The 57,671-nt window shown below is 40.7% G+C and carries 45 protein-coding genes and 1 riboswitch (2 of these 46 cut by a window edge); of the genes, 31 read left to right on the top strand and 14 right to left on the bottom strand.

Features of this window, described 5'->3' with window-relative positions:
* The 9 genes from serS to M2132_RS03340 all read left to right on the top strand — a co-directional run.
* Positions 1–1,022 carry the 3' portion of a serine--tRNA ligase gene (serS, locus tag M2132_RS03380; protein WP_280671353.1) on the top strand. It extends 253 nt beyond the left edge of the window, so 1,022 of the gene's 1,275 nt are visible here — the last part of the coding sequence; its start codon lies beyond the left edge, outside the window; it ends in the stop codon at positions 1,020–1,022.
* A gap of 211 nt (positions 1,023–1,233) precedes the next feature.
* Positions 1,234–1,755, top strand: coding sequence for an SPOR domain-containing protein (locus tag M2132_RS03375; RefSeq protein WP_280671351.1), 522 nt, complete (start codon positions 1,234–1,236; stop codon positions 1,753–1,755).
* A 94-nt stretch (positions 1,756–1,849) separates the two neighbouring features.
* A complete protein-coding gene (locus M2132_RS03370; RefSeq protein ID WP_280671349.1) occupies positions 1,850–2,605 on the top strand; it encodes an MBL fold metallo-hydrolase in 756 nt (251 codons plus the stop codon).
* A 116-nt stretch (positions 2,606–2,721) separates the two neighbouring features.
* On the top strand, positions 2,722–3,153 hold the full coding sequence (locus M2132_RS03365) for a dCMP deaminase family protein (RefSeq protein WP_280671347.1): 432 nt from the start codon (positions 2,722–2,724) through the stop codon (positions 3,151–3,153).
* Between the two features lie 8 nt (positions 3,154–3,161).
* Positions 3,162–4,823, top strand: coding sequence for a S41 family peptidase (locus tag M2132_RS03360; protein ID WP_280671345.1), 1,662 nt, complete (start codon positions 3,162–3,164; stop codon positions 4,821–4,823).
* A gap of 15 nt (positions 4,824–4,838) precedes the next feature.
* On the top strand, positions 4,839–5,408 hold the full coding sequence (locus M2132_RS03355) for a 5-formyltetrahydrofolate cyclo-ligase (RefSeq protein WP_280671343.1): 570 nt from the start codon (positions 4,839–4,841) through the stop codon (positions 5,406–5,408).
* A gap of 34 nt (positions 5,409–5,442) precedes the next feature.
* A complete protein-coding gene (locus tag M2132_RS03350; RefSeq protein WP_280671341.1) occupies positions 5,443–6,237 on the top strand; it encodes an energy transducer TonB in 795 nt (264 codons plus the stop codon).
* 197 nt (positions 6,238–6,434) lie between these two features.
* Entirely contained in the window at positions 6,435–8,165 is a 1,731-nt protein-coding gene (locus tag M2132_RS03345; RefSeq protein ID WP_280671338.1) for a phosphoenolpyruvate carboxykinase, read from the top strand.
* Positions 8,166–8,322: 157 nt separating this feature from the next.
* Entirely contained in the window at positions 8,323–8,916 is a 594-nt protein-coding gene (locus M2132_RS03340; protein ID WP_280671336.1) for a MarC family protein, read from the top strand.
* Here the strand turns inward: M2132_RS03340 and miaA are convergent.
* On the bottom strand, positions 8,913–9,836 hold the full coding sequence (gene miaA, locus M2132_RS03335) for a tRNA (adenosine(37)-N6)-dimethylallyltransferase MiaA (RefSeq protein ID WP_280671334.1): 924 nt from the start codon (positions 9,834–9,836) through the stop codon (positions 8,913–8,915). The genes M2132_RS03340 and miaA overlap by 4 nt on opposite strands.
* A gap of 75 nt (positions 9,837–9,911) precedes the next feature.
* On the opposite strand from miaA, the gene rsfS reads away from it, so the two are divergent.
* The 13 genes from rsfS to M2132_RS03270 all read left to right on the top strand — a co-directional run bounded on the left by rsfS (position 9,912) and on the right by M2132_RS03270 (position 30,059).
* Positions 9,912–10,271 (top strand): ribosome silencing factor, encoded by a 360-nt coding sequence (gene rsfS / locus M2132_RS03330; RefSeq protein ID WP_280671332.1) that lies wholly within the window; start codon positions 9,912–9,914, stop codon positions 10,269–10,271.
* 102 nt (positions 10,272–10,373) lie between these two features.
* The gene (ftsH, locus tag M2132_RS03325; RefSeq protein ID WP_280671329.1) at positions 10,374–12,341 is read left to right on the top strand and encodes an ATP-dependent zinc metalloprotease FtsH; all 1,968 of its coding nucleotides are present in this window, start codon (positions 10,374–10,376) and stop codon (positions 12,339–12,341) included.
* A gap of 64 nt (positions 12,342–12,405) precedes the next feature.
* Complete coding sequence (locus M2132_RS03320) at positions 12,406–12,927, top strand: hypothetical protein (protein ID WP_280671327.1); 522 nt, start codon at positions 12,406–12,408, stop codon at positions 12,925–12,927.
* A 139-nt stretch (positions 12,928–13,066) separates the two neighbouring features.
* On the top strand, positions 13,067–13,909 hold the full coding sequence (locus M2132_RS03315) for a phosphatidate cytidylyltransferase (protein ID WP_280671325.1): 843 nt from the start codon (positions 13,067–13,069) through the stop codon (positions 13,907–13,909).
* A 157-nt stretch (positions 13,910–14,066) separates the two neighbouring features.
* Positions 14,067–14,873, top strand: a complete 807-nt coding sequence (locus M2132_RS03310) for a polysaccharide biosynthesis/export family protein (RefSeq protein WP_280671323.1) — start codon at positions 14,067–14,069, stop codon at positions 14,871–14,873.
* 22 nt (positions 14,874–14,895) lie between these two features.
* Positions 14,896–17,289 carry a polysaccharide biosynthesis tyrosine autokinase gene (locus M2132_RS03305; protein WP_280671321.1) on the top strand — a complete coding sequence of 798 codons (2,394 nt, stop codon included), beginning with the start codon at positions 14,896–14,898 and terminating at the stop codon, positions 17,287–17,289.
* Between the two features lie 51 nt (positions 17,290–17,340).
* Positions 17,341–18,393 carry a dTDP-glucose 4,6-dehydratase gene (gene rfbB, locus M2132_RS03300; RefSeq protein WP_280671319.1) on the top strand — a complete coding sequence of 351 codons (1,053 nt, stop codon included), beginning with the start codon at positions 17,341–17,343 and terminating at the stop codon, positions 18,391–18,393.
* Between the two features lie 271 nt (positions 18,394–18,664).
* Positions 18,665–20,524, top strand: coding sequence for a nucleoside-diphosphate sugar epimerase/dehydratase (locus M2132_RS03295; RefSeq protein ID WP_280698201.1), 1,860 nt, complete (start codon positions 18,665–18,667; stop codon positions 20,522–20,524).
* Between the two features lie 133 nt (positions 20,525–20,657).
* Positions 20,658–20,864, top strand: a riboswitch (cobalamin riboswitch).
* A 302-nt stretch (positions 20,865–21,166) separates the two neighbouring features.
* The gene (locus M2132_RS03290) at positions 21,167–23,104 is read left to right on the top strand and encodes a TonB-dependent receptor (RefSeq protein ID WP_280671315.1); all 1,938 of its coding nucleotides are present in this window, start codon (positions 21,167–21,169) and stop codon (positions 23,102–23,104) included.
* A 23-nt stretch (positions 23,105–23,127) separates the two neighbouring features.
* Positions 23,128–24,333, top strand: coding sequence for a DUF5074 domain-containing protein (locus M2132_RS03285; protein ID WP_407932411.1), 1,206 nt, complete (start codon positions 23,128–23,130; stop codon positions 24,331–24,333).
* A gap of 4 nt (positions 24,334–24,337) precedes the next feature.
* A complete protein-coding gene (locus tag M2132_RS03280) occupies positions 24,338–25,612 on the top strand; it encodes a cell surface protein (protein WP_280671310.1) in 1,275 nt (424 codons plus the stop codon).
* Between the two features lie 11 nt (positions 25,613–25,623).
* Positions 25,624–27,078 (top strand): DUF5074 domain-containing protein, encoded by a 1,455-nt coding sequence (locus M2132_RS03275; protein ID WP_280671308.1) that lies wholly within the window; start codon positions 25,624–25,626, stop codon positions 27,076–27,078.
* Between the two features lie 50 nt (positions 27,079–27,128).
* The gene (locus M2132_RS03270) at positions 27,129–30,059 is read left to right on the top strand and encodes an Ig-like domain-containing protein (protein ID WP_280671306.1); all 2,931 of its coding nucleotides are present in this window, start codon (positions 27,129–27,131) and stop codon (positions 30,057–30,059) included.
* A gap of 86 nt (positions 30,060–30,145) precedes the next feature.
* Here the strand turns inward: M2132_RS03270 and M2132_RS03265 are convergent, their stop codons facing one another.
* On the bottom strand, positions 30,146–31,228 hold the full coding sequence (locus M2132_RS03265) for a GlxA family transcriptional regulator (RefSeq protein WP_280671304.1): 1,083 nt from the start codon (positions 31,226–31,228) through the stop codon (positions 30,146–30,148).
* Positions 31,229–31,291: 63 nt separating this feature from the next.
* Here M2132_RS03265 and M2132_RS03260 point away from each other — a divergent pair, with 63 nt between their 5' ends.
* A complete protein-coding gene (locus M2132_RS03260) occupies positions 31,292–32,773 on the top strand; it encodes a succinate CoA transferase (RefSeq protein WP_280671302.1) in 1,482 nt (493 codons plus the stop codon).
* A 275-nt stretch (positions 32,774–33,048) separates the two neighbouring features.
* On the opposite strand, the gene M2132_RS03255 is transcribed toward M2132_RS03260, so the two are convergent.
* The 3 genes from M2132_RS03255 to M2132_RS03245 all read right to left on the bottom strand — a co-directional run bounded on the left by M2132_RS03255 (position 33,049) and on the right by M2132_RS03245 (position 36,118).
* Positions 33,049–34,071, bottom strand: a complete 1,023-nt coding sequence (locus M2132_RS03255; RefSeq protein ID WP_280671301.1) for a carboxypeptidase-like regulatory domain-containing protein — start codon at positions 34,069–34,071, stop codon at positions 33,049–33,051.
* Positions 34,072–34,226: 155 nt separating this feature from the next.
* The gene (locus tag M2132_RS03250; RefSeq protein WP_280671300.1) at positions 34,227–35,546 is read right to left on the bottom strand and encodes an energy transducer TonB; all 1,320 of its coding nucleotides are present in this window, start codon (positions 35,544–35,546) and stop codon (positions 34,227–34,229) included.
* Positions 35,543–36,118, bottom strand: a complete 576-nt coding sequence (locus M2132_RS03245; protein ID WP_280671299.1) for an RNA polymerase sigma factor — start codon at positions 36,116–36,118, stop codon at positions 35,543–35,545. Before M2132_RS03245 ends, M2132_RS03250 begins: the two co-directional genes overlap by 4 nt.
* A 135-nt stretch (positions 36,119–36,253) precedes the next feature.
* Here M2132_RS03245 and M2132_RS03240 point away from each other — a divergent pair, with 135 nt between their 5' ends.
* The 4 genes from M2132_RS03240 to smpB all read left to right on the top strand — a co-directional run bounded on the left by M2132_RS03240 (position 36,254) and on the right by smpB (position 40,021).
* The gene (locus M2132_RS03240) at positions 36,254–38,437 is read left to right on the top strand and encodes a von Willebrand factor type A domain-containing protein (protein ID WP_280671298.1); all 2,184 of its coding nucleotides are present in this window, start codon (positions 36,254–36,256) and stop codon (positions 38,435–38,437) included.
* 21 nt (positions 38,438–38,458) lie between these two features.
* Complete coding sequence (locus tag M2132_RS03235) at positions 38,459–38,815, top strand: hypothetical protein (protein WP_280671296.1); 357 nt, start codon at positions 38,459–38,461, stop codon at positions 38,813–38,815.
* 213 nt (positions 38,816–39,028) lie between these two features.
* Positions 39,029–39,484: a hypothetical protein gene (locus M2132_RS03230; protein ID WP_280671294.1), complete on the top strand. Its 456-nt coding sequence runs from the start codon at positions 39,029–39,031 to the stop codon at positions 39,482–39,484.
* Positions 39,485–39,562: 78 nt separating this feature from the next.
* The gene (smpB, locus tag M2132_RS03225) at positions 39,563–40,021 is read left to right on the top strand and encodes an SsrA-binding protein (protein ID WP_280671292.1); all 459 of its coding nucleotides are present in this window, start codon (positions 39,563–39,565) and stop codon (positions 40,019–40,021) included.
* A 28-nt stretch (positions 40,022–40,049) separates the two neighbouring features.
* Here smpB and M2132_RS03220 read toward each other — a convergent pair whose 3' ends face one another.
* From M2132_RS03220 to M2132_RS03185, 8 genes are all read right to left on the bottom strand, one after another.
* On the bottom strand, positions 40,050–42,323 hold the full coding sequence (locus M2132_RS03220; protein ID WP_280671290.1) for a cation:proton antiporter: 2,274 nt from the start codon (positions 42,321–42,323) through the stop codon (positions 40,050–40,052).
* Positions 42,324–42,514: 191 nt separating this feature from the next.
* Positions 42,515–43,009 (bottom strand): gliding motility lipoprotein GldH, encoded by a 495-nt coding sequence (locus tag M2132_RS03215; RefSeq protein WP_280671288.1) that lies wholly within the window; start codon positions 43,007–43,009, stop codon positions 42,515–42,517.
* The gene (ricT, locus tag M2132_RS03210) at positions 42,978–44,702 is read right to left on the bottom strand and encodes a regulatory iron-sulfur-containing complex subunit RicT (RefSeq protein ID WP_280671286.1); all 1,725 of its coding nucleotides are present in this window, start codon (positions 44,700–44,702) and stop codon (positions 42,978–42,980) included. The genes M2132_RS03215 and ricT overlap by 32 nt, the downstream gene beginning before the upstream one ends.
* 74 nt (positions 44,703–44,776) lie before the next feature.
* Positions 44,777–45,895, bottom strand: a complete 1,119-nt coding sequence (locus M2132_RS03205; RefSeq protein WP_280671284.1) for a DNA polymerase III subunit — start codon at positions 45,893–45,895, stop codon at positions 44,777–44,779.
* Between the two features lie 20 nt (positions 45,896–45,915).
* The gene (locus M2132_RS03200) at positions 45,916–46,872 is read right to left on the bottom strand and encodes a methylenetetrahydrofolate reductase (protein ID WP_280671282.1); all 957 of its coding nucleotides are present in this window, start codon (positions 46,870–46,872) and stop codon (positions 45,916–45,918) included.
* Positions 46,873–46,925: 53 nt separating this feature from the next.
* Positions 46,926–48,260, bottom strand: a complete 1,335-nt coding sequence (gene rseP / locus M2132_RS03195) for an RIP metalloprotease RseP (protein WP_280671279.1) — start codon at positions 48,258–48,260, stop codon at positions 46,926–46,928.
* A gap of 31 nt (positions 48,261–48,291) precedes the next feature.
* A complete protein-coding gene (locus tag M2132_RS03190; protein ID WP_280671277.1) occupies positions 48,292–49,437 on the bottom strand; it encodes a 1-deoxy-D-xylulose-5-phosphate reductoisomerase in 1,146 nt (381 codons plus the stop codon).
* 13 nt (positions 49,438–49,450) lie between these two features.
* Complete coding sequence (locus M2132_RS03185) at positions 49,451–50,329, bottom strand: murein hydrolase activator EnvC (protein WP_280671275.1); 879 nt, start codon at positions 50,327–50,329, stop codon at positions 49,451–49,453.
* Positions 50,330–50,686: 357 nt separating this feature from the next.
* On the opposite strand from M2132_RS03185, the gene spt reads away from it, so the two are divergent.
* Together spt and M2132_RS03175 are read left to right on the top strand one after the other, a co-directional pair.
* Positions 50,687–51,895: a serine palmitoyltransferase gene (gene spt / locus M2132_RS03180; RefSeq protein WP_280671273.1), complete on the top strand. Its 1,209-nt coding sequence runs from the start codon at positions 50,687–50,689 to the stop codon at positions 51,893–51,895.
* A 105-nt stretch (positions 51,896–52,000) separates the two neighbouring features.
* On the top strand, positions 52,001–53,302 hold the full coding sequence (locus M2132_RS03175; RefSeq protein WP_280671271.1) for a gliding motility-associated C-terminal domain-containing protein: 1,302 nt from the start codon (positions 52,001–52,003) through the stop codon (positions 53,300–53,302).
* Between the two features lie 154 nt (positions 53,303–53,456).
* On the opposite strand, the gene M2132_RS03170 is transcribed toward M2132_RS03175, so the two are convergent.
* Positions 53,457–55,370 carry a T9SS type A sorting domain-containing protein gene (locus tag M2132_RS03170; protein WP_280671269.1) on the bottom strand — a complete coding sequence of 638 codons (1,914 nt, stop codon included), beginning with the start codon at positions 55,368–55,370 and terminating at the stop codon, positions 53,457–53,459.
* A 445-nt stretch (positions 55,371–55,815) separates the two neighbouring features.
* Between M2132_RS03170 and M2132_RS03165 the strand changes: the two genes are divergently transcribed.
* Together M2132_RS03165 and M2132_RS03160 are read left to right on the top strand one after the other, a co-directional pair.
* Positions 55,816–57,252, top strand: coding sequence for a TldD/PmbA family protein (locus M2132_RS03165; protein ID WP_280671267.1), 1,437 nt, complete (start codon positions 55,816–55,818; stop codon positions 57,250–57,252).
* Positions 57,253–57,292: 40 nt separating this feature from the next.
* Positions 57,293–57,671, top strand: partial view of a DUF5020 family protein gene (locus M2132_RS03160; protein WP_280671265.1) — the 5' portion only. 332 nt of this gene lie beyond the right edge of the window; the window shows 379 of its 711 coding nt (coding positions 1–379); it begins with the start codon at positions 57,293–57,295; its stop codon lies beyond the right edge, outside the window.

Below are 57,671 nucleotides of genomic sequence, written 5' to 3'. Positions count from 1 at the left end.
GGAACAAAGACACCGAAAACCGATTGCGCCAAACGGAACAGAACATTCAAGACATGTTGGTACAGATACCCAATGTACCTAACGATGCTGTACCCGAAGGGCGTACAGCCGACGATAATGTTGTGGAAAAAACAGGTGGCGTTGTTCCCGATTTGGGCGAAGATGCCCTTCCGCATTGGGAGTTGACAAAAAAATACGATTTGATTGACTTTGAATTGGGAGTGAAGATAACAGGAGCGGGCTTCCCCGTTTATAAAGGAAAGGGAGCGCGTTTGCAGAGGGCTTTGATAAACTTTTTTCTGGACAAAGCCCGTGAAGCCGGATATATGGAAGTGCAGCCGCCTTATCTTGTAAACTCCGATTCGGGCTATGGTACAGGTAATTTGCCTGACAAGGAAGGGCAGATGTATTATGCCACAGCCGACGATTTGTATCTGATACCTACCGCCGAAATTCCTGTTACAAACATGTATCGTGACGTTATTTTGGACGAAAAAGATTTGCCCGTGAAAAATACGGCCTATTCGGCATGTTTTCGCCGTGAGGCAGGTTCGTACGGAAAAGATGTGCGTGGGTTGAACCGCTTGCACCAATTCGATAAGGTGGAAATTGTACGGATAGATACTCCGGAACACTCTCACGAGTCGCTCAAGGAAATGGTTGCCTATGTGCAGTCGTTGGTCGAAGCCCTTGAGCTGCCTTGGCGCATTCTGCGCCTTTGCGGGGGCGACATGAGTTTCACGTCGGCCATAACTTTCGATTTCGAGGTGTTCTCGGCAGCACAGAAACGTTGGTTGGAAGTCAGTTCCGTTTCCAATTTTGAAAGCTATCAGGCAAATCGCCTGAAATGCCGCTACCGGAAAACCGACGATAAAAAAACACAGCTCGTACATACCCTTAACGGAAGCGCTCTGGCTCTTCCCCGTATTGTTGCGGCTTTGCTCGAAAACAATCAGACGCCCGAAGGTATCCGTGTACCAAAAGCTTTGGTTCCTTATATTGGCTTGGATATTATTAATTGACAGAATGTTAAAGGCTGGGTGTTTTCAGATTTGGAAATAACAATATGGAAACCTGTTTTTTTGAATGGAAATTAACATAATATGGGCAAAAACGCAGGTTGTTGAACTATTTTTTAGAACAAACTGTTATAGCAATTAATAGAATTAATATATCTTTGCGTATACGTATATATATAACTGAGAATAAATTAAAAATAAACACAATAAAGCTATGAATAAATTATTTGGTATCGGATTAGCTCTTTCTCTTATTATTGGTTTTTCTTCGTGTAAATCGAAACAAAGTGCTTATAAATCAGTATATGAGGCTGCTCGGGAAAGAGAGATAGAAGAGAACAAAAAAGAAACGGAAACGGTTTCTAAACCTGCTTATCCGGCATATACGGCAAACGTATCGGACGAACCTGTAAGAACGGAAAAAATTAAACCGGTTTATGATACCGATGCATCAGGCTTGAAAAGTTATAGCGTTGTGATAGCAACATTAAGCGTTAAACCAAACGCTGAGATTCTGAAAGAAAGAATGGAAAGAGAAGGACATAGCATAATTCTTGCCCAAAACGAACAGGGAATGTACAGGGTTATTATTGCCAGCTACGACGATAAAGCTCAGGCGGTTAATAAACGTAATGAGTTGACCGAAACTTACAATGCCAAAGGCGATACCGATTTCTTGAGAAGAACGTACAACATTCCTTTCAATGACCTTTGGATACTTCAGAGACAGTATTAAAAGAATATAAGATTAGAGTAAAAGAATAACGGCGATGGCTATTTCTAAAATATAGAGGTAGCCATTTCTTCTGTTAAAATATCATTGTTTCCAGATGATTATTGATTTTCTTGGTACAGGTACATCAACCGGCGTTCCCGAAGTGGGTTGTACGTGCAAGGTTTGCACTTCGGCAAACCCTAAGGACAAGAGGTACAGGGCTTCGGTTTTGATTACGGTCGAAGGTAAGAATCTGCTGATAGATTGTGGTCCTGATTTCAGGTCGCAGATGCTTATACGCCCCTTTGCGCCGCTGCATGGTATACTCATTACGCACGAGCATTACGACCATGTGAGCGGCATAGACGATTTGCGCCCTTTTTGTCGCTTGGGCGATATAGATTTGTATGTAGAGCATAACGTGAAAAACGCTTTGGAACAAAGGCTGCCATATTGCTTTGCGGAGCATAAATATCCGGGTGTGCCTAATCTGAATCTTGTAGAGATAACGGAGGACAAGTTTATTGTGGAAGGCGTAGAGGTATTGCCAATCAGATTGATGCACTACCGGTTGCCTATACTGGGTTTCCGTATTGGTGGTTTTGCTTATCTGACCGACATGAAAACCATCCCCGAAAAAGAATACGAAAAACTGCAAAACCTTGATGTGCTTGTTATTAATGCTTTGCGGCGAGAGGAGCATATATCGCACCAATCGTTAGCGCAGGCCTTGGAGCAAGTGGCGCGTATAGCCCCTAAACGGACTTACCTTACCCACATGGCGCACAGTATGGGGCTGCACAACGAAGTGGAAGCAAGCCTCCCTCCAACAGTCTGGCTTGCTTACGATGGCTTGAAGATAGAGATATAGACAAAGCAGGGTGGAGGTGATGCAAAATGTTTTTCGTCATCTTTTTGTAAAATAGATATTAGCATCAAAACTTAATTACTTAAATTTGTTCCGGTTTTTATAAAAAAATCCAATGTATGGAAAAAGATAAACAATATCTGTTGGACGAACGCTATTTGAGAATGGCCAAAGTATGGGCCGAAAACTCATATTGTGTACGCCGTAAGGTTGGAGCATTGATAGTAAAAGACAAAATGATAATTTCGGACGGGTACAACGGAACCCCGTCGGGCTTCGAAAATATTTGCGAAGATGAGAACAATCTGACCAAACCTTATGTTTTACATGCTGAGGCCAATGCTATAACCAAAGTGGCTTGCTCGCACAACAGCAGTTCGGGAGCAACCATGTACGTCACAACTTCTCCTTGCTTGGAATGCGCAAAACTCATTATTCAGGCCGGGATAAAGCGGGTTGTTTTTTGCGATAAGTATAGAAATACGGATGGCTGTAATTTGCTCGAAAGGGCAGGCATCGAATACGAATATATTGAACTGGATGACAAATAAACCTTTTTATGGATTCACCTAAAAAAACTACAATCTGGCTTCCCCTGTGGATAGGATTGAGCATTGCCATAGGTATTTTTATAGGCAATGCGTTTTCTATTTTCAGTTCGCGCAAAAGTTTGTTCAATCGGGGAGATAAATTGGAGGCGGTGCTTGAGTATATAAGCGAATCGTATGTAGATACGGTAAATATTCAGGAATTGGTAGAGAATACCATCCCTGCCCTGATAGCGGGGCTGGATCCGCATTCAAACTATTATACCGCAAAGGAAATGGAAATCACGGGCGAAGAATTGACCGGACATTTCAGCGGAATAGGGGTCAGCTTTTATGTGCTGAACGATACCATTACCATTATGAGCACTATGCCCGGAGGGCCGTCGGAAGCTGCCGGACTGAAACCCGGCGACCGCATTGTTTATGCCAACGACAGCCTTTTGGCAGGGGTGAAGATAACGAACGAAAAGGTTACGGAAAAACTGAGGGGAAAGAAAGGTACAACCGTAAAACTGGGCATCAAACGCTACAACAAACCGGGCATCGAGTATGTTTCGGTGGAGCGCGACGATGTTCCCGTTAACAGTATTGATGCGGTCTTTACACCAAATAGCGATATCGGCTATATAAAAATAAGTAAATTTGCCAGTACAACATACAACGAGTTTATCTCGGCTATATCGCAACTGAAAAGCCAATCGGCAAAATCGGTGATAATAGATTTGCGGCAGAACACGGGGGGGTATTTGGTTCCATCGGAAGATATGATAAACGAATTCCTCGAAAAAGGTGATCTGATTGTCTATACCGAAGGCCGTGCCTTTGCGCGGCGCTCGCAATATGCAAATGGTTCGGGAACATGCAAGGATATGCAATTGGTTGTTCTGATTGACGAAAACAGTGCCTCGGCCAGCGAAGTTTTTGCAGGTGCCATACAGGACAACGACCGGGGCTTGATTGTAGGGCGACGTTCTTTTGGTAAGGGGCTTGTACAAACGCAATATCCTTTCAGAGACGGCTCGGCTTTGCGCCTCACCATTGCCCGCTATTATACGCCTTCGGGCAGATGTATACAGAAGCCTTACCAGATAGGGCACCGCGAAGATTACGATATGGACTATTATAATCGTTATATGAGCGGCGAAATGTATTCGGCCGATAGCATAAAGTTCGACGAATCGTCAGTGTTTTATACCGCCGCAGGACGCCTCATTCATGGCAATGGAGGTATTATGCCCGATGTATTTGTGCCGCGCGATACGGTTGGCATGACAAATTATTATACCAAGCTTTTCAATTCAGGGGCTATATACGAGTATTCGATGGTCTATTCGGACGTGAACCGGAAAAAGCTTTCGTCATTTACTACATGGAAAGATATGTATGCCTATCTGTTGAAGCAAGCCCTACTGCCTAATCTGCTCACTTTTGCCGAAACAAAAAGCGTGAAGCGCGAGCAATATCTGCCTACCGAAACACAAAAGCTGATACAGAAGCAACTGTCGGCATATATTGTCCGTAACTACTTTGGCGATGCCGGATTTTACCCCATTCTGCTGAGCGATGATATTGTGCTCAAAGAAGCTATCAAGCAGATAAAAGCGAATAAAGCAACGCCTAAGGTGATAAAGGAAAGCGGAAAAAAGAAAACCGGAGGACAACGAGGAAATTAATAGCCTATTATAATTTTGAAACGAAACGAAACAACAAAGCAGGATATCAGGAGCCGGATATCTTCCGAAAAAAAACAGCTTGGTGCTGAAAAGCTTGCGCAACTGTCGGACGAGGTAATGATGACTTTGGAAATGACCGATGTTTTTTGCAAAGCCCGTAATGTACTTATATATCACAGCCTGAAAGACGAGGTGCAGACTTTGCCTTTGGTGGAACGGTATGCCGCGGATAAACAGTTTTATTTGCCGGTTGTGGTTGGTAAGGATCTGGTTTTCCGCCGTTATACGGCTGAAACCACATTTTCAAAATCGGATTTGGGAGTGTTGGAGCCTGATGGAGAAGATTTGACCGACTACCGGCAGATTGATATGATTGTTGTTCCCGGAGTTGCTTTCGATCGGCGGTTGAACCGCATGGGGCGGGGTGGTGGCTATTATGACCGTTTTTTGGCTAATGTAAAAATACCGAAAGTGGCTGTCTGTTTCGATTTTCAGATTGTAGATGGTATTCCCCTCGAACCGCACGACATAGCTATGGATATGCTTGTTTCGGAAACCGAAATCGTGAGTAACGGTTTTTATTGATATAGTACACTAAACATATAAACTTAAAAAACACATGAACAGCTACACACTTTTTCGCTTAGCAATCTTAGCGATTGTTTTGTCCATAACCACAAGCCAAACTCATGCCCAGACAGTGAAGCCCCGTTTTGATGGGAATCTGAAAGATTACTTACAGGAAAAACTCGGAAATACACCTGAGTTTGCCGAGGGGGAAGTTTGTGAGCAGCCTGTATTTGATGAGAATGCAACTACGGCGAAGCTGCGCTTCCTTGTTGGTAAAACAGGGGAAATATCGTCTGTATCGATTGTTGAAAAATCGGATTTCCCTAATTATAATAGAGAGGCGTTGCGGGTTGTGAAGTCTATGCCTAACTGGATTCCGGGAACAAAAAAAGGTGTGCCGGTAGCCATGTACGATACCTTGTCGATCAATTATAAAGAGTTTTACAGGATTGTAGCAATATCTTTTGCCGACGATTATGATAACGATATAGAATATACTGTTGCTGATAATAAGAAGCCTGCATCGGAAAAAGAAAAACCCTTTGTTGCGGTGGAGCAAATGCCTGTTTTTGAGGGAGAAATGCATAGCTTTATAGCATCTCGCCTTAAATATCCCCCAACGGCTGCTGAGAACGGTATAGAGGGGAGGGTGGTAGTCTCTTTCGTTGTTGAGAAAGATGGCTCGTTGTCCGAAATAAAAGTAATACAAAGCTTAGACCCTGCCTGCGATAAGGAAGCAGTACGAGTAATCGGGTCGATGCCCAAATGGAAGCCCGGCAAACAGAATGGGCAGGTAGTAAGATGCCAATATACCTTACCTGTCAGATTCAAACTGCAAAAATAATTTTAAAACAGTTATTAAGAGTTTGTATTCCTACATACAATGTCTTTTACCAAAAAAGAAGATTATTTAACAAAATGTTAAATAGATAAATTCTAAATGATATCCCGATGCTGGAATAATTGAATTAACTTTGCTTTTCTCGCAAAAGAAAAATTATTTTAAACAGATTCTAAAAAGAAGGTAAAAACGGAGATATTATGCTACATGAATTTACTTTATCTCGTGGCAGAGCGATGATAAATTTCACGCTCAAGTATTGCGATACGAAACAGAAATTACTGAACAGCTATGGTTTCAGGCGGGTGATAGAAGCCTTTGTACATAACCTAAAACGTGAGGAGGTCATTATCTTCGACTTCTATATTAAGGCATTCAAAACAGAGGAAGATTTTGTTGAGGCAATAATAGAAACATTCAAACTGCTTACGGTTTTTGGGGAGAAAGAGATTATAGCTGTTGATAACAGGTATGCGGTCTTTTTCGAAGACAGGGATATGTTTGTTGAACTCATAGAACTTGTTTTCGGTTTCTGGAAAAAATTGGAGCGTTACTCCATAGTGCGAAACAATAAATTGGGGCAAGGTTTGCAAAATGTTCGTTTCATTCAGGCTAATGATATGTTTAACGAGCTGATTCTTGCCACCTACCGCCGTATTCTGGATACGGTAAACGGTTACGAACAGCGTGTCAATTGCCAGTCTACGGCAGGGGCTAATGCCAGCCTTACGCTCAATAATGTGAACTGGAACTGCCCGATGGAATATAGAGGCCTGTCGGAGGTACCTTTTATCAGTACTGTTGTTTTTCAGCCGCCGTTTATTTCTTATACAAAACGTAATACCCGCGACGGCGTTTTTCGAGAACATCAGCAAAACCCTTTGGAGGGGCTTATCCTGCACGAAGACGATTGGTTTGTTTTTCCTGCCAAGGTAGGTAATATGCTCACCTTTGTATTTTTCCACAAAGACTTTATGGTGCATGGAGTGGGGTTGGCCAATCTGTTTGAATTGGCTAAAGAAAATGAATATATAGGCAAAAAACCCGATATTATTTACGTTTTTGGTAACCCTGACGGTGTTGACGAAAAACGAACATTCTACTATAAGGACAAGAAGAACGATATACTTATCGGCTATGCAAACTACTGCGATGATATCGACTATTTCGGATACATGAAGAAGATGCTTCTGACGCTTCATAATGTGAAACAAATAGAAGAACATAAACTGCCGATACACGGTGCAATGGTGAATATTGTTCTGAAAAACGGAAAAGAATCGAACATCATCATCATGGGCGATAGCGGCGCAGGTAAGTCGGAGAGCTTGGAAGCCTTCCGTTCGTTGAATGCAAGCTATATCCGGCATATGCGTATCATATTTGACGATATGGGATACTTGCGCAAGGGCGAAGATGGCCAGATTTATGGCTACGGAACGGAGATAGGCGCCTTTGTGCGTATAGACGACCTTGACCCTACCTATGCTTACGAACAGTTGGGACGGGGTATTTATACCAACCCCGACAAGGTGAATGCCCGTGTAACCATTCCCGTTTCTACATACGAAGTAATATCGAAAGGGTATAAAGTTGATATTATGCTTTATGCAAATAATTATATCGATTCGGATAAGAAGATTGTGTTTTATGACGATTTAGAGAAAGTCATCGGTATATTTGAGCAAGGAGCCCGTAGAGCTAAAGGAACAACCACCGAAGAAGGGCTTGTTACATCTTATTTTGCAAATCCGTTCGGACCTGTGCAGGAACAAAAAAAGACCGAAGTTTTGGTGCGCCAATACTTCAAGGATATGCACGATAATGGTGTGAAAATAGGTGAGATACACACTCAGCTAGCTATTGAAGGTAAAGCCAAGAATGGCCCTCACGAGGCGGCTGTAGAGCTATACTCGTTGATAAACAAATAAAACTTTTCTGAAATACGAGAGGCGGCTATTTTGAATACAAAAAAATAGCCGCTTTTTTCTGTAAATATGCAAGCGGACGATAAATGCACGTAAAAACGTTTCGTAATAAAAGTTAATCTGCTAACTTTGTTCAGAATTCGGTAAAAATTATTTCGTTATGGGACTATCATTCAATATTACGGATATATTAAGTGCGTTTGTTGTTCTTTTTGCATTGATTGATGTACTGGGAGGGATACCTATTTTCCTTAGTGTACAGGCTCAGGGGAAAGACCTTCAGGCTCTTAAATCAACAATGTATGCTTTTATCATAATGGTGGCTTTCCTTTTTGTAGGGGAGTTGGTGTTAGATTTGTTTAATGTTGATGTTCAGTCGTTTGCCGTTGCCGGAGCTTTGGTTATATTTGTTATGGCACTCGAAATGGTTTTTGGGGTAGAGATTTTTAAGTACGATGCCCCCGGCGTTACTTCGGCATACGTGCCGGTGGTGTTTCCGCTTATAGCAGGGCCGGGCACGTTTACAGCTTTACTTTCGATGCGTGCCGAATATGCAGTCGAGAATATTATTGTAGGCTTGTTCTTGAATATGGTGATAGTGTTTATTGTTCTTTCCAAACTGAAGTATGTTGAAATAAAAATCGGCGCAGGTGGAGTGTATGTGATGCGCAAATTCTTCGGAATCATACTTTTGGCTATATCAGTACGTTTGTTTACGTCCAACCTAAGTACATTGTTCGAGTCTTTCAATTAAACTCCGGCTTGTAACAGTTCTTTAATTTGCGATATCTTTTCCTGGTCTGTCAGTTGTGCATTAATCCAATGGATATGCAGGCCACGTTTTTCCATTCCTCTGAACCATGTCATCTGGCGTTTGGCAAACTGATGGATAGCTATTTCCAGTTGATTCACCATTTCTTCGTATGTCAGGTTTCCCAATAAAAATAGGGTGACATACTTGTATTCCAGCCCATAATAAATGAGGTCGTCGGGGTGTACTCCACTGTCTATTATTGATTTTACTTCGGCAATCATGCCTTCGTCGAGCCTTGCCCTTAACCTGTTTGATATCTTCCGGCGGCGCAGTTCACGGTCTATGTCTACACCCACAATCAGGCTGTTTAAGGATATCGTCCGGCTGGTTTCGGTGGGGTGTTCTTCGGAGTATTGGGCTATCTCTATGGCTCTTATAGCTCGTTGTGCTGTGTCTATGTCGGTTTTGTTATGCAATGCCTTGTAGGCAGACAGCATGAGGGACAGTTCTTCCAAAGACTTGTCTTTTAGTTCTTCACGCAGGGCTTTGTTTTCGGGTACATTTACCAAAGGGTAGTTCTTTAGTACCGATTCGAGATACAAACCGGAGCCTCCGCAAAGAATCGGGGTTTTTCCTTTTTCGGTGATTGATTGGTATGCCCTGTAAAAATCCTGTTGATATTCAAATATATTGTACTTATCGCCAGCCTTACGGATATCAATCAGGTGGTAAGGAATGTTTTTTCCGTTCACCACATAATCGGCAAGGTCTTTGCCTGTGCCTATATCCATCGATTTGTAAACTTGTCGCGAATCTCCGCTTATAATTTCGGAGTCGATATGGTAAGCCAGTTTGCAGGCTAAACCGGTTTTTCCGGAGGCTGTGGGACCAAGAATAGTAATTAAATCGTAGTTATTCATAGTGCAAAGATACTTTTTTGCGTAATTATATGAAAAAAAGCCATTATATTTGCAACCTTGAAATAAACTGTATAAATGGAACAAACAAAAGCATTAGTAAACAAGATTGTGGCAGCCTGCCAAGATAAAAAAGCTAAAAATATTGTAACAATTGATATGACAAACCTTATAGGTTCTATTTGTCAATATTTTGTTGTCTGTGAGGGGAATACACCCACTCAAATATCTGCTATTGCCGACCATGTTGTTGATTACGTAAAGAAAGAAGCGCACGAACGCCCCATTACGGTTGACGGTTTGCGCGAATCTCGCTGGGTGGGAATAGATTATGGCTCGGTTATTGTACATGTGTTTTTGCCGGAATTGCGTGAGTTTTATGATATAGAAAATCTGTGGGAAGATGCCGTTTTGGAAGCTATTCCCGATTTAGATTAATATTGCATTACTTATCAACAATAAGCTGTTTCAGATGTTTATTTGTCAGACGAGCATTCTAAGCCCTAAAAAGAAACCGAATTAGCTTCATTTAAATATAATATGGAAGATAATAGCAAGAAGAAAACAACAAACGGACCTAAGGTTCCTTTCAGTATTTACTGGATTTATGCGGTCGTTATACTGATTTTGATTGGGATTTACTTCTTTGCCAACGATTCGATGGAAAAACCTGTAACATGGTCTAATTTCCAAACGTATGCAAAGAACAACAGTTTGGAAAAGATTGTAGTATATAACCGCAAAAACTCTCTGATAGCATACATTCGTCCCGATTCGGTGGAATCGATATTCGGAGCCGATTCCGAAAGGGTTGGTAAGAATCCCCATATTGTGGTTAATATTCCTTCGTCCGACAAGTTTTCCGATTTTTGTGATACAATAGAGAAAGAAAACAACGTAAAATTGGATGTGAGCTATGAGAACGGCTCGGATCTGATGGACTTGCTTATAGGTTCAATTCCTTTCATTTTCTTGATAGGTATAACCCTGTTTATTATGCGCAGAATGTCTGCCGGAGCAGGTGGTGGCGGTGGAGTCTTTAACGTAGGTAAATCGAAAGCCCAGCTTTACGATAAGGGAAGCGAACTGAAGGCAACGTTTAAAGACGTGGCGGGGCTGTCGGAAGCTAAAGAGGAAATACAGGAAATAGTTGAGTTCCTTAAAAATCCGGCTCGTTATACTGAAATAGGCGGTAAGATACCTAAAGGAGCTTTGCTTGTAGGACCTCCGGGAACAGGTAAAACACTTTTGGCGAAAGCTGTGGCCGGCGAGGCGAATGTACCTTTCTTCTCGATGTCGGGGTCGGACTTTGTTGAAATGTTTGTTGGGGTAGGAGCTTCGCGTGTCCGCGATTTATTCCGCCAAGCCAAAGAAAAAGCACCATGTATCATATTTATTGACGAGATTGACGCCATCGGCCGTGCCAGAGGTAAGAATCCGAATATGGGCTCGAACGATGAACGAGAAAATACATTGAATCAGCTACTTACCGAAATGGACGGTTTCGGTTCAAATAGTGGTGTCATAATATTGGCTGCGACTAACCGTGCGGATATCTTGGATAAGGCATTGTTACGCGCAGGACGTTTCGATCGTCAGATTTATGTAGACCTGCCCGATTTGAACGACAGGAAAGAGATTTTTAAAGTCCATCTCCGTCCCGTAAAGATTGACGATTCGGTTGATGTAGATTTCCTCGCGCGCCAAACGCCCGGATTTTCGGGAGCCGATATTGCCAACGTTTGTAACGAGGCAGCCCTTATCGCAGCCCGAAAAGGTAAACGCATTGTTCAGAAAGACGATTTTACAAATGCCGTAGACCGGATTATAGGCGGTCTGGAAAAGAAAAACAAAGTAACCACCTTGGGCGAACGCAAGTCTATAGCCATACATGAGGCAGGACATGCTACCTTGAGTTGGTTTTTGAGATATGCCAATCCGTTGGTGAAGGTAACCATAGTGCCACGCGGTAAGGCTCTTGGTGCAGCGTGGTATTTGCCCGAAGAACGTCAGATTACAACCAAAGAACAAATGCTCGACGAGATGTGTACTCTTTTGGGAGGACGTGCCGCCGAGGAAATATTTATAGGGCATATATCGTCGGGAGCCATGAACGACCTTGAGCGTGTAACTAAACAGGCTTATGCCATGGTTTCGTATATGGGTATGAGTGACGATTTGCCCAATTTGAGCTATTACGACTCATCAGGACAATCGTATGGCTTTACTAAACCATATAGCGAAGAAACAGCCTTGATGATAGACAAAGAGGTTCAGAAACTGATAAACACCCAGTATGAACGGGCAAAAAATCTTCTGCGCGAACATGCCGATGGGCATAAGCAATTGGCTTCTATTTTGATAGAAAAAGAGGTTATCTTTGCCGATGATCTGAAAAATATATTTGGAGAGCGTCCTTGGCTTTCTCGCTCGGAAGAACTTTCGTTGGAGGAACGAAAAGGTGAAGAGCCCGAAATGGCAAAAGACGACCAATCGACCGAAGAGTAATAAACTGACAAAAACGTTAGATGTTATTCTTGAAAATTAGAAAAAACAATTTGATAATTAAAATATGGAAACAGCTAAATATTGGTTTGCTATTTTAGCTGATATAGCAACAGCTTCAACTTTGCTTGTATTGCTTTGGCAGTTTTATAGTTATAGGAAAAGACAGAGTCAAAAGGAGATTGAAAAGTTAGAGAAAGAATTAGAAGACTTAAAAAAAGAACAAGATAGAAGAGTTCAATATTGTCAAAACAGATACGAACTATATGCTAAGATGGATAAGTTAATTGTAGAAAATCCTGATTTGAAAAGATTTATTAGTAATAAAAACACTCTTCAAGATATTGAAAATGGCAATATAGACAAAGAAAAATTAAAAGAAATATCTTTTATAGAAATGGTAATGAATATATGCCAGCTTTCATATTATCAGTACTCAAATGATGATAAAAGTACAGACCTTAGTTGGGTAAAGGAACTGCTACAAAATAAATATGTAATTGATTATTGGAAGAGTGGCTATAAATGTAGATATATAGATGGCTTTGAAGATTTTGTTTTCAAAGAGATTGGGATAAAGAAAGTCTGATATCTAATTTTATAAAAAATGATATAATGTAAAGCGGAGTTTTATGATGAATTCCGCTTTTCTTTTTTTCCGAGGGGTAAAAAATATCCTGTAAGCCTTTTTTTCTTACATTTGTATCAAAATACAAATCTTTTTTATTGTGGCATTACCAAACATCGTTGTGCGAATACTGACAGGAGCTGTTTTTGTTGCAGCTATATTATGTGGTATTCTATTCAATCAATATATATTCCTTGCCTGTTTTGCAGTCCTCTTAATATTTATTTTATCCGAATTTTATTCTCTGATAGGTGATGCAAAGCAAACTTATATAAATAAGCCTTTGAATATAATAGGAGGGTTGTTGTTGTTTGGGGGAGCTTTTGTGTCGTTCTCGGAAGGGTATAATTCTGTACTGGTGTTTGCGCCTTATGTATTGTATTTGCTGATTCTTTTTATATCTGTTCTGTATCGAAAAAATACCGATGCTTTAAGTTCTTTGGCCTACTCTGTTTTGGGGCAGTTTTATATAGCAGTGCCTTTTTCGCTGCTCAATTACATTGCGTTCAGTTACAAGCAGGAAACTTACCATTATGTATTTTTGCTGGCTTTGTTTGTACTTATATGGGTGAACGATTCTTTTGCTTATCTGGTTGGTTCTAAAATTGGAAAGAATCGCCTGTTTGAAAGGATATCGCCCAAGAAGTCGTGGGAGGGTTCTGTTGGAGGTGCTGTGTTTACACTGCTCGCTACTTCAGTCTTTGCCTATTTTTATACGGAAATGTCTTTGTGGGGATGGCTTGGTTTAGGCATTGCCGTTATCGTTTTTGGTACATTAGGCGATTTGATAGAATCACTTTTTAAACGCACAATAGGGGTTAAAGATTCCGGTAATATTTTACCCGGACATGGAGGTTTTCTTGACAGGTTCGATAGTGTGTTGTTTGCTATTCCTGCACTATTTGTTTATTTGGAAATCCGTATGTTTTTTCAATTTGGTTAACATATTTATACTTTATCTGTAACTTTACAATTCACAATTTTTGCAGCATTCCTTAAAAAGGTTATCTTTGCCTTGGCTTTTTTGGACTATATATTATTTTAAAACAAAAGTTCTTATTTCTTGTTTATATTATAACACAAATAGAATTAATAAAAAAATGGTTAAATACGTCAGAATATTTTTGTTGTTAATAACGGCTTCTTTATTGTTTTCATGCACAGCATATAAAAAAACCCCATATCTACGGGATGCCTCGAGCTTAACGGCCGAACAGTTTAAAGAAACAGCTCTACTGTATGAAGCTAAAGTAAAACCAAACGATATTTTAAGAATAATAGTTAATTCGGCATCCAGTCCAGAGGCTGTGTCGATGTTTAATATGCCTTTGATTCCCAACACCACAAGCGGAGTATCTGAAACAAAAATATCAACAGGGGGAAGTCTACAGAATTATATAGTAGACAAAAATGGAATTATCAGTTTTCCGCAAATAGGGGATATTTATGTGGCCGGATTGACACGATTGGAGATAGAAAATAAAATAACATCCCTTATTTATCCTAAATATGTGACAGAAAAACCGGTTGTTGATGTACGTTTCCTAAACTATCATGTAACCGTTCTTGGCGAAGTGGCCAAGCCGGGCGTTTATACTACTGATAATAATGTTCTTACGCTTTTTGACGCATTGGCTATGGCTGGTGACTTGACTATATACGGAAAAAGAGATAATGTCCTTTTGGTTAGGGAAAAAGGGAATGGAGAGTTGATGACATACAATATAAATTTACAGGACAAAAATATATTGTTGCGTACCGATGTATATTATTTGCAACAAAATGATAAAATATACGTGTCGCCCAACAAAACAAAAGGAAATAATTCGGCTGTGGGAACAATAGAGTCTTTAACTTTATCGGGATTGTCTATTCTTATTTCAGTTATCAGCATTATTACCCGATAAAAAAAGCAGTGATATTTAAAGTATGGAAGAAATAAAAGATTCACGAAAAAATACATATCAAGACGAGAGCGTATTTGATAGCCAAAATATACTTGAGGTCCTATTTAAATACTTACGCCAGTGGAAGCTTTGTCTGGTTATAGTATTAGTATCGTTATTGATAGGAGTAGTTTACACATTTACTTCATCGCGGAAATATGAGGTTTCATCATCGGTATCTTTAATCGAAGACAAACAAAAATCAGGGTCAGGTAGTTCACTTTCGGGTTTGGAAGATTTAGGCTTGTTAAGCACTACTAATAATATTGATAACGAAATAGCGATATTTACTTCTCCCGATTTGATGAATCAGGTTGTTCGCCTTTTGGAAATTCAGACAACTTATACCATCAAAGAAAATCTTAGAACGGTTGATATCTATAATCAGTCTCCCTATTTGGTCAAATTGCAGAATGATTCTTTACTCTTAAAGAATGGACGCATAGAAGTGCATATTCAAAAAGAAGGTACATCTTATAATATTGAAGGAACGGAATATCCACAGGGAGGGGAGGATAAAGATTTCAGTAAAAAAGGAGTGTCGTTGCCTATTGCCATAGATGTTTTTGGAGGAAAAACACAGTTGATTATAAATACGGCTAATTCGGATGTCGAGAACTCGGAACTTTTAAATGAAAAAATACACGCGACTGTCGAAAGTTCAGTGTCGACGGCCGACAGGCTTTGTCGCTCCTTATCGGTTTCGCCTGTAACAAAGGCAGCTTCGATTTTGAATTTAAAACTTATTGTAAACAATAGTACAAAAGGAAAAGATATTCTTGATACTCTTATCAAACAGTACAATAAAGATAATATTGAAGATAAAAATAAAACGGCTATTAATACGTCGTTGTTTATAAATGAACGTCTTAGTGAAATATACACAAAACTTGATACCATTGAACGTAATGTTGAGCATTACAAAAGGGCACAGGGCATAACCAACCTCACGGCCGAAACCCAATTGTATATGCAGCAATCGGGTGTTAATGAGCAGAAAAGAATTGAGGTGGAAACTCAATCGCGTGTTTTGGACATGGTAGAGAAGTTTGTTCTGAATCCGGCTAATAAGGATAAAACTATTCCTAATATAGGTATCACCGACCCGGGATTATCAGAAATGATAACTCAATATAATTCTACGCTTTTGGCAAAAGATAAGTTAGGCAGTGTAGCTACGGAAAATAACCCAACCCGCCAAAAAATGGAATTAGAGTTGTCTTCCATGCGAGAAGGTATCTTTAATTCATTATTGAATGTGAGAAAATCGGTGCAGATTACCCTTCGGAACATTGACCAAGAAATAGGATCTACAGCCTCTAAGCTTCTTGCCTTACCTATGCAAGAAAGAGGGTTGCTTGAAAAAACCAGACAGCAACAGATACAAGAAAGCCTCTATTTATTCCTGTTGCAGAAAGGATTAGAGACTAATATAACCGTTGCGGCGGCTACCGAAAAGGCAAAAGTAGTAATAGCTCCACGGTCGGGTGGTGCTGTAGCTCCAAAAACAAACATCATTCTGTTAGCCTCATTTATTATTGGTTTGGTCATATTTGTGGCTTACATATATCTTAAAGAGTTATTGAATATACGGATAGGAAACCGCGATGAGTTAGAAAAACTGTCTATCGTACCTGTTATTGGTCAAATACAAGAAAGTGATGAGCCTGATGCGGTTGTTGTCCATAAAAATTCGAGTACATCAAATACCGAGTTGTTCAGAAGTTTGCGAAACAACATTGAGTTTATGATGGAGGATGATTCGCGAAAAATTATTCTTGTTACATCCACCATAGCGGGCGAGGGTAAAACATTTGTGGCAGTCAATCTTGCGTGTTCTTTTGCATTAAGCGAAAAGAAAGTGCTACTTGTTGGGATGGATGTTCGTAATCCTCAAATAGCCAATACTTTCAATATGAAAAAGGGATATGGGCTGACCGACTACCTATCAGGAGCAGGAGGCGTAAGTGATTGGAAACCACTATTGGCGAACCCAATTACAGAAAGCCCTAATTTGGATGTATTGCAAGCGGGAACAATTCCTCCAAACCCGAATGAACTATTGAAGAAACCTATTTTAACGGATTTCTTGAAAGAAGCAAGAAGTATCTATGATATCATTATTATAGACTCTGCTCCGGTAGGAATAATATCCGATACATATATATTGGGTAAATACCCTGACTTTACTCTTTATGTTACGCGCGAAAGATATACCCATAAATCGGCTGTTTCGTTTATCAATACTCAATACGAAGAAAAACGCTTGAACCGGATGTATCTTGTCCTTAATGCATCGAGTACAAAAACCGATAATTACAAATATGGCTATGGACAAACATATGGCTATGCTAAGAAAAGCTCAAAAGAAGAGTAGTATAAAGAATATATGTATTTAGGCCTAAACTTTTAAATGAAAAAATAAACTATGAAAAAAAATATATTGATTACCGGTGGCGCAGGTTTTATCGGGTCGCATGTTGTCCGTTTGTTTGTAAACAAATATCCTGATTATAATATCATTAATTTAGATAAACTCACGTATGCCGGAAATTTGGCAAACTTGAGTGATATCGAAAAAATGCCTAATTACACATTTATAAAGGCCGATATTTGCGATTTTAACTTGATGCTTGATATATTTAAAAAGTATGAGATAAACGGAGTTATTCACCTTGCGGCGGAAAGTCATGTGGATCGTTCTATTAAAGACCCTTTTACTTTTGCACAAACCAATGTAATGGGTACATTGTCGTTGCTTCAGGCTGCAAAACATTATTGGGCTGGAAACTGGGACAATAAACTATTTTATCATATTTCAACCGATGAGGTTTATGGAGCATTAGAAAACGATGGGACTTATTTTGTAGAAACAACAAAATATGATCCGCATTCGCCGTATTCCGCATCAAAAGCATCGAGCGATCATTTTGTACGGGCTTTCCATGATACATTCGGAATGCCTACACTGGTAACAAACTGCTCAAATAATTACGGACCTTATCAATTCCCGGAAAAATTAATACCTTTATTTATAAATAATATAAGGAATAATAAGCCTTTACCTGTATATGGCAAAGGCGAAAATGTCCGCGATTGGCTGTATGTAGTAGATCATGCACGGGCTATTGACGTTATTTTCCATCAGGGAAAAATTGCGGAGACTTACAATATAGGAGGTTTTAACGAATGGCGGAATATTGACTTAATTAAGGTCTTGATAAAAACCGTAGACCGTATGCTTGGGCGTTCTGAAGGTGAGTCTGAAAAACTGATAACCTATGTTCAAGATCGTGCGGGGCACGATTTGCGCTATGCGATAGATTCCTCAAAACTAAAGAATGAACTGGGGTGGGAGCCAAGCCTGCAGTTTGAAGAAGGCATTGAAAAAACTGTGAAGTGGTATCTGGATAATGAAGAATGGTTGGATCAGGTTACAAGTGGCGAATATGAGAAATATTATGCTAAAATGTACAAATAAATAGAGACGTTATTTAGATTGATTATACATACTAATACGTGAAAGGCAGTATTACGGGATAAATAAAAGATTTATTCCTTGTATTTTTTACATAATTTCATTTTCTTTGCAAGGAGAACAAGGGCAATATTTTTGAGGAAAAGTAAGTATTGACTTTTGTCAAATTTTGGTGTATGTATTTCGTTTAATATTCAGAGCAATGTATAGGCAATTTATAAAAATGTTCTTTAAGAATAAGTTTCTTAGTAAGCGACTTATCTTATTTATTGATTTGGTTACTGTATTATGTTCCTCAATCGGGGCTTATGCTTTAGTTTTGTTGTTTTATACCAATCTGCGTGTATTTTTGCCTGAAATTCAATGGTGTGCAGCTATTTCTGTTATAGCCAGTGCTATTAGCTTCATTGCATTCAAAACATTTAATGGAATAATAAGGTACTCAACAATCTATGAAATCCAAAAGCTACTTTTTTCTTTGGTGGTTTCGCACATTCTTATATTTGTTTCTATTTATTGGGGATTGGGTGACGTTTCGGGTAGCATAACGGTTGCTTATTGTACGGCTTCATTTCTCATATCTTCTGTAACATTAGTCGGTTTTAGGTTTCTTATAGTTTTTATATATTCGCACTACGCTCAGGAATTAGGTCCGAGGAATGTCTCAATCTTTATTTTTGGAATATCGCCCGAAAGTGTTTCTTTGGCTCAAACAATAAAGATGTCGAATGGTAAGTACCGAATAGCTGGTTTTATTTCCACTAATTTCGAAGCCAATACCAAGAAGGTGCTTAACTGTCCTATTATATATATTGATTCTAAAAACTTACTAAAGTTGCTGAAGTATAAGACCAAGTCTGTACTTTTTCCTAACGAAAAAGCGCTACTCGATAATAAAGGATTGGTAGATAATCTTTTGGCTATAAAGATAAAGCCTTATGTTGTTCCACAGTATGAAGCTGCCGAATCGGTGGGTGAGCCTATTTATAAACAAATCAGGTCTGTACAGATAGAAGATTTGTTGGGCAGAGAAGAGATTGATATAAGCATGGATTTGATAAGCAGTTCTATTAAGGGCAAAACTGTTCTTGTTACAGGTGCAGCAGGTTCTATTGGTAGCGAAATCGTTAGGCAGGTAGCAAAGTTTGATCCGAAATTGGTTGTGTGTTTCGACATCGCTGAAACTCCGCTTAATGATCTTGATTTAGAACTAAAAGCCCGTTTCCCCAATTTGAATTTTAAAGCTGTTATTGGTGATGTCAGAAATTCCGAACGTCTGGATATGGTCTTCACTCGTAACAAGCCCGATATTATTTATCATGCAGCAGCATATAAACATGTGCCAATGATGGAAAACAATCCGTGCGAAGCCATTATGACAAATGTTTATGGAACAAAACTTGTTGCGGATTTTGCCGTGAAAAATGCTGTGGAAATGTTTATTATGATTTCGACCGATAAAGCTGTGAATCCTACAAATATAATGGGGGCTTCTAAACGTATTGCTGAAATATATATACAAACATTAGCTGCACGCGAGGATGTTAAACAGAAAAATATGAAGTTGGTTACCACTCGTTTCGGCAATGTTTTGGGTAGCAATGGTTCAGTTATACCGTTGTTTAAACGCCAAATAGAAAGCGGAGGACCTCTTACTGTTACAGACGAAAATATTACCCGATATTTCATGACCATCCCCGAAGCTTGCCGTTTGGTGCTTGAGGCATCTGCCATAGGTAAAACAGGTCATATATATGTATTTGACATGGGCGAGCCTGTCAAAATTATGGATTTGGCAAAAAGAATGATCGAGTTGGCAGGGCTTCGTTTAGGACGGGATATTGATATAAAGGTAACAGGATTACGTCCCGGAGAGAAGCTGTATGAAGAGTTATTAAACGACTCGGAAACGGTTATACCAACCGAACACGAAAAAATTCTTATAGCTAAGGTTCGTGAATATAGCTATGACGATATTTTACCACAAATAGAAAAAATGATTCTTTTGTCGAGACAAGTTGAAATAGAAGAAACAGTTGTTGAAATGAAGGAGTTAGTACCTGAGTTTGTAAGCAAAAACTCTTATTTTGCTAAGTTAGACAAGGATAAGTCTAAAGCTGTTATTTTAGACTAAAGATATCTGGATATTTATTTTCTTTACACTACTGCTCTTTGTTGAAATGCTTCAAGGTGAAATAGTTGTAACATCTGAGGCTCAAAATAAAATTATAGATCCGAAATTGTTTGGATATATCTAAGTTGTTCGTTACATTTGCACCGATTTTGGTGGCGATGCTCGCATTCTGCGAATATTGCTGAAAAGGGAATCAGGTGAAAGTCCTGAACAGACCCGCTGCTGTAAGCTTCATCAAAGTCTTTGAGTCGGTACTCAAACCACTGTTTCAAATAAGGAATGGGAAGGTAGATTCAAAGAGAAGTAAGTCAGAAAACCTGCCAAGATTTTTTAAGTTAAAAGCTTTCGTGGAATAGAGCTTGAGACAAATCAGGGCAGGAGGTCGTTTTTACTATCCGCATGGTTTATCCCAAATGTTTTTCTATTTACAGTCGAATTGCAGTTTATTTGTAAACGGAAACTGGTTTTACCTGTTTCGGTTGTGAATAATGTGTGGAGAGGTGTAAATAATATTTTATTCCGGACGAAAGCTGTTTAAAAATTCTTTAAACGGTTTTTTTTATGTCTTATCGAAAAACGTATTTAGTTTTTTTATTGTGTGTTTTCTGTACAAATTTATTTGCACAAAGTAGTTTGGACAGCATGCAGGTCTTGGATGGTGTTGTGATAACGGGTAGGGTACAGGATCGGGAGGTAATAGCTCCGCAGAAATTGTCGGGAAAAGAAATTGAAAAACTGAATGTTTTTTCGGTAGCAGATGCAATCAGGTTCTTTTCGGGAGTGCAGCTCAAAGATTATGGTGGTGTTGGTGGGCTCAAAACTATTGATATCCGTAGTATGGGTACTAATCAGGTTGGTGTTTTCTACAATGGTATCCAACTTGGTAATGCCCAGAACGGGCAGGTAGACTTAGGCAAATTTTCGATGGATAACATTGATGAAATTTCGCTTTATAACGGGCAAAAAAGTCAGGTTTTTCAGTCGGCTCGCGATTTTAGCTCCGCAAGCAGTGTCTATATAACTTCCCGCCGTCCACGTTTCATAGATGGTAAGGAAACCAATATAAAAACCAGCGTTAAGGGTGGCTCGTTCGATTTGATAAACCCATCTCTCTTGCTTGAACATAAAATAAGCGATAATGTAAGTATGTCGTTCAACGGCGAGTGGCTCAGTTCGAGCGGAAAGTACAAGGTACATTATAAGAGGACTTTTTTTAATTCGAATGAGGTAGCTTATGATACCACCGGAACTCGGCAGAATGGCAGAATAAATGCATCGCGTTTAGAGGCCTTTTTGTATGGATCGTTGCCCGGTGGATCGTGGAATATTCATGCTTATAATTATAGCTCAGACAGAGGCGTTCCGGGTCCTATTATTAACGGTGATTGGTGGCGTGGAGAGCAGATGCGCGATATAAATTCGTTTATGCAAGGAAGTTTTAAAAAGGAAATTAGCTCTCGTTGGAGCACTTTACTGAATGTGAAATATGCGAGCGATTACACTCACTTTGAGAATCTTGTCGATGAAAAAGCTCTTCAGGTTAGTAATAAATTCCGCCAGAAAGAGTTTTATATATCCAGTGCCAACCTCTTTCCTATAACCCGCTTTTGGGATGTTTCTTTTTCTTACGATTTTCAGTGGAATAAACTTGATGCAGAATTTGAAAAACAAGCATATAATACATTTTCTCACCCTACAAGATATTCACATTGGGTGTCTTTAGCAACATCACTCGATTTAAACAGGCTAAAGATACAAGCCAGTGCCTTAGGAGTATTTGTTCATGAAACGGTAAAAAGATATACCGCCCACGATGATGAAAAAGTCTTTGCCCCTGCTGTTTTTGCTTCATATAAATTACTTGCTAATGAAGACCTCAAGCTAAATGTTTTTTATAAAAAAGCCTTCCGTGTGGCTACATTCAATGAGCTATATTATGTGGAGGTAGTAAGTGCCGATATCCGGCCGGAATATACAACACAATATAATGCAGCACTCAAATACGTGAAGTCATTAAAACACTCTGTATTCAAAAATATTGATGCACAGGTTAATGTATATTACAATGAGGTTGATGATAAAATTATAGCAACACCCAAACCTCCACAATTTAGATGGGAAACTTATAATCTGGATCATGTAAAAATCAGAGGTATAGATGTATCTGTGGGAACGGCTTTCAACATAGACGAAATACAGTTTACCACAAAACTTCAGTATACGTACCAAAAATCACAGGACTTTTCGAGTAAAGGTAAGACATACTATAAAGACCAGATTCCTTATATTCCATGGCATAGTGGCACGGTAATAGCCTCGGCAACTTATAAAGACTGGATGTTGAATTATAGTTTTATCTATACCGGTGAACGATATGCTTTTAGAGATAATATTCTCCCAAATTATCTTCAGCCTTGGTACACGCACGATTTATCATTGATAAAGCCCTTTAAAATTAATAATATGAATTTTAAAGCTACGTTCGAGGTAAACAATCTGTTGAGTCAGGACTATGAGGTAGTTATAAATTATCCGATGCCAAAGCGTAATTACCGGATATCATTGGTTGTGGAATTTTAAAATAGACTGATAGGATATTGATTATGAAGAAGAAAAGAATGAATAAAAAAAACAGTATAGGGTTTGGCCTGAAAATATGGATTTTTCTTTTTGCTATTCTTACTTTCTCGTGTAGGGACGATCAGCATCTGATCCCAATCGAATACGAAGTGCTCCCCGAGAAAGCAGCTCCCGATTCTAAAATAGCAGGTATGTATTTGATAAATGAAGGAAATATGGGCAGTAATAAATGTACGATAGATTATATTGATTTTACAAACTCTTTATATATGCGAAGCATTTATCCGGAACGTAATCCTACAATCGTAAAAGAGTTGGGAGATGTGGGCAATGATATCCAGATTTATGGAAACCGGCTGTATGTTGTGGTGAACTGTTCGCATAAAGTAGAAGTTTTAGATGCACGGACGGGGGTGCGGATAGGGCAGATTAATATTCCTAATTGCCGTTATGTGCGTTTTTACCGGGGACATGCATACATCAGTTCGTTTGTAGCAGGTGTCAATGTCGATCCTAATGCCCCGTTGGGGGCTGTCTTTAAAATAGATACATTGAACCTCAATGTAGTTGATAAAGTAACTGTTGGCTATCAACCAGAGGAAATGGAAGTAGTGGGCGAATACTTGTATGTTGCCAATTCGGGAGGGTATCGCTTACCTCATTACGACAATACAGTTTCGGTTATTGAGCTTGAACGCTTCAAGCAAGTAAAGAAAATTATTGTTGGAATGAATCTTCATCGCCTGAAAGCTGATAATGACGGTAAGTTATGGGTCAGTGCACGAGGTAACTATAACGACATTTACTCTCCTTACGGAGCTGTTGATCCTAATCTTTATGTATTGGAAAAAAGGAAAGGATATAACGATATGGTTGTAACAGACACGATTGGTATTCCATGTTCTAATATGGCAATACATGGCGATTCCCTCTACCTCTATAGTCATGACTATGACGCTCAAACCCGGGATAGTAAGCTCACTTATGCCATTGTGAACACAAAAACACGCGAGGTGGTTAGCAAAAACTTCATTACCGATGGTACAGAAATAGACATCACAATGCCTTATGGGATAGCCATTCATCCCGAAACAGGCGATATATATGTAACCGACGCCCAAAATTATGTTTCAACCGGAAATCTTTCGTGTTACGACCGATCGGGTAAACGTAAATGGCGTATACTGACAGGCGATATCCCGGCACATATGGTTTTTCTGAAAAAATAAAGATATGAAAGATATATTTAAATCATTATTAGCTTTTTTAGGCTTTGTTCTCTGTTTTACAAGTTGCGAGAGGGATACTCCACACCTTACCATAGGTTTACAGGGAAACTATTATATGTACCGAATGCAAACCAACAGGTTTGTTCCCGGTTATACGGGCGATGCTTACAGATGGTTGCTTATACTGCCTGATGGCACAGATTCGCTGCTTTCGACAGAGCATACCTATTGCTTTCTTCCAAAGGATGAAGGAGTCTATAATATCCGTTTTCAGATAATTGATAGTAAGAATCCTTATACGCACGACATGCAGGTAACCGTGATGCACGAGTTAGTAGAATACAGTCCGTATATATCGCGTGTACTTGAGTACAGACCGGCGCCGGGTCAGTTTGTAAATGAAATGCCTTTGTGCGAAGAAGGCGATACCGAAGAAACCATGCGCCGCAAGGTGGAGGATAATATTTCGGGCAGAAATAATGTGATGATTACATTGGGCGGCTTTGGCGGATACGTAACTTTCGGATTCGACCACACGGTTATGAATGTGAAAGGAGAAAAAGACTTTCTGATACTTGGCAACGCTTTTTACGAACTAACCGACCCCGACAATCCCGGAGGAAGCAGCGAACCGGGCATTGTTATGGTGGCCTTCGACAAAAACCAGAACGGAGTGCCCGACGATGACGAATGGTATGAACTGGCAGGTAGCGAATATTACAAACCCGAAACAACAAAGAATTACGAAATTACTTATTTCCGTCCCGATAAAGATAAAACCCCGATCCCTGACGAGACGGGAAATATAACAGATCAGACTTATATAAAATGGACTGACAATTATGGCGATGATGGTTATATACAAAAAATCAGATATAACAAACAAGACTATTTTCCCAAATGGATAAGCGGAGATAAGCTTACGTTTAGGGGAACTAAGTTGAAAGACAATGGTGTTGACCAGAGTGGTTATGGTGCTTATTGGGTATTGTATGCGTATGGATGGGGGTATGCCGATAACCGTACTAATAACGAAACAGACCTCATCAGTTTTGACATTGATTGGGCTGTTGATAGTGACGGGAACAAAGTACATCTGCCCGGTATTGACTTTGTGAGGGTATATACAGCGGTAAACCAAACATGTGGCTGGATTGGCGAAACTTCTACCGAAATACTTGGCGCAAGAGACTTACATATCTATGCTCCCGGCGATACACTTCCTGAAATCGATTATCAGCTAAAAAAGAAAGTAAACAGAAAATACAAACAATTTTAATTTCTACGGATATGAATAAGATTTTTACTCTATTAATGTTTCTTTTGGTTTCAGCCGGCGCTTTCTGTACGGGGAGTGGCGATGCCGAATACAAGAATGGTGTTTTTATCGTTAACGAAGATTGGTATGGGCATCAGAACAGTGCGGTGAATTTTCTGTCGGACGACGGGCAATGGACTTATCGTGTAATTCAGAAAGAAAATGAGGGAATGGAACTTGGTAGTACCAGTCAGTTTGGTGCAATTCACGATGGCAAATTCTATATTGTATCTAAACAAGAAAAAGATCCGGGAGCTGCAATTGTTGGCGGGCGACTCACTGTTTGCAATGCTGTTACGATGAAGATACTTAAACAATTCCCTGTTATTTCCAAAAACGAAGAAGGAAAATCGAATGCCGATGGAAGAGCCTTTGTGGGGATAGATGAACATAAAGGTTATATATCTACCAACAATGGAATTTACGTTTTCGATATCGACAATTTAGAGATAGGCGCACAGATTGAAGGCTCGGCCAATCCCGAAGGTTCGGGTTATGGAAGCCTTTATCGTGGGCAAGTAGGTAATATGATAAAAGCTGGCAATTATGTTTTTGCTATTCATCAATCGCTGGGTGTTTTGGTGATCGACATCAAAGAGGATAAAATCATAAAGACCATACAAGCTCCGCTGGAGTTTGATGAAACGAAAGAAAAAGAAATTCAACGTGGATTTGGTTCGATAGTACAATCGAAAGACCAAAGCTTATGGATAAGTGTTTGTTTTGACCAAATAGGTTCCGGCAATGCTCTTGACCGTTTGTACAAGTTGGATCCGGAAACGATGGATACCCTCCGGGTTGAACTGCCTAAGGGTTGGTCTGTGCCAAGCTCGTGGTATGCATGGACAGCCGATGGTTTTTGCGCCAGTACAAAAGAAAACCGAATCTATTGGAAAAACAATGGCGGTTGGTTTGCTTCAACAAAAATATATTGTTACGACATAGATACACAGGTATTTAGTGAAGTGTACGATACGAGCAAAATAGGTTGGAATATTTATGGCGCAGGTTTCCGTATCCACCCTGTTACGGACGAAATTTACTGTTCTCTGTTTCACGAATTCTTAGAACCTACTTATCAGACTGTTCGCATCAGTACCGAGGGAGAATTACTTAACGAGTATAGTATGATTAATAACTATTGGTTTCCGGCTATACCCGTGTTTCCGGAGGTGGAAAAGGGAGGTAATTCTTTAATCAATGAGACGGGAAGTCAGGAAGTCCGTGTATATCCGAATCCTTGTGTCGAGTATATGTATGTAGAAACGGAAATAGGAACAACGATTGCACTGTATAACCTTTCGGGGCAAAATGTCTATGAGGCTATCAGTTCTGGCGAGAAAGAACTTATTCATACAGCGGAACTGCCAAAAGGTACTTATATCCTTAAAGCAGGAGGAAAGGCCGCTAAAATCATTAAACACTAAAAAACACCAAAAAGTCGACAATTTGGTTTTTGTCTATAAAATCTAAAAAAATGAAACAAAAATTATTCTTTATTGCATTGTTTATCATTGGCTTGGTAAACGTAACAGCTCAGAACACTACGTTCAGGGTACAGGGACACGAACGTCCGGATATTCAAAAGAGTAATAGCCTCCAAACGCGGGGAGTGCGTGCTATTGCCGGAGAGGACAAGGATTTTACGTTCGATGATATTAAGTTTTGGGTAGGCCAAGGTAAAAAACGTGCCGCTTTGGTTATCGATTGGTACGATGGTAAAGGAGGAACCCTTGTTTGGGGATTCCGATGGGACGGAACGGCTACCGGATACGACATGATTTGTGCTGTGGCTAAAGCCGACCCTCGTTTCTTGTATTTGGTACACGATACCAATATTGGCCAAACGGTTGCCGGATTTGGGTACGACTTGAACGGCAGCGGAAACCAATATCTTATATTTGATGGAGAGGCAGGAAGCCCGTATTATCCAAACGATGGTGTAGTGGCAACAGCTGCATATAACTATGACGATTGGACAAGCGGTGATCCTGAAGATCATTGGTGTAGCGGCTGGTACAATGGTTATTGGTCGTATCAGGTAAAAGATTCGCAGGAAGAAGATTTTAGCTATTCGCCTTGGGGATGCTCTTCGCGCGAATTAACAGACGGCTGTTGGGATGGTTGGGGCTATCAGGATGGTTGGGACAACTCAGAAGGTGTTGTTCCTCGTACTCCTTATACTTCGGTAAGTCCTTTGTTTCCTTCGTACAACTCTTATTGGTCTGAAATGGGAAAAGACAGCACTCACTTAGCTGTTGTAGACAAAAAAATAGCCCGAAAAGCTGACGAGCTTTCCGAAAAATGGAAAATTCAACTTAACTCAAGTTGGCTGAATGGAGGGCAACCTATTATCGTGAATGGAAATGTTTATATTGCCATCAACAATAGGATAATGATAATTGATGCCGAAACAGGCGATATTATAAAAGAAAATACCCTTGCCGGAAGTTGTGGCTATTTTTCTATGATTGCTTACGGCGAAGGAAAAATATTTGTGCCCATGAACAATGGCTTATTGCAGGCTTTTAATGCCGAAACTTTAGAGCCTATTTGGATAACAGAGTCCAAATCAGGATTTCAGCATTTGTGTCCGGTAGTGTATCACGATGGATATGTATATACCGGAATGTGGAAGGGTGGCGCTTCGGCTACAGGGACTTACTATTGCGTATCGGCAAAGGACGAAGATCCACGGGCAAAAGATGAGGTAAAGAGCCCCGTGTGGGAGTCTGACAATACGGGCTTCTACTGGACAGGAGGTACGGTTGTTGGCGATTATATCTTCTTTGGTGGGGATAGCGGTTATATGCAATCGCGCAACAGAAAAACGGGAGAGTTGATAGACACATATCAGATAGATACGGAGTTGGCAACTTCTACTATACGTAGTGGTTCGTCGTACGACAAGGTTACAGGAATGCTCTATTTTGCAGGAAAAGAAACCAAAAAGATTTATGGCGTAAAAATCAAGGAAAATGGCGCATTCGATAAAGATAATGTTGTCTCGAACGATGCCTTAGGGCAGTCAACTACAACCCCAACGGTCTACAACGGACGTATTTATACCACTTCGGGAACAATGGTGAGTGGAGGAGGATTGGACGTATTCGATGCCTTGACTATGGAAAAAATATATTCGGTGAATATAGGGGGGATTTCTCAGTCAACACCTTTGTTGACCACGGCTTATGCCACACCCGAAAATAAGAATACGGTCTATGTGTATGTATGCGTAAATAATTCGAGTGGAGATATTGTGTGCATAAAAGACTTTGAAGGGAATAAAGAGCCAATCGTTCAGTTTACTTATACGCCTTCAAGCGCTCAATATTGTACACACAGTTTGGTTGCCGACGATAAGGGTACCGTTTATTATAAAAACGATTCAAAATATTTGTTTGCCTTAGAGTCGGAGCCTACTGTCGATGTAACATCTGTGAAGATAAGTTCTAATTCGGTTGGTGTATATCTTGGGCAAACATATCCGCTGATGGCAAAGGTTTATCCGGAGGATGCAACCAATAAGAATGTAACGTGGGGAAGCTCTGATACAGAAGTGGTAACTGTTGATGAGAACGGATTGATAACACCCGTAGATGGAGGTTCTGCCATTATAACCGTAACAACGGAGGATGGTAATTTCACAGCTACTTGTACCGTTAAAGTATTTATTTTCTCTGAAAAAATAGAGTTGGACAAAACTTCTCTGGTAATGGAAGTAGGAGAGACTGCGCAGTTGCAAGCTACGGTTTCTCCCGAAAATGCAACAATGAAAACAGTATTTTGGGAAACATCAGACTCGGAAGTGGCATCAGTAGATCAGAGTACCGGACTGATAACTGCCCTTGCGGATGGCGAAGCAACAATAACCGCTTATAACATGGATGGTCGTGAGGCTACATGTGCAGTAACGGTAAAGACCTCAGCAACAAGTGTAACGTTGAACGAAATAACTGCTGATTTATCTATCGACGAAACCCTACAACTTGTAGCTACCGTTGCTCCCGAAAATGCAACCAATAAGAATGTAACATGGGAAAGCTCGGATGCGGAAGTGGCAACCGTTAGCCAAAGCGGATTGGTAACAGCCATCGGTATTGGCTCTGCAACCATTACAGTAGAAACAGAAGATGGAGACTTAAAGGCAACATGTTTGGTTACGATTGCAAGTTCTTCAATAGGTGGGGAAGTTGCAGACCTTTCGTTATATGTGGATTCATTTACAGGTAATGTTGTAGTGAATACTCCTGTAAAAGGTTTGGTTGTGGTGTCTCACATTTCGGGCGAAACGGTATTGAGTGCGAATGTGAATGCCGGCGAAACCCGGATAGAAACTTCTAACCTGCAACCCGGTGTTTATGTTGTCAGGTTTGGAGATAAAACATTGAAATTCATCAAAAAGTAATAATCGTTCAATAATCTTAGGTGTTTCCTTGGAAATGCCTAAGGTTATTTCCTTAAAAGCCATTGGCTAAGAGTAAGGAAACATACTCAGATTTCTACAGGTAAACTTGTTCCAAAATTTCGCCGGTATTCTGCCGGCGAAATTTTTATATGTTTAGCAAATACCTTACGCATATTATCGGGCGAGCCCAGCCCACAGAGTGTCGCGATTTCTTTTAGAGATAAGCGCGTGTCGGCCAGATATCTACAAGCGGTTTCTATGCGTAATTTATCAATGTATTTGGCAGGTGTGATCCCTGTTTCGCGAACAAAAACACGGGCAAAATTTCTGGGACTCATAGATATTCTTTCTGCCAAATCTTCTATTGTCATCACCTCTTGCAAATGTTCCAGTATCCAATTGCATATGGCCTGAATGGGCTGGTGGTCAGTGTGCTGATGTGTGAGAATAGAGCTGTATTGCGACTGGCTTCCCGGACGCTTCAGAAACAAAACCATCTGGCGGGCTATTTCCAAAGCAAAGGGCTTTCCGTAATCTTCTTCAACTAATGCCAGAGCCAGATCCATCCCGCTGGATATACCTGCCGAAGTGTAAATGTTGCCGTCTTTGACGAATATCGGGTTTTCGTCCACTTCAATATCCGGAAAGCTACTGTTCAGCAGATTACATTTTTCCCAATGTGTTGTAACTTTTCTGCCCGAAAGTACTCTGGCTTCGGCTAAGAAAAAACTGCCGGTGCAGACCGAACAAATCCGGCGAACAATTTTAGATTGGTCGTTAATCCATCGCAAAACGTTTTGTGATAGCTTGTATTGTTCTATCTGTGAATTCGGTACTCCCGGAACAAATAATGTATCTATCGGATAGGTAACAGATTTAATGCTTTCCTTACAACGGATTGTTATGTCCGAAGCCGTATCTATATCTTTCTTGCTACTTGTCGACAAGGTATGTAGCTCATATGTAAATTCCGGTTTCTCTTTCCTTGAATGAAGAAGCTCTAATGCCTGCGAAAACACTTCGCAAGGACCGGTTATGTCCAGCAGTGTAGCATTGGGCAGAGCCAAGAATACTATGTGTTTGATTTTACGGGTAGCCATGATGGTATAATTTGCTTTAAAGATAATAATAAAAAACCCATATGGCAGTTTTGGATGTATTAATGTCATTTACGCCAATAGTTATATCCCTTACCTTTGCCTTAAAAATAATAATTTAAGATTAAGAAGACTATGGCAATGAAAATAGTAAGAGCTCAGGAAGCAGCTTTGCTCATTAACGATAACGATAATGTAGGATTCAGCGGTTTTACTTCTGCCGGATGCCCTAAAGCGGTTCCTTTGGCTTTGGCAGAACGTGCCCAAGCGGAGCATGCAAAGGGAAATCCTTTTAGGATAGGTGTTTTCACAGGGGCATCCACTGGCGATAATATAGATGGAGCCTTGGTACGGGCTAACGCCATTAAGTTTCGCACCCCTTACCAAACAAATAACGATATGAGGAATGCCATTAATGAGGGTTCGGTCAACTATTTCGACTTACATCTATCGTCGCTTGCACAAGACCTCCGTTATGGTTTTTATGGGGATATAGATGTAGCTATCATTGAGGCTTCGGACGTAACCGAGACGGGAGAGATTGTGCCGACTTGCGGCATAGGCATTGCCTTGACAGCCGTACAAATGGCAAAGCTTGTAATTGTTGAGCTGAACGAATGGCATCCTAAAGAGTTATGTGGTATGCACGATTTGTTGGAGCTGCAAAATCCGCCAAACCGTTCCGAAATCAATATCACCAATGTACGGTCGCGTATCGGGAAAGAGTATATACAAACCGACCCTGCAAAGATTGTAGTGGTGAAAACAAATATCCCCAATGATGGTGGTTGCTTTGCTCCTGTCGATGAAATTACATCTAAGATAGGAGAAAACACTGCCAATTTCCTTGTCGGGGAGATGCGCAGGGGAACTATACCCGAATCATTTTTACCGATTCAATCGGGGGTAGGTAATATTGCCAATGCTGTTCTTTCGGCAATAGGAAGTAATAAAGAAATACCCAACTTTGAGGTATATACCGAGGTTGTTCAGGATGCGATAATCGATTTACTGGAACAAGGCCGTGTTACGTATGCCAGCGGAGGAACGCTTGCTGTGAGCAATCCGTACATCGAACGGATATATAAAAACCTGCCATTTTTTAAAGACAAAATGATATTGCGCACGTCCGAGATATCGAACAACCCTGAGGTAATTCGCCGCTTGGGTATAATATCTATGAATACGGCTATCGAAGCCGATATTTTCGGGAACATAAATTCAACGCACATCGCAGGCAGTAAAATAATGAATGGGCTGGGTGGTTCGGGCGACTTTACCCGTAATGCCTATATTTCAATATTCCTAACACCCTCAACAGCCAAGAACGGAGATATCAGTGCTTTTGTTCCTATGGTGTCGCATGTAGACCACAATGAACATTCGGTAAAGGTAATAATATCGGAATATGGTGTTGCCGATTTAAGGGGGAAATCGCCCAGAGAACGTGCTGAATGTATAATAGAAAATTGCGTTCACCCCGATTATCGCTCGCTTTTACGTAAATATCTGAAAAGTGGTGCTAAGGGGCAAACACCTGTTAATCTGTATAATGTTTTCTCCTTTCATAAAGCTTTGCTGGAAACAGGAAGCATGAAAAATGCAGTTATAGAATAATTAAATATCATTTCTGCAGGGTAATGCTTCGGATAAGAATTGTATAAATATCAACCCGTAGTGCATTTAGAGAGTTTATATCAAATAATTTATTATAAACATTTATAGCATTTGTCATTGAGTCGCCTACGCTCCTCGAACGTTGTTTCTGAACAAAGTGAAGAATCTCTGTATTATTTATTAAAGATCCTTCGTTACACTCAGGATGACAAAAAATGATTGTGCTGTTTTTCAGATAATTATCTTTTGTTTCCTAAATGCACAACGAGTAAATATCAGAAAGTTACTTCTATTCGGGCTTTCCCTGCGGCGTGTCTCCATTTAACGCCCTTTTGTAGAAGGCGAATAGCTTCATTGTCGGCTGTTGGGCAGAGGCTTTTTATTACTTGTATATTCTCGGGCGTGCCATCGGTGGCGACTGTAAATTCAAGAATAACTTTTCCTCGTTTTCCATCACATGTTTCCTTATGTGCTATTTTCAGGTATTTCCTATATTTTTTTGTGCCGATAACGGGAGTGGGTGTATTGGTTTTTTTCTTCGATTTAGCATCTTTAGTAACGATAATAACAACACCCTTGGCTGCACGTTTTCCGTAGAGAGAGGTTGCTAAAGAGTTTTTCAAAACAGAAATACTCTCTACCTCTTGATTGATGGTCGTAATGTTTCCCGAAACAAACTTGCCATCTATAATATATAGCGGAGTGTTAAGTGCTACTAACATGCCTCCATCATGCAAACGGAAGGTTGAAGTTGGAATATCGTTAGGGTTATAAACCTTCAAACCTGCCACCGAGTCTTGATGTACGTCCGTCATATTTGCACCTGTTTTATCTTGCATCTTGTCTGAATCTATTTTTTTAACAAAACCAACGAGTGTGTCGGTTTCCTTACGGGAGTTATATCTATTTATAACTATATCATCAATTGCGGTTTCGTTGGGTTCTAAGGCAATGTTTAGTGTCTCTGATTTTTGGGGAGTAGAAACGGTTTTCTGTTTATAATTCACATAAGATACAACCAGCGTATCGCACTCATAAACTACTATTGTGTACTGCCCCTCGAGGTCGGTTGCTGTTCCACTTTTAGAGCCTTTCGCAAGAATTATAGCTCCAATCAACGGTTCATCATCGCCTGTGCTGGTCACAGTTCCGCTAACCACTATCTTTTGTGCATTTTGTTGCTTGCAAGTATAAAAATCTGACTTATTATGTTTTTCCGAAGTCTGTGCACTTATGCTTGTTACAGATAGAAGAACCACAAAAAGCACTAACATCCGGAAAATTCTGCTTGTTTTCATAATCGTTGTTTTTAGAAAATTTGTATTCGTTTTTCCTTATAGAGGTTTTTCACATACAAATTCCATAAACCGATTATTGTTTTTGCCTTTTTGTAGTAGCAAGCAAGTTTTTTAGCACATTGTAGACAGTATATCTGCAAAAAAACACTTAAATATCAGAAAGTTACCTCTATTCGGGCTTTCCCTGCGGCATGTCTCCATTTAACGCCTTTTTGCAGAAGGCGAATAGCTTCATTGTCGGCCGTTGGGCAGAGGCTTTTTACTACTTGTATATTCTCGGGTGTGCCATCGGTGGCGACTGTAAATTCAAGAATAACTTTTCCTCGTTTTCCATCGCATGTTTCCTTATGGGCTTTTTTTAGGTATTTCTTGTAGTTCTTTGTGCCGATAACGGGAGTGGGTGTGTCAGATTTTTTCTTCGACTCACTATTTTTAGCCCCTTCTTTTGTGGTGATAACAATAATGCCATTAGCCGCGCGTGAGCCATAGATAGAGGTTGCCGAAGCATCTTTCAGTACAGAAATACTTTCTATATCATCCTGATTGATAGCAGTAATATTTCCTGCAAATGGTTTGCCGTCTATAATATACAGTGGAGCATTACTTGCTACTAAGGAACCTACGCCGTGCAGACGCAAAGAAGATGCTTCGCTTGGCTCTTTGGAAGAAGTATAGACCTGTAAACCTGCCACTTTGCCCTGAAGGGCATCCATCATATTGGCAACGGGCTTTTCTTGTACATCTTTCGAATCGACTTTCTTAACAGAGCCTGCAATCATTGCGAGTTTCTTGTCGCTTCCATATCCATTTGTTATAACCTCTTCAATAACAGTATCGTATGGGCTCATGGCAACAAGCTCTGTATCTTTTCCGATAGTAGGGATTTCCTGTTTTTTCAACTCAGTGGCGGCATATAGGGGTTGCTCTTCCGCCCTCGCAGTATGTCTTAGTTCTTCAGTGTCTTGTTTTTTACGCTGAGGTTCTGTTGTTCTTTCGGGTATATAGATATTTATGGTCTCTACCGGGGCAAAAACTTCGTGCAAGTTCTTAACGTTAGCAACGGCATAGAGTGGCAACTCCTGTGTTGCGGGGTTACGTTCTATCAGTTGGGTATATTCCAGTCTTTTTTTCTCGATATATTTTTCGGGCACGTAGATGTCTATGTAGTTGTTACCTTCGTGTGCTACCAGCATAGACGACTGATGGTTCATCAGCGTGAGGTAACCACTCAACAAGGCGATAACGGCTACGGCGGCCGCTGTAATCTTATAGGCAAGATAACGTTTCTTTTTCCGGTTTTCGGTTTTTTGTGTTATCTGTGCCTGCATGCGGGTAATGCTGTCGGCATGGTTCCCCTTCACCGAATCGAATCCTTCGATAGCGTCGGCCAAGAAAGGGTCGCGCATCGCATCGAATTCAATCTTGCGGGCATCCTTACCTTTACGGTTACCTTTTATGTAGTTGAGCAGATTCATCTTTCTTGCATGCTGTTTTCGATACAGTTCTTTAAGTTTCGTTTTCCGTTTTGTATATAACTTTTTACGCTTTTCAGCTGATAACCCGTACTGTCTACAATTTCGGCATACGACATATCCTCGAAAAAGAATTTATGTACGGCAATGCGCTGAGGTTCGGGTAGCAGTTCAATACATCTGTTGAGGGCGTTTTCGCGTTCGTCTCCTGTTTCTTCGCTAAATAGAGTCAAAACGGCGTCCGATTCCATAAGATTTGAGTCGAAATCGACAGCCAGTTCACGTTTATTTTCTTTCAGAACATGGAAACAATGATTTTTAACAACACTGTACAGCCACGTCCTGAAAACCTTAATTTCATATCCACCAATGCGTGGTTGCAAGTATTCAAATATCTCCATGACAGCATCCTGCGCACGGTCTTCGTTTTGCAGGTATTTGAGGCACACCCCGTAAATGAGGGGGATATAACGATTGTATAGCTGACCAAAGTATTCGGCATCACTTGTGTCCCGATACTTGGCGAGCAACTCCTCGTCGGTGTCGTCTTTTTTATTTTTATTAAAAAAAATCAAGGCCTGTTTTCCTGCTGTATAAAACTGTTGTGGATACAAAAATGCAAAAAATAATGATGGGTTTATGGAATTTGTATGTAAAAAAACCTCTATAAGGAAAAACGAATATAAATTTTCTAAAAAACAATAACCATTATGAGAACAAACAGGATTATCCGGACGATAGCGTTTTTTGCTATTCTTTCGTTCACAGTATGTGCGTATGCCCAGAAAAGCGCACAAAAGATAACAGTTAGCGGAACAGTGACCGATGCAAGTAATGACATGCCTCTGATAGGGGTAGCGATTCTTGTAGATGGCACAACAAACGGAACAGTGACCGACCTCGACGGACGGTATAGTATAACAGCGAATAGAGGCGATAAACTGCTATTTTTTTATATGGGGTATAAAACGAAAGAAGTGTCGATCACCGAAAAAACAAAAACACTCAATGTTAAATTAAAACCCGATAAAGTTGTCCTTGAGGAGGTTATGATAAATAGGTATGGAAGCGACAAGAAAGTACCAACGGTTGCAGGCTCTGTTAAGAAAGTCGATTCGAAAGATGTACAAGAAAAGCCCGTTGCCAATATGATGGATGCCCTTCAGGGTAAAGTGGCAGGTTTACAGATCTATACTTCTTCCAAAGAGCCAAGCGAAGCATCTTCTTTGCGTCTGCACGGTGTGGGTTCGTTAGCGGCAAACAATGCTCCTTTGTATATTGTAGACGGTAAGCCTGCTACCCCAAAAGAAGTAGCTAAGCTTAGGCAAAACGAGATTAAAAGCGTTTCTGTATTGAAAGATGCTTCGGCAACCTCTATCTATGGTTCACGTGCGGCTAATGGTGCTGTAGTTATTAATAGTAAAGAAAAGAATGTTAATCTTCCAATACAATTTATAGCTCCGATAACGGTTCCCGATGCGGAAGCTTACAGTCAGTATGTAGAAAATTCGTTCCTGATGGCACAGCAAGACCCCTTGTCGACATTCTCGATAGATGTAGATGTGGCATCGTACAGTAACTTTCGCCGTTTTGTGAATCAGGGACAGTTACCTCCGAAAGACGCAATCCGAATTGAGGAGTTTATTAACTATTTCTCGTACAATTATGTTGAACCACAAGGAAAAACTCCGGTTGCTTTGACCACCGAAGTAGGGGAGTGTCCGTGGAACAAACAGCACCGTTTAGTGAGGGTAGGGGTTAAGGCAAAAGAGTTGGCCGAAGAAAATATGCCTGCAAGCAACTTTGTATTCCTGATTGATGTATCGGGCTCTATGTCGGGGGCAACACGCTTAGGCTTGGTGAAATCTTCGATGAAGCTTCTTGTAAAAGGTCTCCGCAAGAAAGACCGTGTAGCCATAGTTACTTATGCCAACGGAACTCGCATCGCTTTGCCTTCAACATCGGGAGCCGATAAGCAAAAAATACATGAGGTACTGGACGGACTTGGGGCAGGTGGTGGAACAGCCGGTAGTGACGGACTGATGCGAGCTTATAAGGTGGCAAAAGAAAACTTCATTAAGGGAGGAAACAACCGTATTGTACTCTGTACCGATGGTGATTTCAATATAGGTCCGTCGAGCGATCAAGAGTTAGAAGACCTGATTACAAACGAACGCCAAAGCGGGGTATTCCTTTCGGTACTTGGTTACGGAATGGGGAACTATAAGGACAGCAAGATGCAAACACTGGCTCAAAAAGGTAACGGTAATGCAGCTTATATAGACAATCTGCAGGAAGCTAATAAGGTTCTGGTGAACGAATTTGGAGCAACGATGTACACCGTTGCAAAGGATGTGAAACTGCAAGTGGAATTTAATCCGGCAAAAGTGCAGGCTTACAGGCTGGTGGGTTACGAAAGCCGTTTGCTTAACAAAGAAGATTTTAATGATGATACCAAAGATGCGGGCGAAATGGGTGCGGGGCACACCGTTACAGCATTCTACGAAGTTATACCCGTAGGAGTGGAATCGAACATATCGCCTCTTGTAGATGATCTGAAATACCAGAAAAACACGACGGATATTAAGTCTGTCCGTTTAACCGATTCGCCTGAACTTTTAACAGTGAAGTTACGATATAAATTGCCGGATGCTTCCACAAGTTCGAAAATTGAATTACCTTTGATTGACTATGGAGCGAATAGTGTGTCGGACGATTTCAAATTCGCATCGGCGGTAGCAATGTTCGGGCAGTTACTGAAGGGTTCGTCTTACAAAGGTACGGCAACGTTTAATGATGTTCTGTCTTTAGCTAAAAGCGGATATGGAGACGATACCCAAGGATACCGCAGGGAGTTTGTCCGTCTGGTAGAAACAACTAAAAATATGAAATAAACTAACTAAAAACGAATAGCCATGAAGGGGAATACAAAAGGCTTATTAGCTATATTTACGGTTATATTGCTTGTTGCGTCTTACATCATGTACAACAGTAGTTCTAAAGTTAAAAACGAGTCGGCCGTCAGTCTTTTTGTAGATGGAATTGTAGTTGATGCGGATAAAGGCGAGCCCTTGAAAGGCGTGAGTGTTGCTATCAGAGGGCATAACCCCGCCACGATAACCAGCGATGATGGCAAGTTCAGGGTTAAAGCACTGCTTTCGGACGAACTTCTTTTCAAGAAAGATGGCTTTTTGCCACGAATAATACGGGCGAGCGACGTTGAAAAAGTTGTCCTCACCCCTGCCGCAAAAGAAGATAATGCTATGGAATAAGATGGAATAAAACAAATACAGCATTAAATACCAAGAGGCTGCTACCTGAAAAGGTTCAGCCTCTTGATGTATAAAACCCGTAATAATATTTGCTTAAATCTGACACAGGGTATTTGTTGTATGGCAACTTCTTATGGCGAATACACGTTAATTTACTGTTTTTTTGTGTTTTAATCCGTATTTTTTCTAACTTCGCTTAAAAATATAGAGAAAATGAGAAAGGAAGCTGCAAGACAAGAAATAAAGAATATAATGAAAGAAGCTGTCGATAAGCTATCTGCCGACTATAAAGGCAGTTCGCTTACCGATATATTCATTATTGTGGATGCAGAAAATGACGAATTGGCAGTATATGACGATGAAGAAAACTGTATAAAAAAGCAATTGGTTGCATCTTGGGTAGGGTTACCTCCGGCCGAAGAAGACTTGAGGCAATCGGTTTATGCCCGCGATTTGCAGCATGTGATAACAGAAATGAATGAAGAAAAGTTGTTCGATTCGCTGAATATTTTTACTCCTTTTTCTATCAACTTGAGCGACGAAAACTTTATTGTTCTTGAAGAACTTTTACTGATTGAAGACGATTCGGTTTTAAGATTAGAAAACGATTTAATAGACCGTTTAGGAAAAGAGTTTGACGATTTCCTCGAAAAACTGCTGAACGATTAGTCTGTGTAGATGCCATCGGAAGCGGCTTTTAATTAAATATTCTTATCTTTGTCTGCCAATTAAGATAGCACACACGCAATGACGTTCAAGCCCGTATCCATAAATATAAAAAATAAGAGAGCGACTTTCGATTATGAGTTGCTCGACACATATACTGCCGGAATTGTACTGACAGGCACAGAAATTAAATCTATCCGCATGGGGAAAGCCAGTTTGGTAGATACTTTTTGTGTTTTCGAAAACAACGAATTGTGGGTGAAAAACATGTACATTGTCGAGTATTTTTATGGTTCGTACAACAATCACAACTCTCGCCGCGACCGCAAACTACTACTCAACCGCAAGGAACTGAAAAAGATACAAAGGTTGGTAAAAGAAACAGGCTATACCATCGTGCCGCTGAAGCTATACATCAACGAAAAAAGTCTTGCCAAGCTTAATATAGCTGTTGCTCGCGGGAAAAAGATGTACGACAAGCGTCAAAGCCTGAAAGAAAAAGAAGACAAACGCTCGATGGACAGGGCTTTTAAGTTTTAACCGGGTTGTGTTTTTTCGGAGAATTGCCTTATTCGTTCAGTAATAAGACAGAAGGGAGTAGTTTTTCCCAATCTATATTTTTGTCTTTCAGTTTATTCCAACTATTGATACTTACAAGCACCAAGTCTTGTTTCCCTAACGTGTCGGCATCGACAGGAAGGTTTTTATCCCATTCGTGACACAGAGAAGGACTTACTTCCTTTATGTTACGAATGTTCTTTGTGAATTCGAGCGATTCGTCGAGCAGCCCAACTGAGTCCCAAATTGTTATCCGTGCATACGAGTTAATGGCCAACCGTTCCATAAACTGCCCGATAAAAGCATCTCTATTGTCTAAGATAGGGATAAATACATTTTTAATATCCTTCAAGCCCTTATCGTGAAATATACCTACAGGCATATCGCTGTTTGTTAATATGCTGCGAGTGCCTTCGGCAAAAGAACGGGCTTTCGCGACTTTTTTCTTCCCCGCTATCCACGAATAAAAGTGCGTTGGCAGATGCAGTATTTTGTTAGACAGGCTAATGAATTCGCCAAGCAGATTGCCCTTGTATATGGAGATATGCGCACCAAGGAGAATGAAGTCGTATTCATCGCTATTACCCATTTTTATAATCATCATATAGGGGTCGGACGCAATCTTGAAGATTGGTTTTATAGGTTGTTCCAGAAGGGCCGACTCTGCAATGATGGGCTCAAAAATGTCGTGTTCCTCTTTTTCCATATTATATTGATAGAGGTTGTTACCGGGCGAGATATGCACCATATCAACCTCCGATGCGTTATGGCTCCTCTTAACAAAGAAGCTGGCCACGAACATCAGTTTTTTACCGGCTTGCGGGTTGCTGAAGGGAACAAGTATCTTGAATTTCTTCTGTTCGGGCAAAACCTCTTCCTGTGGTTTGTTCCTGAATATTCTGTCAATCAGGTTTAGCAAAGGGCTTGTAAGGAATGTTGTGGCCAGTGCCATAACAACCAGCATGGCAAATATTTCGGGGGTAAGTATCCCAAGGTCGTAGCCTATATTCAGCACCACCAGCTCCATCAAGCCACGGGTATTCATGAGCGCGCCGATAGTCAGGCTCGATTTCCAGTTGAAACCCACAAAACGGGAAGCCAGTGCTCCTCCTATAAACTTGCCAAAGGTGGCTATAAGCACAATAACACCGCATAATGCCCATAAAGAAGGTGTGTTGAGCAGCCCTATCTTTGTGTTAAGCCCTGTATAAACAAAGAAAAGGGGAAGCAAAACCACCATCGATATATCTTCTATCTTGTCTATAAAAAGTTTCCTGAAGTTCATATTTGCCGGCATTATAACCCCTGCCAAAAAAGCCCCGAAAAGCGGGTGGATACCAATAATACTGGTCAGGTATGACGAAAGAAGCAAGACAAGGAAAAAGACCCCGATAACGGGTTTGCTTATAATGTTTTTAGATGTCTGTTGGTCGGCTATTCTTTTCAATAAAGGGCGCACTACCTTAAACATGGCAATGACATATATCACAGCAAAAAGTATCACAAAGAGCGAACTGACAAATGTTCCCGCCTTAGCAATTGCAATAACGGCCGCAAGCAAGCACCATGCCGTGATGTCGTCGACAGCGGCACAGGTTATGACCATCGCACCCAAGGGAGCCTTATTTAAACCACGCTCGTGCACAATGCGGGCAAGCACAGGAAAAGCCGTTATGCTCATGGCAATACCCATAAACAGGGCAAAGGGGACAAAGTACGAGTCGGGATACGTAAAATAAGGATATATGAAGTAAGAAAGAACTATACCTAAGGTAAACAGCAGGGCAATGCAGGTATGACTTATCAGAACAGCATCGTTGATCCTGTGTTTAAGTACCTTTAAATCGAGCTCCATCCCTACGATGAACATAAATAGAACAAGACCTATTTCGCTCAGTAGTTTTATATTACCAATAGAGGATTCCGGAAATATAACTGTCGAAAATTCGGGGAATATCCACCCCAACAAAGAAGGTCCTAGTACGATACCGGCAATAATCTCCCCGATAACTGTTGGCTGCCCTATCTTTTGGCAAACCCAACCAAAAAAACGGACAAAGAAAAGTATAACGATTATCTGTAAAAGCAACAAAGCGGTGGCTCCGGTAGCTTCCGAGACAACATTCTCCAGAAACATACCCCATGCCGAAAAGTGGTTTTTTACTTCAGCCAGTTGTTTATGTATCTGTAAATCGTTCTCGCCTTTTATCAGGACCAGATACATTATCAGACAAAAGATTCCAACAACGGATACATAATATACCAGATTTTTATACTTTTTCATTGTTGCAAATTACATGTTTGATATACAAAGATATATTTTTGCGGGAATTTTTTCAATAAATATACAACTGAAAAGTAGTAAATGGTAAAAGATATATGTTGAAGGAAAAAAATAAAGTGTGGTTAAAGATGCGGGTACTGACAGAAAAATACCCGCAGCCAAGACTGTGTGTAATAAGATGGAAATGTATTTTACTGTTTGGTTATCTTCAAACCTATTTTTTCTACCCCCGAAAGCGGTTCGTCGCGCATTCCGTGTACTACTTTAAATATGTGGTTCCGCTTTTCTTTAAATACCACATTTTGGCTGAAAGGCAAGCTTAATTGGTGTAGATTGCCAAATCCGGCTCCATACCATTTCCCGAACTCGTCGCAGACCAGAAATTGTTTTTCTGTTTTCCGGAAACTGCCTGCTTTCTCTATGTCGTCCGACACGTAGAACCATATATTCTGATATGGATATTGGGTATTCGTAACAAGCTCTACCGACACATCGCAGGGTACTCCCGGTTCTATAAGGGTCGAATCGACGGTAAATACAAGAATCGTGTTTTTAGACCAATTGGCTCCCTGCATAGTATGAAACGAATCGTACACCTCCTTGTTGTTGCAAGAAAAGAAGCTTAGGGCAAGAACAATAAATGCTAAAGCAATTTTAAGATTCCGGACTGATTGAAGGTTTCCCATTGTTATTTTCATTTGCATTACTGTGTGGCGGTCTGTTCCGCTTAAATGTCTTTTTTGGGGGTGAGGTTCGCTCTCCGTCCGTTTTCTGGGCTTCCGACCGTATAGGGTTGTTCTGCTGATTGTTGTTAGGACGGCGATTTTCTCTCCTTGGCTGATTGTCGCCCGATTTGTTATTACGGTTACCCCCTCGGTTCCGGTTGCCGGCATTGCGTTCTCTGCCCTCGTTTGGCTCTGTGGCAGTGTTCCCATTTCCGTTCCCATTCTCGGATTCCGGTTTACGGTTTTCGCCATTCTGGGGTCTTACTCTGTTTTGCTTCTTCCTTTTCTTTTTCAGGTTATCGAAGCGGGTAATACTCTCTTGCGATAGCACATCCAAAGAAGCCACAGGGCCTTCTTCGTTGCGTTCGCCCTCGCGCATGAGGTTTAAAGGACGTTCGCCATGCTTATTCATGCGGATAATGTCAAAAACTCGATCCTTATCTATTGTAACCAAGTTGGATGCCAAACGCTTGTCGGTCGAGTAGGTCATCATACCCGAAAGGATATCTGTTTTGAAATGGAAATAAGATGCGTCTTTGGTTTCCAGAACAACCTCGCGCGATGGTAGTTTTCGTTGCGCCTCTACATACACATCTACTTCGTAGTTCAAGCAGCATTTAAGTTTACCGCACTGTCCGGCAAGCTTTTGCGGATTGAGCGATATGTCCTGAAAACGGGCTGCCGAAGTAGATACCGAAACAAAACTTGATACCGAAGCCGAGCAGCACAACTCACGCCCGCATGGGCCTATACCACCCACCCGGCCAGCTTCCTGACGGGCTCCGATTTGTTTCATCTCTATCTTTACTTTGAACTTCTCGGCATATACCTTTATCAGTTGGCGGAAGTCTACCCGTTCGTCGGCTATATAGTAAAATATGGCTTTGTTACCATCGCCTTGATATTCCACATCGCTTATCTTCATATGCAAGCCCAGCTCTTCGGCTATTTCGCGCGCGCGGAGCATGGTTTTATGTTCCAGAGAGCGGGCTATCTGGGCTTTCTCTATATCGGTAGGTTTGGCTATACGGTACACCCGTTTTTGTTCGCCTTGCGGAGTGCGGTAGTTGGCTTTTTTCATTTGCAGCAAAACAAGCTTGCCTGTCATTGTTACTTCGCCTATATCGTGCCCCGGAGTTGCTTCAACAGCCACAATGTCGCCCTTGTTCAAATCCAGATTGTTACTGTTCAGGTAATATCCCTTGCGGGTATTTTTGAATTGTACTTCTATCATCTGCGTGCTTTTCAGGGATTCGGGCATATCCTCAAGCCAGTCGTAAACCTCCAGTTTGTTTTTTCCTGAACAGCAGCATTTTTTTGTAGCGCTTTTTGCGCAATTGTCGCACTTATCGCTATTAGTGCTGGTTGTTGCACAACTGTTGCCTGTTTTGCAATCACATTCCCCTTCCGCATTCTTGCCACAAGTGCATTGGGTGTTTGCGTTGGCGGGAGGAGTAGTGGCAATAACAGGTTCAACTTTCATTGCCGACTCTTTGATATCGACTGTCGCTTTTGTGGTTTCCCTATCGCCATTGGTGGAAGAGGGTGTTTCCCCATAACCATCGGACGATGGAGTTATTTTGTTGTTATCTATATTATTATCTTCTATATTCATCGTTTTTATGTTGTTTGCCTTGAGTAGTTTTTCAGGCATATTCTTTTTGCGATAATCAATTGATCTGCTAATTTACTATTTTTTTTATTAGCATATTACAATTTATGAGTTGTTTACCTTTTCAATAACATTGTAACCTTGAGGCACAGGTCGAAAAAAACCATTTTAGCATTCACGTTTTGTTCTATGTGTTTTTGTGCTAAAGCAAGTTCGTCCGAAAAATCTATGATGTTCCGTTCGTTGATAAACGGGGCAAAGCGTATACCGAAATCAGCCTCTTCGTTATTCAGGTAAACCATCTCCGGTTGTTTCAGATTGCTGACAAAATATTCACGCACCATACGCTGGCAATATATCAGAAAGTTTTTTTGCCTTTCACGTCCTATACCGGCCAGTTCGTTTGCTATGTTTTTAATCTCTTTTATTTTACGGGCGTACGATGAGCGCATCATCATTACAAACAGGTTGAAAAAAAACTTATGTTCTTCGTTCAACCCGATAGTTTCCATCGCTTTCAGATAGCTGCCGTTTGCGATGTGTGCCACCGAAGCGGCATCTGTGTCCGATATGTTGTACTGGCTTTGCAGGGCAAGCAGCATTTCCGATTCGGGTAGCGGGTTTATGTTTACACGTTGGCAGCGCGATTGTATTGTAGTCAGAACACTGTCGGGCGAATCTGAAACCAAAAGGAAGAGCGTTTGTCCTATCGGTTCTTCAATTATCTTCAATAGCTTGTTGGCGCAAACTTCGTGCATTCTTTCGGGAAGCCATATAATAAGAACCTTGTATTTGGCTTCGTATGTCTTCAGGCTTAGTTTCCGGTTTATTTCTTCGCTTTCGCGTGCGTATATCAGCCCTTGCGCATTATCGGCTCCTATATGGGCTAACCACTGGCTCAGATTGAAATAAACGTTTTCCGAAAAAAAATCTCTCCACTGGGCAATATAGTCATCGCAGATTTCTTTTTTTTCTTTCTTTACGATAGGAAACACAAAGTGCAGGTCGGGATGTGCCAATTTGCCGTATTTTACGCACGATGCGCACTTGCCGCAGCTTTCGCCATCGGCAGGGTCGAGGCAGTTAAGATATTGAGCATAAGCCAAAGCTAAAGGTAGCTTGCCGATACCTTCGGGGCCGGAAAACATTTGGGCATGGGGCACAAAGCCTTCACCGGCAGACTTTACAAGCCTTGCTTTCACTTCCTGATGGCCTATTATATCTTTAAAAAACACCTTAACCTGTCTTTATTCTCTTAGTAAACTTCTTTGGCTATACGGCGTATGCTTTCGGATGCCATTAGCGAATAGAAATGGATGCTTGGCACTCCTTTGGCAATCAGTTCGCGGCATTGTTTTATTCCCCATTCCACACCAACTTCTTTTGCGGCATTGTCGTCTTTGCATTTAGCCAATTCGCAGGCCAATTCTTCCGGTATTTCCGACCGGAATATACGGGGTAGAACTGTTAGCTGATTGGTCAGTACAATGGGTTTTACGCCCGGTATGATAGGTATGGTTATACCTTCGGCACGACAACGGTCTACAAACGAGAAATACTTATTGTTGTCGAAAAACATCTGTGTAACCACATATTCGGCACCCAAATCCTGCTTCATTTTCAGATAACGAAGGTCCGACTCGAAGTTTGGTGCTTCTTCGTGCTTTTCCGGATAACAAGCCATACCGTACGAAAAAGGCGTTTCGAATTTTTCGAACACAGAGCCATCTTCGGCAATGCCTTCGTTAAATTGGTTTACCTGAACCTGTAAGTCGGTTGCATACATATTCTGATTCCCTTTCAGCTGATCGGTATCGAGTTTGTTAGAGTCGCCACGCAGCAACAAAAGGTTATGTACGCCAAGGAAATTCAAGTCGATCAGGGCATATTCCGTTTCTTCGCGCGTGAATCCTTTGCATATAACATGGGGGATGGCCATCACATCGTATTTGTTCTGTATGGCTGCTGCTACCGCTACTGTTCCGGGGCGCTTGCGGACGTTTACTTTCAGTATTTTTCCGTCAACTTCTTTATATACGTTTTCGCTATGGTGCGTTGTTATATTTATGTATTGAGGGTCGAACTCCATCAACCGGTCTATAATGCCATATACCTTTTGTATATCGTTCCCTTTAAGCGGCGGCAGTATCTCGAACGAGAAGGCCGTTTTCTTATGTTTATTTATTAATTCGGTAACTGTTTCTTTTGTCATTGTATAAACTGTTTATTCTCTCACGCTAATATGTGTATATTGCGGATATATCGTTATTTAAAGAAAAATCTGTATATATCGTTCCCGTTTGCATAAATGAGCAGGGCAAAAAGCAGGAACATACCCACCATCTGCGCATACTCCATAAATTTTTCGTTAGGCTTACGGCGGCTAACGACCTCATATAGCAAGAACATGACGTGTCCGCCATCCAAAGCAGGGATAGGAAGAATATTCATCACGGCAAGTATTATGGACAGGAAGGCTGTCATAAACCAAAAGGCTTGCCAGTCCCATGTTGCAGGAAACAGTCCTCCGATTGCCCCAAAACCACCCAGATTAGAAGCCCCTTCTTTCGTGAACACGAATCTGAACTGTGCTATATACCCTTCCAGTGTTTCTTTGGCAAGATTCAATCCGGCCGGAATAGAAGCAAAGAAACCGAAATTGTCGTGATGGAAATCGGAAGGGCTAACAAAAGGCGCGGTAAAGCCCAGTGTACCTGTACTATCTACATAAGCCGTTGTTTCGTAACACGAATCGTCTCTGTAATATTCGAGTTTTATGTTCTTTCCGGCATTTTCGCCAACCATTGTACGCATATGGGCAAACGAGATTACATCTTTTCCGTTTAGCGTTACAATACTATCGCCTTTCCGAAGCCCGCATTTTTGAGCGTTACTACCCGTAACCACGCTATCTATCACAGCTGGCATCTTGGGCATGTATCCCAATTTTTTTGATGCGATAAGTTTATCCGAAAAATCATCGGGTAGGGATATTTCTTTTTGTTCACCACCACGTTCCACAACAACTGTTTTGGCCTCGGCAAAGCTCATGTATGTATTCATGTCGAGTGTTTTATCCATACGCATTTTCAGTTCTTTTCCGTCGGCACTTATTATTTTGTCGCCATCCTGAAATCCCGCACTTTTTGCTACATCCGAAAACTCCATGCCGTGTTTTATATCCTTGAACGACACATAGCTATCGCCCCACGAAAACATAATCATAGAATAGATGAAAATAGCCAACAATACGTTGAAGGTGACACCTCCCACCATCACCAACAGGCGTTGCCATGCAGGTTTTGACCGAAACTCCCACGGTTGAGGGGGTTGTTGCATCTGTTCCTTATCCATCGACTCGTCTATCATCCCCGATATTTTCACATATCCACCCAATGGAAGCCATCCTATGCCGTATTCGGTTTCGCTGTTTTTGGGTTTGAATTTGAACAGAGAAAAGCCCGGATTAAAAAACAAGTAGAATTTCTCGACCCTTATCTTGAAGAGGCGGGCAAACATAAAATGCCCGAACTCGTGAACTATCACCAGAATTGATAAACTGAGTATTAACTGTAATGCTTTTATTAAAAAAGTTTCCATTCGTTGTTTATATAATGAATAAATTTTGTTTTCAGATTAAATCGGCAGCTATTCGCCGTGCTTCGGCGTTTGTTGCTACATAGTCTTCGTATGTGGGGCTTTGTATAAATGCCGTACGAGACATTGTTTGTTCTATCACTTTGCTCATGTGGTAAAAACCTATCTTTTCTTTCAGGAAGGCATCTACAACAATTTCGTTGGCCGCATTCAGCGTGCAGGGCATATTGCCGCCTTTGTGTGCTGCATGGAAGGCATATGCCAGATTTGGGAAACGCTCCATATCCGGCTCCTCGAAAGTCATGGTTTGCAGCTTGAATAAATCGAGCCTCTCGAAGTTCGATTTAAAACGGTGCGGATAAGAAAACGCGTACTGTATAGGCAGGCGCATATCGGGTAGCCCCATCTGTGCCATAACAGACGAATCTTCGAACTGCACCATAGAATGGATTATAGACTGCGGATGCACCACAACCTGTATTTGCTCCGGAGTTAAGCCAAACAACCATTTGGCTTCTATCATCTCAAAGCCCTTGTTGATGAGGGTTGCCGAGTCGATAGTTATTTTCGCGCCCATATCCCAGTTAGGGTGTTTCAAGGCTTCATGTTTTGTTACATGTGCCAGTTCTTGTTTCGACAGTTTACGGAAAGGCCCTCCCGATGCTGTGAGCAATATTTTTTCGATAGGGCTTACCTCGCCTGTCAGACATTGAAATATAGCCGAATGTTCGGAATCGACAGGTAGTATAGGTACTTTATTCTCCATAGCCAAAGCCGTAATCAGCTCTCCGGCTACAACCAAAGTTTCCTTATTGGCCAGCGCAATAGGCTTTTTTGCTTTAATGGCGGCTATGGTAGGCGCTAAGCCTGCATATCCAACCATTGCTGTCAACACCATATCAATGGGGGATTCCTGCACCACTTGCGCAATGGCATCGGCTCCTGCCCAGACTTTTATAGGAAGATTGGACAGAGCATCTTTCAAGGCGCTGTATTTGGCTTCGTTGGCAATGACAACAACTTCGGGCTGAAACTCGCGAGCTTGTTTTATCAGCAAATCCAAACTGTTATTGGCAGTAAGGGCATAAACCTCAAACTTATCGGAATGCTGTCTGACAACATCCAAAGCCTGAGTTCCGATAGAGCCTGTCGATCCTAAGATTGCTATTTTACGTTTCATAAAGTTTTCTCTCTTAAAAAGAAATATAATTTTCGGGGTTAACAGGGCTTCCCTTATACCACAGTTCAAAATATAAACTTGCTTTGCTGTGGGTATCGTCCACCTGTCCTACTATGGCAACAGCTTCGCCGGTACGAATACGGTCGCCCGCGCGCTTCAGCAACAATGCGTTGTTTTTATAGATAGAAACAAAACCGTTTTTGTGTTGAATCTGAATTACATATCCTGCCCCGGCCTCATATCCCGCAAAAATAACCGTCCCCTCGAGGGTTGCCAAAACGCTTTCCTTGGGAGCCGTAACCATGTCTATTCCATAGTGTCTGTCGGTGGGATTGAACCGGTGCAGAATCAAGCCTTTTACAGGAGGGAAAAACGTTAGCCCTTCAACAGACGACATTGTAGCGGAAGGAACCGACGAAAGGTTATATTTTTCAGATTCTTCAAACTCTTCGTTATACTTCTTTTCCACATCCGTAGCGTACAGCAAATCGTAGTTGCCCAACACATGGGTAGAGTCGGTTACCGACAGAACAGAGTCGGCAATAACTTTGCCTTCGAGGGCAAGTTTTAAATTACTCAGATAAGCGGTTTGGTATTGCATCTGACGTTCGAGCGAATCAATCTTTATGGCCGAACGAACAGCCTCTTCCCGTATTTCGGAATCCAAGTATCCGGGTAAATAGTTGCGTATGGGGGTAGATACAATAATCACCGAAGTAAGTGCTATCAATAAAAAAGCGAAAGCAAACACAACCGTAGCGCCCGAAAACCACGAAACCCGTATTTTCCATACTTCCGAAAGCGTATTTTCGTTTATTATAGAGACTTTATACTTAAAGTGTATACGCCGCCAAAAATCGTGTTTCTTTTTTTTATCTCTTTTTCTATTCATCCGATAGAACTAAGCATAATCGTTTTAATATAACCAAAACAAAAGAGGGTACCCCCTATAAATAGCAATAAGCATGCAAATTTAAGAAAAAAGAATTGAGATAAGGCAGTGCCAATTGAAACATATTGATAAAATAACCAAAAATTAAGATAAACAGAGTATTATGCAGAAATAAAGATAGTTGAGGCAACAGTGAATAAATTAAAAATAAAAAAGTAGGCTAAAAACAGACTTGATATCATTTTTTTGGCTATTTTTGCAGCCTGCTTTTTTGTGAAATTGTTTGGAAAGAACAGGAAATGTTTTACAAAATGCAGTTATAACTAAAAATACATTAGTTTTGTTATAACATTGAATATGAATCTATTAAGAGATAAATTGTTTAGGTATGATGCTGCGCGGAAAGCCAGAGCAGCGGGTATCTATCCTTACTTCCGAGAGATAGAAAGCGACCAAGACACCGAAGTTACCATAAATGGAAAGAGAGTGTTGATGTTCGGTTCTAATGCGTACCTTGGTTTAACCAATCACCCTAAAGTTAAAGAAGCGTCAATCCAAGCCATTAAAAAATATGGTACAGGCATGGCCGGCTCTCGTTTTCTGAACGGAACCCTTGATATCCATACCGAGCTTGAACACAAACTCGCCGACTTCACCGGAAAAGAAGGAGCAATTGTTTATTCCACAGGATTTAATGTGAATCAAGGAGTTGTGGGGTGTATCACCGGACGGGAAGATTATATTATTTGGGACGAACTTGACCATGCTTCTATCATTGAAGGAAACAGGGCATCGTTGTCTAATAAATTTAAATTCAAGCATAACGATATGGAGTCGCTCGAAAAGCAGCTCCAAAAATGCGAAGAAGGAAAAGTAAAGCTGATAGTTGTTGACGGTGTATTCAGTATGGAAGGCGATGTTATTAACCTGCCCGAAGTAGTGAAGCTTGCCCGTAAATACCAAGCTAATATAATGATTGATGAAGCTCACGGAATAGGCGTCATGGGGCGTGACTATAACGGAAAGGGTGTTCACGATTATTATGGCTTGACCGACGAAGTCGATTTGATTATGGGCACATTCAGCAAATCGTTGGCATCCATTGGTGGATTTATAGCCGGCGATAGTGCTGCCATTGACTATCTACGCCATAACTCCCGCCCATATATATTCAGTGCAAGTATTACTCCCGGAGCCACTGCCGCTGCAAGCACCGCCCTTGATATATTGAAAGCCGAACCCGAACGGGTAAAAGCTTTGTGGGATATTACCCATTACGCCCTTGAAGGCTTCCGCCAGATGGGTTGTGAAATAGGACATACTTCTACACCTATTATTCCTCTTTTTATACGTGATAATGAAAAAACATTCCTTATCACCAAAATGTTGTTCGATGCAGGTGTGTTTGTGAATCCGGTGGTTTCGCCCGGTGTTGCCCCAAACGATACATTGATACGTTTTTCGTTGATGGCAACGCATACCAAAGAGCAGGTAGATCATGCCCTTGAAAGCATCCATTCTGTATTCAGAAAAATGGAAGTGTTACCTAATGTGATGGTAAAATAAAAAAAAGCTATTGGTAAATTAAAGCCTGATTTATAATAAATAAGCCCTCTAATCGTTTAAGTTTTTAGAGGGTTTTTGTTTTTTAGTATAAAAGTGTATATCCGGATGAAACGTTTGCTCATTCTTACTGTTTTTCTTTATTCATTCTTGTTTTCTCATGCTCAATACAGTTTGCAGACGCCAAGTGGTTCGTCGTACATCGAAGATGTGCAGGACATGAGGATAGGAATGGTAACATCTCTGTCGGGAGCTTATCTTGTATATTCGAGTAGTGCTACAACTGTGGAGTTTTATAAGTACGACGAGTTTGGGGCTACTCTGCCTGTTCCATCGTCCGATATACAAACTTCGCAAAGCGGCAATACAACAACGTATCATGTTTATAATCTTGAAGACAGTAAAGGATATTATGCCAAAGCAGACCTGATAACAGAAAAAGCTATCTGGATAATTGATTATCTGCAGCATAAACCCATACTGCACTCTATTTCGGCTAAGTCAGATTCGGACGATGAAGACAAGTGTTATTATCTGAAACTATTAATAAACAAAGACGACCGTCTTTTCTATTATACACCCTCAAGAACGCAGAAAGAACTGGGTCGTAAATACACAATCAGCTACGATGACCTGAAATGGGACGGGAACACAAATTCGTTTATCACTCAAATTAATTCTACAACCAAGGAGATAGGCGTTGAAACAAACATCAGCCAACCTTTAAAGAATACCATTTTTACCCTTTCGGGCGATCATTTTGCCGAAAAGTTGAATCTGTCTCCCTCTTCTGTTAGTTCCGAGGTATACACGGCGATAGCCACCGAGGCTCATATAGAAATGGAAATAGACTCTACACAAATTTCAAACAATGCAGGCGATTCTGATATTTACCCTGCTCCGTTTGAAGTGGAACTTTACGGACATGGAAACGAACCAACAACCACGTATTATACTTGGTTTATTTATAACGAAAAGGTAGATCCAGACAACTATATGCTTCGTTACACCGATAAAAATATAACGTATACATTTACGGCAGCAGGCAATTATCGTATTATTCTCGAAACGGCCAGCGAAGGTTCGGCATGTGTCAGCACCGATTCTATAAAATTCTCTATATCGGAATCGAGACTCGATGTCCCCAACTTTTTTACGCCCGATGCCTCGCCCGGTGTGAATGACGAATTTAAGGTGGTACACCGTTCGTTGCTTAAATTTAAATGTACCATATTTAACCGATGGGGAAACAAGTTGTATGAGTTTTCAGACCCCGATAAAGGATGGGACGGCAAATACAAAGGTAAGTTTGTAGACACAGGGGTGTATTTCTATGTTATAGAAGCCCTTGGAGCTGATGGCAAAAAGTATAAGAAAGCTGGAGATATAAATATTCTGCGGAGTAAATAAGGGATGAATCTTGTTGAAATAACCATTCAATAAAACTTACTTCTATAAAATAAAATTGTTCCCTGTTCAATAATTAAGAAACAAAATAGGCTGCTCCATTCGGGGCAGCCCATTTTATCGTATAAGTTTCAATTCAACTTTGTATTGAAGTTTTTTATTTTTTCACAACTTTTGTTTTAGTACCGTTTACGTCAACAATGTAAACTCCGGAAGCGAATCCTGATATATCAACTTGCTTAGCTGTTGTTTGTAGCATCACGATTCCCTGCATGTTGAAGATAGATACTTTCACGTCTTCTGGAGTATTTATGTTAAGTATGCCTGCTGTTGGGTTAGGGAATACCGAAACAGTAATGCTTTTGTCTTCATTATCAATACTTAGAAGCTGGTGTTCCGAATAAAAATATGTTTGAGTATCAGCGGTAATGAAGTTTGCTAAATCTTTACCTAAAGAGCCATTTCCTGCATAATTGTAGTTTGCAAGTAGTTTATAATCGGAAGCGTATCCAAATGGAAGAATCATATCCGATATATGCACATTATAATCAATGTCGTCTCCTAAGCCCCAATCGGCAGCCCAATCGTCACCTACAGCCCAAAGGAAAGCATATTTTCTGTTTCTTTCACCGTTTGAATCGTATTGAGATACAAAATGGTTAAATTCTAACCAACCTCCATCTATATGCCCTAAATAGGATGTTTGTTCTAATAGTCGATTTGGATTGTCTGACTCAGTATCGAAAGTGTACACATTCCAATGGTCTTCTGCCCCATTTTTTCCAAAAACTTTTTGCTCTACTTCATTCCCGTATTCATCATATACATAAAAGTATTCGAAATCAGACACAAAGTTAGTGCCAGTCATAGACGAAGATTCTTTCATATATACTTCTCTGTCCATAGAGTCGTATTTAATAGCAAGAGTTTTGGTATGTGTAAGTACGTCAGGGTTATCTATATCTAAAACCATGCGACAGGTTCTAACTGATAGAATACTATCGTTAGTCAAATCAGTCCAAGTTGTTTCGTATACAGTTCTTGGAATCCATTTGTCGCCTATAAGGTTGCTGTGAGTTTGGTGAATTTCTCTGCTTAAGTTGTTGTAGGTCAATACTACATCGCTGTTATATAATGGGTCTCCTCCCCATTCAGACGGTACATTTCCGTTCCAATCTTGATTTGTTTTGTTCCAGAATTCTGTAAGTTCTCGTGTAACAACCCCGTTTTCGTAAGTCATCGTAAATCTCATATCGTCAATCCACTCTTTTGTGGTATAGCTCCACACTTTCTTTCCATAAGTAAGTTGATGTCCATCAGGTAGATATGAAGCTGTTTCATATTTACTCCCCATCCAGTCGGCACCATCCCATGAATAAAACTCATTTAGAGTAACGTTGTTGTATTCATCAAATTCTACTATAAATTTTTCACTGGGATCCCAGCCTTCACCATTCCACATGAATTTTTCTTCGTAAGTTATATTACCAAAATGGTCAAAGATTCTACCGCTTAGTTTTTCTAAAGGCATCCAATTGTCACCGTCAAGCATAGAGACAACCCAACCAATCTCGTTGCCGTTTTCGTCATATATCCACTCTGTTTTTAGGCCTTCTGTTCCATATGGAGTAAAATTGTATGCAATTTGTGAAATCAGATATCCGGGATCGCCATCGGCATAAGCGAACTCTTGTTCTTGTATTTTATTTAATACTGACAAATCCGTATTCCATTCATAGGTAATCTGTTTAGCAAGAAAATCCCTGTCGTTGTAATAGAACTCGGTATGCTCTTTTGTAATGCCTTCGAATGTTACTTTAGATACACTATCAAGGCGGTATTTAGTTAAATCAGAGGTTGTTTTTTCCGCTTTTAGGTGCAGTTTAGTATCAAATTTGTTATCCGCTTTGATTGTTTTCAAGACAGGTAATTCGTTTCTTGTTTTTTGTGCTTTAGTAAAAGCTGACTCCTTTACCGGATTTTCATTAGATAGATTTTTCTTTAAAAATCCTGTTCCGGCATAAGAACTGGCCGAAACACACAAACATAAGAGTAAAATAAGTTTTTTCATTCTTTTCTCGTTTTAAGTAGTGTTAGATAAATAATTAAGTTATTTGTTTTATTTTTGAAACCCGAGTAAAAATTCCTTAGGTCCCTACGCAAAGATAAAGTTCGCATCAATAATAACAAATATTTTTTATATAAAATAAAAGTTATTGTTTGTTAAGTGTGCTTATTCATTTGCATATTGTCTTTTTATCATGCCTATATGTATTATAATATATATGATATTATGTAAATTCATGATAATGTGAAAGTGTCTTTAGTCTGTATTTAACGGCTAAAATAAAAGTTACAATGAAAAAAGAGTTCCGAAAAGACGAAACTGTATCAATAAAATCAAACTTCGCCCATTGTCGTTTTTTTAGAGATGGAACTTAAATCTTTGAGCGTTTTCGGGCAAAAATAACTTTTATTACCTTTGGCTTTTTAAACGAAAATAAGCGGTAATCAAGATGCGCGATATAGGCAACAGCACAGCGATACAAAATATGTTGCACCATTTTAAGGTGTCGACAGATGATTTACAAAAGGTTATAAGCGAAGCTCTTTCCAAAGGGGGAGATTATGCCGATCTTTTTTTTGAACATACTTTCAGCAATAATATAAGTTTGAGGGACGGAGAGGTAAACCGGGCTTCGTCGAACATAGATTATGGAGTAGGAATACGTGTCGTTATTGGCGACCAGACAGGATATGCCTATGTGGAAAATACACGCCTTGACGATATGCTCCGAGCTGCCCGAACGGCGGCAGGTATAGCCAACATGCCGAAAGAACAAAATCCTATAAATGTAACCCCTTTAACGTTCAACAATTATTATAAGATCCGGAAAGAATGGCCGGATGTTTCGGTTGAAGACAAGAAGCGGTTTGTACAGCAGCTCAACGACCGTGTTTTTGATTTAGACCGACGTGTGGTGAAAGCTTCTGTCAGTCTGACAGATTCGACTTCATACGTATTATTCTTCAATTCGCAGGGAGTTTTATCGTCCGATTATCGCCCTATGGGCATTCTTGCCGTATCCTGTACGATGGAACAGAACGGTAGTTTGGAGAGTGGTTATGCTTCGCGAGCCTATCGGAAAGGATTTGAATTCTTGACGCTCCATCTTATAGAAACACTTGCCCACGAAGCGGTTGCGCAAACCTCGCTCATGTTTGAGGCCATAAAACCTAAAGGAGGCGAAATGCCTGTTGTGATGGGAGCCGGAGGGTCGGGCATTCTGTTGCACGAAGCGATAGGGCATGCTTTTGAAGCCGATTTCAATCGGAAGAATGTTTCTATATTTTCAGATCAATTAGGCAAACAGGTGTGCAACCCGCATATAAATGTAGTGGACGACGGGACGGTCGAAAACGCCCGAGGGGCAATAAACGTTGATGACGAAGGTGTTGCCGGTCAAAAAACATATATAGTAAAAGATGGTGTCTTGGAAAGCTATCTTCACGACCGTATCAGTGCCCGCCATTACGGAGTGCAATCTACGGGAAACGGGCGGCGTCAATCGTTCCGCTACACACCTTTGCCACGTATGAGGGTGACGTATATGGAGTCGGGCAACGTGCCGGAGGAAGATATGATAAAGAGTGTGGAGTATGGCGTATATGTCGATAACTTCACTAACGGACAGGTACAAATCGGGGCGGGCGATTTTACTTTCTTCGTGAAATCGGGCTACCTGATAGAAAAAGGAAAACTTACTCAACCTATAAAAGATATAAATATAATAGGTAACGGGCCGCAAGCCCTTGCCGATATAACGATGGTGGGCAATAACCTGAAAATTGACGAAGGAGCTTGGACCTGCGGAAAGGATGGGCAAAGCGTTCCCGTAGGGCAAGGACTACCATCGGTGTTGGTCAGTAAGCTCACCGTTGGCGGGGAATAAATATAAAACTAAAAATACTAATTTTATAACGTCTTGATTTATGAAAAGAATAATCTTTACTCTTATTGTATTGCTTGGTGGTATGTCTACTTATTCACAAGAATTGCAATTACACTTCGATCCACGTCATGGCCTGCATAGCGATGTTGCTCCCCGCAATTACCTGACAGCTACTTTTCAGATGTTCAAGCCTGACAAATGGGGCTCAACATTCATGTTTGTAGACTTAGACTTTAATCAAAGCCGTGGAAACATAGGTTTGGCTTATATGGAAATTGCCCGTAACTTCAATTTAGGGAAAAGCCCTATCAAAGCACATATAGAGTATAATGGCGGACTTGTGTTGGGCGAAAATACATCGGGATTTTCCGTGCCAAATGCTTATCTGGTGGGAGCCTCGTTTGTTCATGCCTTCAGCA

The organism is Dysgonomonas sp. PH5-45 (assembly GCF_029893235.1).
GTDB lineage: Bacteria > Bacteroidota > Bacteroidia > Bacteroidales > Dysgonomonadaceae > UBA1309.
This window is presented reverse-complemented; position numbering and strand designations above follow the sequence as displayed.

Bases quoted from the DNA above. Each gene is read 5' to 3' on its own strand.
- rseP (WP_280671279.1), bottom strand. From the start codon at position 48,260: ATGGAAACTTTTTTAATAAAAGCATTACAGTTAATACTCAGTTTATCA.
- M2132_RS03270 (WP_280671306.1), top strand. From the start codon at position 27,129: ATGAAACAAAAATTATTCTTTATTGCATTGTTTATCATTGGCTTGGTA.
- M2132_RS03365 (WP_280671347.1), top strand. From the start codon at position 2,722: ATGGAAAAAGATAAACAATATCTGTTGGACGAACGCTATTTGAGAATG.
- M2132_RS03305 (WP_280671321.1), top strand. From the start codon at position 14,896: ATGGAAGAAATAAAAGATTCACGAAAAAATACATATCAAGACGAGAGC.
- M2132_RS03340 (WP_280671336.1), top strand. From the start codon at position 8,323: ATGGGACTATCATTCAATATTACGGATATATTAAGTGCGTTTGTTGTT.
- ricT (WP_280671286.1), bottom strand. From the start codon at position 44,702: ATGCCTGAAAAACTACTCAAGGCAAACAACATAAAAACGATGAATATA.
- M2132_RS03375 (WP_280671351.1), top strand. From the start codon at position 1,234: ATGAATAAATTATTTGGTATCGGATTAGCTCTTTCTCTTATTATTGGT.
- M2132_RS03215 (WP_280671288.1), bottom strand. From the start codon at position 43,009: ATGGGAAACCTTCAATCAGTCCGGAATCTTAAAATTGCTTTAGCATTT.
- M2132_RS03200 (WP_280671282.1), bottom strand. From the start codon at position 46,872: ATGACAAAAGAAACAGTTACCGAATTAATAAATAAACATAAGAAAACG.
- M2132_RS03345 (WP_280671338.1), top strand. From the start codon at position 6,435: ATGCTACATGAATTTACTTTATCTCGTGGCAGAGCGATGATAAATTTC.
- M2132_RS03250 (WP_280671300.1), bottom strand. From the start codon at position 35,546: ATGAATCTGCTCAACTACATAAAAGGTAACCGTAAAGGTAAGGATGCC.
- M2132_RS03175 (WP_280671271.1), top strand. From the start codon at position 52,001: ATGAAACGTTTGCTCATTCTTACTGTTTTTCTTTATTCATTCTTGTTT.
- M2132_RS03170 (WP_280671269.1), bottom strand. From the start codon at position 55,370: ATGAAAAAACTTATTTTACTCTTATGTTTGTGTGTTTCGGCCAGTTCT.
- M2132_RS03190 (WP_280671277.1), bottom strand. From the start codon at position 49,437: ATGAAACGTAAAATAGCAATCTTAGGATCGACAGGCTCTATCGGAACT.
- M2132_RS03265 (WP_280671304.1), bottom strand. From the start codon at position 31,228: ATGACATTAATACATCCAAAACTGCCATATGGGTTTTTTATTATTATC.
- M2132_RS03235 (WP_280671296.1), top strand. From the start codon at position 38,459: ATGAAGGGGAATACAAAAGGCTTATTAGCTATATTTACGGTTATATTG.
- smpB (WP_280671292.1), top strand. From the start codon at position 39,563: ATGACGTTCAAGCCCGTATCCATAAATATAAAAAATAAGAGAGCGACT.
- M2132_RS03310 (WP_280671323.1), top strand. From the start codon at position 14,067: ATGGTTAAATACGTCAGAATATTTTTGTTGTTAATAACGGCTTCTTTA.
- M2132_RS03260 (WP_280671302.1), top strand. From the start codon at position 31,292: ATGGCAATGAAAATAGTAAGAGCTCAGGAAGCAGCTTTGCTCATTAAC.
- M2132_RS03185 (WP_280671275.1), bottom strand. From the start codon at position 50,329: ATGAATAGAAAAAGAGATAAAAAAAAGAAACACGATTTTTGGCGGCGT.
- M2132_RS03240 (WP_280671298.1), top strand. From the start codon at position 36,254: ATGAGAACAAACAGGATTATCCGGACGATAGCGTTTTTTGCTATTCTT.
- rsfS (WP_280671332.1), top strand. From the start codon at position 9,912: ATGGAACAAACAAAAGCATTAGTAAACAAGATTGTGGCAGCCTGCCAA.
- M2132_RS03290 (WP_280671315.1), top strand. From the start codon at position 21,167: ATGCAGGTCTTGGATGGTGTTGTGATAACGGGTAGGGTACAGGATCGG.
- M2132_RS03275 (WP_280671308.1), top strand. From the start codon at position 25,624: ATGAATAAGATTTTTACTCTATTAATGTTTCTTTTGGTTTCAGCCGGC.
- M2132_RS03285 (WP_407932411.1), top strand. From the start codon at position 23,128: ATGAAGAAGAAAAGAATGAATAAAAAAAACAGTATAGGGTTTGGCCTG.
- M2132_RS03220 (WP_280671290.1), bottom strand. From the start codon at position 42,323: ATGAAAAAGTATAAAAATCTGGTATATTATGTATCCGTTGTTGGAATC.
- ftsH (WP_280671329.1), top strand. From the start codon at position 10,374: ATGGAAGATAATAGCAAGAAGAAAACAACAAACGGACCTAAGGTTCCT.
- rfbB (WP_280671319.1), top strand. From the start codon at position 17,341: ATGAAAAAAAATATATTGATTACCGGTGGCGCAGGTTTTATCGGGTCG.
- miaA (WP_280671334.1), bottom strand. From the start codon at position 9,836: ATGAATAACTACGATTTAATTACTATTCTTGGTCCCACAGCCTCCGGA.
- M2132_RS03165 (WP_280671267.1), top strand. From the start codon at position 55,816: ATGCGCGATATAGGCAACAGCACAGCGATACAAAATATGTTGCACCAT.
- M2132_RS03360 (WP_280671345.1), top strand. From the start codon at position 3,162: ATGGATTCACCTAAAAAAACTACAATCTGGCTTCCCCTGTGGATAGGA.
- M2132_RS03370 (WP_280671349.1), top strand. From the start codon at position 1,850: ATGATTATTGATTTTCTTGGTACAGGTACATCAACCGGCGTTCCCGAA.
- spt (WP_280671273.1), top strand. From the start codon at position 50,687: ATGAATCTATTAAGAGATAAATTGTTTAGGTATGATGCTGCGCGGAAA.
- M2132_RS03255 (WP_280671301.1), bottom strand. From the start codon at position 34,071: ATGAAAACAAGCAGAATTTTCCGGATGTTAGTGCTTTTTGTGGTTCTT.
- M2132_RS03320 (WP_280671327.1), top strand. From the start codon at position 12,406: ATGGAAACAGCTAAATATTGGTTTGCTATTTTAGCTGATATAGCAACA.
- M2132_RS03350 (WP_280671341.1), top strand. From the start codon at position 5,443: ATGAACAGCTACACACTTTTTCGCTTAGCAATCTTAGCGATTGTTTTG.
- M2132_RS03230 (WP_280671294.1), top strand. From the start codon at position 39,029: ATGAGAAAGGAAGCTGCAAGACAAGAAATAAAGAATATAATGAAAGAA.
- M2132_RS03280 (WP_280671310.1), top strand. From the start codon at position 24,338: ATGAAAGATATATTTAAATCATTATTAGCTTTTTTAGGCTTTGTTCTC.